This window comes from Aminobacter sp. J44, assembly GCF_007829415.1.
Taxonomy (GTDB): Bacteria; Pseudomonadota; Alphaproteobacteria; order Rhizobiales; family Rhizobiaceae; genus Aerobium.
This window is the reverse complement of record NZ_VLJG01000024.1, coordinates 1-49851: the sequence shown is the minus strand read 5'-3', so window position 1 is coordinate 49851 and position 49851 is coordinate 1. Positions and strand designations below refer to the sequence as shown.

Below are 49851 nucleotides of genomic sequence, written 5' to 3'. Positions count from 1 at the left end.
CGCGATCGTCGTCGCCGAGCCGGAGCCCATGGAATATGTCCGCATCTGCGACACCTACGGCACGGGCTTCTTCTACATCCCGGGCACCGAGACCTGCCTGAAGATCGGCGGCTACCTCCGTTACCAGATCAACTACCGTGACTCCGACGACTCCGTCTGGAAGCTCGCTCGCTTTGCTCCGTCGTTCGATGCTCGCACCAGCACCGAGTGGGGCACGCTCCGTTCGTATGCTGAAGTCGAGTTTGACTGGACCCTCAGCCCTGACGCATCGGATCCGGCCTACGGCACGGGCACCAACCTGCGTCACGCCTTCATCGACATCGGTGACCAGAACTTCCTGCGTATCGGTAAGGCCTGGAACCCGCTCCGTTCGTGGGTACCGACCGGCAACAACATCAACGACCAGCAGCTCTCCGCTGGTGTCTACAACCTCGGCCAGATCACCTATGCCTTCAACGCCACCAACGGCGCTGGCATTGGCGGCGGCATCGGCTTCAGCGGCTTCGTGTCGGTGATCGAGTCTGATGGCTGGGGCCCGCGTCCGTCGACCAACTTCGCCCGACTGGCTGTTGGCTATGACACCGACGAAGGTTCGTTCATGGTCCGTGGTGGCGTCGATGTCGCTCTCGGCAGCATCGCTAACGGCCGCGTCGCAGTCCAGTACGTGAACGACGAGCCGGGCTACTACCGCGCCGCTCTCGGCGGTTCGGAGTGGTCGGTCCTCGCCGCTGTTGACATCAAGGCTACCGATACCGTTGCTGTCAACCTCGTTGGCGCATGGTACGACGATGGCCCGAGCGGCCTCGTTCAGCGCGAGTGGGAAGCTTCGGTCGGCCTGAACTGGCAGCCGTTCGGCAACAACAGCCTGCAGATCCGTCCGGAAATCACCTACGTGAACAACCGCAACGTCGACGACAACTGGGGTGCAACCCTGCGCTTCCAGCGCAACTTCTAATCAGCTCTCTGAGTTGATCTGAGGGACCCGGCGGGCAACCGCCGGGTTTTCCTTTTTCTGGCCGCTAACACGCCGCCCTACGCCTCGACGCGCACAGCCGTACACGGACCTAACGGACTAATCTTCTTCGGGAAGAATTCGGGTTGGTGCCCCTGGCCGGGATCGAACCAGCACTCCTTGCGGAACTCGATTTTGAGTCGAGCGCGTCTACCAATTCCGCCACAGGGGCCCATAAGGGGATCCAGCACAGCCGGATGACGCGGACTATACGAGCCGCGGTGCTCGCGTCAATTGCAATTCAACCGCATCTCACGAAACCTTCACGCTTTTGGCAATAAAGCCGCCAGGCATTGCGGCGCGGGGCGCAGTATGGTGAAACATCGCCGCGCCGAGGAACCAGTGGTTGCACCCGAAAACGAGTCGCTACCGTTCCTCGGCACGCAAGAAGACGAACAGAACCGGCATCTGCAGCTGCCGGAGACTATCGAGGCGGGAATGTCGCTAGCATCTGCAACCGGCCGAACCCAGACAATCGGCGCCGCACTTTCAGCGGCCGGCATGGCGATCACCGTTGGCACAGCACTAGGCTTCCAGCACATCGGCGGCTTCATTCCCTGCAAGCTCTGCCTCGAGCAACGCCTCCCCTACTATGTCGGCGTGCCGGTCATGCTGCTCGCGCTGATCTCGTCCGTGCTGAAGCTGCCGCCGCTCGTCACGCGCGGCCTGTTGCTCGTCGGCGCGCTGCTGATGACCTGGGGCATCTGGCTCGGCGTCTATCATTCCGGCGTGGAATGGGGGTTCTGGCCCGGCCCCACCGACTGCGGCGCGGTCGCGCCGTCGTCTGGCGGAGGCAGCCTGCTCGATCAGCTCGATGCCGTGGTCCCGCCATCCTGCGATCAGGCGGCCGGGCGCTTCCTTGGCCTGTCCTTCGCAGGCTGGAACGTGGTGGCCAGCGTCATTCTTGCGGCGATTTCCTATTCCGCGGCTTTCAGGAAGGACTGAGCGGGCCTACGGCTCCAGTTCGACATCCCAATAGAGAAAGTCCATCCAGCTTTCGTGCAGATAGTTGGGTGGGAACAGCCTGCCGTTGTTGTGCAGGTCCTGCACCGTCGGCTGGTACGGAGGCTGCCGCGGCCACATCTGAGCCTGGGCCGGAAGCAGCCCGCCCTTCCTGAGGTTGCAGGCCGAGCAGGCGGCAACGATGTTGTCCCAGGTAGTGGCGCCGCCGCAACGGCGGGGAATGACGTGGTCGAAGGTCAGCTCGTGATGCGCGCCGCAATACTGGCACTGGAAGCGATCGCGCAAGAACACATTGAACCGCGTGAAGGCCGGGTATCGGGACGGCTTGACGTAGCTTTTCAGCGAGACGACGCTGGGCAGCTTCATCTCGAAGGACGGCGACGAGACCGAGTGTTCGTATTCGGCGACGATGTTGACGCGGTCGAGGAACACCGCCTTGATCGCGTCCTGCCAGGACCACAACGACAAGGGGTAGTAGCTTAGCGGACGGTAGTCCGCATTCAGCACCAGTGCCGGCAGGCTGTCTGGTGACACTGCGATCGTCACTAACGTTCCTCCTCGGGCTCGTATTTCGACGATGCAGATAATGTAATCCCGCTGTTGCACTATTGTGAAGCAAGAATCTCACAGTGAATGCTCGGGCATTACCTTGATTTTGCAGCCGCTTCTGCTGTCTCGACTACCGGCGCTGCATCGCGCCCCCGCCATTTGCGCCAGTGTGCCCAGAACAGGCGCGCCGCGACCGAACGCCAAGGCGACCATGATTCGGCCATCGCCGTTAGCTCCCTGATCGTCGGGCGGGCATCGAGCCCCAAAGCATCGGCCACCGCGCCCTGCAGCGCAACATCCCCTGCCGGGAACACGTCGGCATGACCGGCAGCAATCAGCAGGTACACATCAGCCGTCCACGGGCCGATGCCGCGGATGGCGGTGAGCCGCTCCCTGGCCTCTGCCGCGGAAAGATCGGTGAGGGTGTCGAGATCAAGTTCGCCCTCGACGATTGCGCGCGCCAGCGTCATCAGCGTTGCTTGCTTCGGCCGCGACATGCCCGCCTGGCGGAACGCCTCCTCGCCGCAGGCAAGCACGGTCGCAGCATCAAGCGGGTCGACCAGCCGCGTGAAGCGGGCAAGGATTGCGTCGGCGCTAGCGCGCGAGATCTGCTGCGCGGCGATGATCGACACCATCGCCGCAAATCCGCCCTCCGAGCGGCGCAGCGGGATTTCGCCCGCCTCCGTGATCACCGGCTCSAGCCTCGGGTCGAGCCGGGCAAGGGCCTGCAGCCCCTCGGCAATGTCGGCCTCGGTTTCGATCCTGCGCATGTCTTCTCACTCCCCGGGCTTGCGGGCAGCCCGTGGGAAACGTAGCAATCGTGCATTGGAAGCCACAACCCGTTTCACACCGGCCTCATGACACGTCCTGTCTTCCGCTTCGCGCCGAGCCCGAATGGCGAGCTCCACCTCGGCCATGCCTACTCGGCCCTGCTCAACGACCGGCTGGCGCGCGCGAGCAACGGCAGGCTGCTGCTGCGCATCGAGGACATCGACCTCACCCGCTGCACGCCGGAGTTCGAGGAAGGCATCTACCGCGACCTCAGCTGGCTCGGCATCCGCTGGGAGGAGCCGGTGCGCCGCCAGTCCGAACATTTCGAGGACTATACCCGTGCGCTGGAGACACTGGTCGATGCGGGGCTCGTCTACCCCTCCTTCATGAGCCGCGGTGAGGTACGCGCGATCATCTCGGAAGCGGAAGCCGAGGGAAAAACGTGGCCGCGCGATCCCGACGGCGTCCCATTGTTCCCTCTGGCCGAACGGAATCTGTCCGAGAAGGAGCGCCGCCGGCGCATCGCCGAGGGAGAAGCCTATGCCTGGCGCATCAATATGGAAGAGGCTGACCGGCATGTGGGCAGCGGGCTCACTTGGGAAGAACAGGGCGAAGGCCCGGACGGCGAAACCGGCACCATCCGCGCCAATCCTCAGGCCTGGGGTGACGTCGTCATTGCCCGCAAGGAGGTGCCGACCAGCTATCACCTGTCGGTAGTGATTGACGATGCGCTGCAAGGCATCACTCATGTCGTGCGGGGGCGCGACCTCTTCCATGCCACCGGGATGCAGCGGCTCCTCCAGGAACTGCTCGGCTTCAGCGCCCCTGTCTACCTCCACCACGACCTGGTGCTGGCAGACGACGGACGCAAGTTGTCGAAGAGCCGGCGCGACACCGGGCTCGCGGCACTCCGCGAGGCGGGCCTCACGCCGGAGGATATCAGGCGGATGGTCGGTCTGGATTGAGATTGCCCAGCCGTTTGACGAGGGCCTTGAGCAGCATCAGCGCCGTGAGGCAGAGGAACGCGCCGACAAGCCCGCAGGCGACCGCGAACTTCTTGTCCGTAAGGTTCCAGCCGAACCGGATCATCAGGAACATCGAGAAGAAGAAACCGGCGGTAATGACGACCGCGTTTCCGGTAGCACCAAAACCGTCTTCGCCAACGATTGCGTCGAGCCCCAGCGACACGATGAACGAGAGGATGCCGACCATCGATATCGCGAGCAAAAGGCTCATAGCATCGAGTTTCAAGAACATCACAAATCCTTTCCGTCAAACGGATCAGGAAGCCCCGCTGTGTCCCGCACATGAAGGCGTGAGCATGTGAGGTAATTATTACATTTCAATTGCTTTCGTTGCTGATATTGGATCAATAGCACACTTTCCTGCCTGGACATTCCCCGACATGAATCGCGCCGTTCGACTTATTCCGCCCCTGTTTGTGCTGCTATGGGCAACAGGTTTCATCGGCGCACGCTACGCAATGCCGTGGGCAGAACCACTGACGTTTCTTGCGGCACGGTTCGCGCTGGCGGCCGGCATTCTTTCCCTGCTGATTGTCGCATTCCGGGCAAAGTCGTTGACCGCAAAGCAGGCGATGCACGCGGCGTTTGCGGGGGCGCTGATCCACGGTGCCTATCTTGCCGGCGTGTTCTGGGCGATCCGCAACGGCATGCCGGCGGGCCTCTCCGCACTCATCATTGGCCTGCAGCCGCTGATCACGGCAGTGATGGCCGGCTGGACCCTCGGGGAAAAGGTAATGCCCCGCCACTGGGCAGGCCTTGCCGTCGGCTTCGTCGGCATCTTCATCGTGCTGGCGCCGAAATTTGGCGACGCAATGGGCGGCGTGACGCCGATCACCTTTGCCGCCTGTGTCGCTGCAGCCATTGCCATTAGCGCCGGCACGATTTGGCAGAAGAAGTTCGTCGGCAGCGCTGACCTCGTCACCGCGACGCTGTGGCAGTATGTCGGCGCAACCGCGCTGATGGCCGTTGGGTCCCTCGCCTTCGAAACCCGCACTTACACCCTCAACGGCGAGCTAATCTTTGCGATGGCCTGGCTGGTGCTGGTGCTGTCGATCGGCGCGATCTTCCTCCTGATGACGATGATCCGGCAGGGCGAGATGGCCAAGGTCGCTTCACTGTTCTACCTCGTCCCGGCTGTCACCGCCGTTATCGCCTGGGGGCTGTTTGGCGAGACGCTTTCGCCCGTTCAGCTCGTCGGCATGATCATCACGACCGTCGGCGTCGGCCTTGCGACGCGCGCCTAGAAGTCGGCCGGCCGCGTGACCTTGGCCCGCGCGTCGAGATAACGCCGGATCGCGGCGTTCAGCTCGCCGCCGAGAATGAAGATCGCCGAGACGATGTAGAGGAACACCAGCGCGACCATGATCGAGGCGAGGCCCGCATAGGTCGTCACATAGGACGAGAAGTAGCTGAGATAGGTGGCAAACACCGTCGAGCCGACAACCCAGGAAATCAGCGTGAACGCGAGCCCCGGCAGAATGTCGCGCAGGCTGCGCTGGCCAGCTGGCAGCCACAGATGCACTGCCACCAGCGCCAGCACGATGACGACCGAGGCGATGATGAAGCGCCAGATGGTGATGGTGCCAAGATAGGGCCGGATCCACGGCAGATGTCGCTGGGCGATATCCACCGCGATGGGCGCCACGACCAGCAGCGACGAGACGATCAGAAACCCGGCGGTGGCGATGATAACGAAGGCAAGGCTCTGCGCGCGCAGCCAGAAGATCGACCTTGTGTCGATCACTCGGTAGGCGCGGTTGAGCCCGACCCGCAGCGCCTCGATACCGTTCGAGGCGAAGAAGGCGGCGGCGATGATGCCGATCGTCAGCACGTCGCCGCGCGGCACCGTCAGCACGCTCGTCACTTCCCGCGCGATCGGCTCCGCGATCGTGTCCGGCCAGGTGTCGAAAACGAGGTGGACGGCTGTGTCGGAAAAGGCCTGCGCGCCCAGAAAGCTTGCCAGGGACGTCGCAAAAATCAGGAATGGAAACAGGGCCATGAGCGCCGACAGCGCCAGATGGCTCGCCAATGCCCATCCATCATCGTTGTTGAAGTGCCCGAGAGCGTCACCCAGGATCCGTTTCGTAACAGCAAGTGAGCGAAGCATCTGTCCGGCCGATTGTGTCGCTGGCGCGAATATGGGAAGGAAAGCCCTCAAAAGGCAAGCGTGGGGATGGGAACGCCCCTTGCCGGTAGCCAGTTCCCGGCCGCGCAGGAGGAATAAGGCCCGTGTCCACAGCTTTCAACATCATCGCCGTCATCTTCATGATCGCGGTCGTGTTCGTCCTGATCCGCGGTCTCATCAACATGATGCGCGGCGGGTCAGGCCGGACCTCGAACAAGCTGATGCAGGCGCGCATCGCTCTGCAGTTCTTCGCGCTCGTGTTCCTGCTGCTGACGATCTATTTCGCCCGCAATAGCTAAAAGGTTTCGCTCCATGGTCGTCCTGAACAAGATCTACACCCGCACCGGCGACGATGGCACGACTGCGCTTGGCTCGGGCGAGCGCCGGCCAAAATATGACCTGCGCATCGCCGCCTACGGCACGGTCGATGAGGCGAACGCGTGCATCGGCATGGCGCGCATCCACACGGCGCAGAGCCACCCGGAACTCGACGCCATGCTCGGGCGCATCCAGAACGACCTGTTCGACCTCGGTGCCGATCTTGCGACGCCCGACACCGGCGAAGACCTTGGCTACGAACCGCTGCGGATCATAGCCTCGCAGGTGGAACGCCTCGAGGCCGACATCGACGCCATCAACAAGCCTATCAAGCCGCTTCGCACCTTCGTCCTGCCCGGCGGCTCGCCGGCCGCGGCCGCGCTTCACCTTGCCCGCACCGTCGCCCGTCGCGCCGAACGGCTGATGGTCGAGCTTTCGCACAAGGAAGGCGAGAAAGTCAGCGCCGAGGCGATCAAGTATATGAACCGCGTCTCCGACTTCCTGTTCGTTGCCTCGCGCGCCGTAAATGACAATGGGGACAGCGACGTGCTATGGGTGCCCGGGAAGAACCGGTAGCCCGCTTACGCGTGCGGGAGGAGAGCGGAACGCATGTTCATACCCCTGCATGACGCCAACGAGTTCCGCTACATCAGGGTCCAGTACGTCACGATGGCGATCATCGCCGTCAACGTCATCGTCTACCTTCTGACCACGCTCGGTAGCGAGGATTTCGTCAACGCCGCGGTCTTCGGCTTTGGCTACATTCCGTCGACCATCTTCGACATCGCCGAGCGCCCACCGGAGATGGTGATCGTCCCCGACGACTGGACGTTCCTGACCTACTCCTTCCTGCACGGCGACATCTGGCATCTCGGCGGCAACATGCTGTTCCTCTGGGTCTTCGGCGACAATGTCGAGGACGCGCTCGGACACTTCCGCTACCTGATCTTTTACTTTGCCTGTGCTGCCGCGGGCGCACTGATGCACGGGCTGATCGCGCCGGATTCGGAGGCACCTCTGATCGGCGCTTCGGGCGCCATCGCCGGCATCGTCGCGGCCTACCTGATCCTGCATCCGCGGGTGAAGGTCTGGGTGCTGGCGCTCGGCCGTATCCCGCTCAGGCTTCCCGCCTGGATCCTGCTTGCTTTGTGGATCGCTTTCCAGTTCGCAATGATCTTCATCGGCGGAGACGAGAGCATTTCCTGGGCGGCGCATGTCGGCGGCATCATCGCGGGCGCCGTGCTGGTGCTGATCCTGCGCCGACGCCCGATCCCGATCGCCGACGAGATCATCGTCACGCCGCGCGCGGTCGAGGTCGAGCGTCCTGCCAGCCCCGAGGCAGAGGTCCGTTCACCCTGGGGGCGCCATTAGGTCACCCCCTTTCAAACGGTTTGATCCTACCGTTTGTATTGACGGCTGTAAGCCGGATGACTACAGCCCTACCCATGTCGTTTTCCGGCAAGCAAGCAGCTTCAGCGGCTGTTAGCCAGTCCCTGACGAGTTTCTCGGAGAGGTTTCTTACCCATGAAAGTACTAGTCCCAGTCAAGCGGGTCGTAGACTACAACGTTAAGATCCGTGTGAAGTCGGACGGCTCTGGCGTCGAGCTTGCCAACGTCAAGATGTCGATGAACCCGTTCGACGAAATCGCCGTCGAGGAAGCGATCCGCCTGAAGGAAGCCGGCAAGGTCGAGGAGATCGTCGTCGTGTCGATCGGCCCGGCTCAGGCTGCCGAGACGATCCGTACGGCGCTGGCGATGGGTGCCGACCGCGGCATCCTCGTCAAGGTCGACGATGTGGTCGAGCCGCTGGCGGTTGCCAAGATCCTCAAGGGCGTGGTCGAGGCCGAAGGCCCGCAGCTTGTCATCCTCGGCAAGCAGGCGATCGACGACGACGCCAACCAGACCGGCCAGATGCTGGCAGCACTCCTTGGCTGGGGCCAGGGCACGTTCGCCTCCAAGGTCGAGCTGGGCGACGGCTCTGCCAAGGTCACCCGCGAGGTCGACGGCGGCCTGCAGGTCGTCGACATCAAGCTGCCGGCGATCGTCACCACCGACCTTCGCCTCAACCAGCCGCGTTATGCCTCGCTGCCGAACATCATGAAGGCGAAGAAGAAGCCGCTCGACGAAAAGACTTCTGCCGACTTCGGTGTCGACGTCACCCCGCGCCTGAAAGTTCTGAAGACCGAGGAGCCGGGCGGCCGCAAGGCTGGCGTCAAGGTCAAGGACGTCGCCGAGCTCGTCGCTTCGCTCAAGTCCGCTGGCGTCATCTGATTTCGGGAAAGGGAGTTTTACCATGGCCATTCTTCTCGTTGCCGAACACGACAACGCCACCCTTTCCGACCAGACGGCGAAGGCGCTGACGGCTGCCTCGCAGATCGGTTCGGACGTTGACGTCCTCGTCGCCGGCAAGGGCGCACAGGCTGTCGCCGATGCCGCTGCCAAGCTCGCTGGCGTACGCAAGGTCCTGCTCGCCGATGCCGACGAGCTCGCCGAGCGTCTTGCCGAGCCGACCGCGGCACTCGTCGTCTCGCTTGCTGGCGGCTACGACGCGATCGTTGCGCCTGCCACCACTACCGGCAAGAACGTGCTGCCGCGCGTTGCCGCTCTGCTCGACGTCATGCAGATCTCGGAAATCGTCGAAGTCGTCTCGGCTGACACCTTCAAGCGTCCGATCTATGCCGGCAACGCCATCCAGACCGTGCAGTCGAGCGACGCCAAGAAGGTCATCACCGTTCGCACCGCGTCCTTCTCGGCCGCTGGCGAAGGTGGTTCGGCTGCGATCGAGACGGTTGCCGCTGCTGCAAACCCGGGCGTTTCGACCTTCGTCGAGAACAAGCTGTCGGAGAGCGATCGTCCGGAGCTGACCTCGGCCAAGATCATCATCTCGGGCGGCCGCGCGCTCGGCTCTGCCGAAAAGTTCCAGGAAGTGATCCTGCCGGTTGCCGACAAGCTCGGCGCTGCCGTTGGCGCATCGCGCGCTGCGGTCGACGCGGGCTATGCCCCGAACGACTGGCAGGTCGGCCAGACCGGCAAAGTCGTCGCGCCTGAGCTCTACATCGCCGTCGGCATTTCGGGTGCCATCCAGCACCTCGCCGGCATGAAGGACTCGAAGGTCATCGTCGCCATCAACAAGGACGAGGAAGCGCCGATCTTCCAGGTCGCAGACTACGGCCTCGTCGGTGACCTCTTCACCATCCTGCCGGAGCTTGAAAAGGCGCTCTGAGCGGACATGGTAGCCTTCGGCTACTCATGCTAATGAACTCAAGGGCGGGGTAGACATTTGTCGCCCCGCCCTTTTTCATCTGACACACATACGAGCCGGTGAACGGCGTACGACGGGATCATCACGATGACGGGCAAGATCGCAACGATTGGTATCATTGGCGCAGGCCAGATGGGTGGCGGCATTGCACATGTGTCGGCGGTCGCCGGCTACACTGTGAAGCTCTACGACATTTCGGCCGAGCGCATCGAAGCAGGCATTGCGACAATCAGCGGCAACATGGCTCGCCAGGTATCGTCCGGCAAGATGGAGGAGAGCGTCCGGCAGGGAGCGCTGGCGCGCATCATCGGCGCGCCGGAACTCAACGACCTCGCCGACTGTGACCTTGTCATCGAGGCTGCAACCGAGGACGAGACCATCAAGCGCAAGATCTTCGCGCAGCTCTGCCCGATCCTGAACCCGGAAGCGATCCTCGCGACCAACACCTCCTCGATCTCGATCACGCGCCTTGCCGCGCAGACCGATCGTCCGGAGCGCTTCATCGGCATCCACTTCATGAACCCGGTCCCGGTCATGAAGCTGGTCGAGGTCATCCGCGGCATCGCCACCGAGGAGAGCACCTTCGAGACCGCCAAGGAATACGTCACCCGCCTCGAAAAGACGATGACGGTGGCGGAGGACTTCCCGGCCTTCATCGTCAACCGCATCCTGCTGCCGATGATCAACGAGGCGATCTACACGCTTTATGAGGGCGTCGGCACCGTCGAGGCGATCGACACGGCGATGAAGCTTGGCGCGAACCACCCGATGGGCCCGCTGCAGCTCGCCGACTTCATCGGCCTCGATACCTGCCTGTCGATCATGCAGGTGCTCTATGAGGGGCTCGCAGACTCCAAGTATCGCCCCTGCCCGCTGCTGGTGAAATATGTCGAGGCCGGCTGGCTCGGCCGCAAGACCGGTCGCGGCTTCTACGACTACCGCGGCGAGCACCCGGTTCCGACGCGCTAAGCTGCGCCGTCAGCGCGGCGGGCGGTTCTGGTTCGCCTGCCGCAGGCGCGGSMTCGTCCGTGCCTCAAAGCCTTCCTCAAGCGTGGCGACACGCACTCGGTCGCGGCCCTGTTCCTTGGCGACGTAGAGTTCGTCGTCCGCCACAGCGAACAGTTCGGCATAGGTCGTCGCGCGAGAATGAACCGCGCAGCCGACACTCATCGTCAGCCGCAAGTTCTCCGCACCATGGTACGGCACGAATGTAGCCGCGGAGACGGCTGCACGCAGCCTTTCCGCAAGTTCGACCGCAAGAGGAACCGTGGCGTTCGGCAGGTAGACGCCAAACTCCTCGCCACCAATACGTCCGCAAATGTCCTCCGGCCGCACGACCGAGCGGATCGCAGTGGCAATCACCCTGAGCGCCTCGTCACCGCGTTCATGGCCGTAAGTATCGTTGATCGCCTTGAAGTAGTCCGCGTCCATGATCAGGAACGCGCCTTCCGCAGAGCCATGCAGCCACTTCTCAACGCGCGCCTGGAAGGTACGCCGGTTGAGGCAACCGGTCAGGCTATCGAGCGAAGCCAGATCGTTGAGCTTGTGATTGGCGATCGCGAGTTCACGCAGCTTCAGCGAGTGAAGGAAGAACAGCGGCGCGGCGATGATCAGCGGCAGGATGAAAGCGGTGATTATCACCCGCCGAAGATCCCCGGGCGGAAGATCCCGGAAGTTGAACCAGACGAACACCACGCAGATCGCGGCACAGATCAGTGGTCCCAGGGCCGTCCACATCAACACACGGCGCCAGGCTCTCGGTGACACGCCGTAAAACCGCGACAGCATTCTCGCCTCTCTTCCGGGAGGACACGGGTCCCCAAGAAGGACGGTCGCAATACATTCGTAAATATGCAGTTATTGAGGCACCTTCCCCAGCGGCAATCCCAAACGAAGCGGCTAGGCTACCGCGCCGCCCCGATCAGCCTCTTGGCATCCTCGCTCGCCCACTCGGCCGGGCCATTCATCGCGGCGAGCATGCAGCCGTCCTCATCGATCAGCAAAGTCACCGGCAGGCCCATAGCCAGGCCCTTGCGCTTGAGATCGTTGAAGAGGCCAAGGGTGGAGTCCCGGTAATAGCCGAGCGCGTAGACGCCGGTTTCTTCGAGGAAGGCCTTCGSYTTCTCGTCGCCGCCGGTGTCGACGTTGACTGCCACCACCTCGAACGTCTCGCCGCCGAGTTCCTGCTGCAGCTGGTTCAGCGCCGGCATTTCCTGGCGGCATGGCGCGCACCAGGTAGCCCAAAGGTTCATGAGCACCATCTTGCCGGAAAGGTCGGCAACGCTCATCGGCTTGCCTTCCGGAGAGTTGAACTTGAGGTCCTGCAACGGCCGCGGCGGCTTTGCGCCCATCATCGCGGCGACCTCGCCGCGCGCCGCGCCGTCGATCGCGTCAGCGCGTTCCTGCTTTGCCGCGCATGACTTTTCCTCGGCCGTCATTGATGTTTCATCGACCGCGACCTGCGCTGCGTTGTTGCCAGAACTGCCGCCCATCACGTATACGCCGAGGGCGCCTGCGATCATGCCGGCCACGACGGCGACTGCGATCAGGCGGCCCGTCGGCAAATGAAACTTTCCGTTTGCCATTCCATCAGTCCAGTCACTTTCCGGGGTCCGGGTTAGCACGATGAACGAGAACAAGACCAGCAACCAGATGTGGGGCGGACGTTTTGCCTCGGGACCGGCCGCGATCATGGAGGCGATCAACGCCTCGATCTCGTTCGACAAGAAGCTCTACGCCCAGGACATCCGCGGTTCCATTGCTCACTCCGAAATGCTGGCCGAAACCGGCATCATTTCGAAGGAAGATCAAGAAAAGATCGCTCACGGGCTGAACACGATTTTGTCGGAGATCGAGAGCGGCAAGTTCGAGTTCTCGACCCGGCTCGAGGACATTCACATGAACGTCGAGGCGCGGCTCGCCGAGCTGATCGGCCCGTCCGCCGGTCGCCTGCACACCGCCCGTTCGCGTAACGACCAGGTTGCCGTCGACTTCCGCCTCTGGGTCAAGGAAGAGCTGCAGCGCGTCGAGGGCGCGCTCGTCGCCCTGATCGGCGCGTTCCTCGACAAGGCAGAGACGCATGCCGCGACCGTCATGCCGGGCTTCACGCATCTGCAGACCGCGCAGCCGGTGACCTTCGGCCACCACTGCATGGCCTATGTCGAGATGTTCGCGCGTGATCTGTCGCGCGTCCGCGACGCCATCGAGCGCATGGACGAGTCGCCGCTCGGCGCCGCCGCACTCGCCGGCACCGGCTTCCCGATCGACCGCCACATGACAGCAAAGGCGCTCGGCTTCCGCGAGCCGACCCGGAACTCGATCGACAGCGTCTCCGACCGCGACTTCGCGCTTGAATTCCTGTCGCTGGCCTCGATCTGCGCCACCCACCTGTCGCGTCTGGCTGAAGAGATCGTCATCTGGTCGACGCCGCAGTTCGGCTTCATCCGCCTGTCGGACCAGTTCTCGACCGGCTCCTCGATCATGCCGCAGAAGAAGAACCCGGATGCGGCCGAGCTGGTGCGCGCCAAGACCGGCCGCATCAACGGCCACCTGATCGGCCTGCTGACGGTGATGAAGGGCCTGCCGCTCGCCTATTCCAAGGACATGCAGGAAGACAAGGAAGCCGTGTTCGACGCCGCCGAGACGCTCGACCTGATGATCGCCGCGATGACCGGCATGGTTACCGACATGACGGTCAATGAGGCCGCCATGAAGAAGGCGGCTGGCTCGGGCTACTCGACCGCGACCGACCTCGCCGACTGGCTGGTGCGCGAGGCCGGCCTGCCGTTCCGCGAGGCCCACCACGTGACCGGCCGAGCCGTGGCCCTTGCCGAGCAGAAGAAGCTCCCGCTCGAGAAGCTGTCGCTGGAGGACCTCAAGGCGATCGACGAGCGCATCACCGACGCTGTCTTCGGCGTGCTCTCGGTCAACGCTTCGGTCAAAAGCCGCGCTTCGTTTGGCGGCACGGCCCCGGCGCAGGTCCGTAAGCAGATCCGTTACTGGCGCACACGCCTGAAACGGGATGCAAGGCGCTGAAAACTTCGCTAGAAGGCTTCAGGACATAATCGGGACGGACGGGCTCATGCGCGCGGGACATCTGATCAGGACGACACTGGTGCTTGTTGCCGTGGCAACGGCAGTCACGGCCTGCGGCCGGCGCCCGAGCCAGCTTGAGACGCCCTACGAGGCATCCGAGCGCCTGCGCAAGGAAGCCGAGCAGAACAAGGAGCCGGTTCCCCCGGCTCGCCCGCGTCCGGAAACCGACAAGCCCTTCATTCTTGACCGCCTGATCTAGGACCCACTCCCGTGGACCATTTCAACTACCGCAACGGCGTGCTTCACGCCGAGGATGTGCCCGTGCCGGCGCTTGCTGAAGCTGTTGGCACGCCGTTCTACATCTACTCGACCGCCACCCTGACGCGTCACTACAACGTGTTCGCGCAGGCGTTTTCGGACCTCAACGCCCTCGTCTGCTACGCGATGAAGGCGAATTCGAACCAGGCAGTGATCCGCACGCTCGCCAAGCTCGGCGCCGGCGCGGACGTGGTCTCCGAAGGCGAGTTGCGGCGCGCGCTTGCCGCCGGCATCCCGGCCAGCAAGGTCGTCTTCTCGGGCGTCGGCAAGAAGGCGCGCGAGATGGACTTCGCGATCGCCGAAGGCATCCACTGCTTCAACGTCGAGTCACTGCCGGAGCTCGAGGCGCTGTCCGCACGCGCGGTTGCTGCCGGCCGCGAGGCGCGCGTGTCGCTGCGCATCAACCCGGACGTTGATGCCAGGACCCACGCCAAGATCTCGACCGGCAAGGCCGAGAACAAGTTCGGCATTTCCTGGAAGGACGCCCGCGCGGCCTATGCCAAGGCAGCGTCGCTGCCGGGCCTCAGGGTTGCCGGCATCGACATGCATATCGGCAGCCAGATCACCGACATGCAGCCGTTCGACGACGCCTTCGCGCTGCTGGCGGAGCTGACCCGCACGCTGCGCGAGGACGGCCACGACATCCGCCACGTGGATGCAGGCGGCGGCCTCGGCATCCCCTACCGCACAGACAATGCGCCGCCGCCGGTGCCGGACGACTATTCTAAGATCGTCAGCAAGCACCTCAAGCCGCTTGGCGTTGATGTCATTTTCGAGCCTGGCCGCATGATCGTCGGCAATGCCGGCATCCTCATCTCCGAGGTCATCTTCCTCAAGGAAGGCGAGGCCAAGAACTTCCTGATCGTCGATGCGGCGATGAACGACCTGATTCGCCCGACGCTCTACGAGGCCTTCCACGACATCGTCCCCGTCAGGGAAGCTCCTATGGACGCGCCGCGCCTGACCGTCGACGTCGTCGGCCCGGTCTGCGAGACCGGCGACTTCCTCGGTCAGGACCGCAACCTGCCGCGCCTTGCCCCCGGCGACCTGATCGCCGTGCGCACGGCAGGCGCCTATGGCGCCGTGCAGGCTTGCACCTACAATTCGCGGCTTCTGGTTCCCGAGGTTCTGGTCGACGGCGACCGCTACCACGTCGTGCGCCCGCGCCAGACCTACGAGGACCTGATCGGCCTCGATTCGGTGCCGGACTGGCTCTAGGCGAAGGCATCACGATTTCGCGCTCGCCTCGCCTTCGCCGCGTTTGCTGCTATTCTCGAAGGAAGGACGGCGCGAAGGCGCGCCTGAAGGGAGCGGATGGCCGGACGCGAAACCACCCATCGCACTGACCTGCTGCCGCGCAGGCTCGCCCGCACGCGCGGCGCCGTCTGGGCAGCGATGGTGGTAGAACGCGGCTGGCCGCTGGTCCTTCCCCTCCTCGTTACCGTCAGCCTTTACGTTAGCGTTTCGTGGTTCGGCGTCTTCCGCATCGTGCCCGACTGGGCGCGCCTTGGACTGCTTGGCCTCTTTGCGGTCGCTACGCTTGCGGCACTGTTTCCCCTCCGCTCCTTTCGAATGCCCTCGCCTGCGGAGATCGACCGGCGCATCGAGGCAGCCAACCGGCTGGAGCACGCGCCGGTCCTGACCCAGAGCGACACGCTCTCTCCAGCCTCGCAGGGGCCGTTTGCGCAGGCGCTGTGGCGCGAGCACCAGCGGCGCATGGCCGAGCGCCTCGACAACCTTGCCGGCGATCTGCCGCGCCCGCACGTGCCGGAGCGCGATCCTTGGGCGCTGCGGGCAATCGCCCCGCTCCTCCTCTTCATCGCCTTTGCCTTCTCCTCGGGCCCGCTCGGCGGCAATCTCACCGACGCCTTCCGCAGCCACGCCCTTGCCGAGCGGGTGCCGGTGCGCATCGATGCCTGGGTGACACCGCCCGCCTACACTGGCAAGCCGCCGCTGTTCCTCACCGCGCAGAAGGCGGGCGAGGATGCACCGGTTTTCCAGGTGCCGACGGGCAGCACCGTCGCCGTTCGGGTTGCGGGAGGCACGGGCGAGGAGACGTTGACCTGGCTCGACGCTCACACGGGCGCAGAGACGGCGGTGCCGCAGGAAGAGGCAACGGACCAGCCCGCACAAGAAGCGACTACTCCTGCATCCCGCACATCATCAAAGCAGTTTTCCGGCGTCCTCAGCGACGACGGCATGCTCACCCTCCGCTCAGGCGGCTCCGAGCTGGAGCGCTGGGCCTTCGCGATCATTCCCGACGCAGCACCCGTCATTCGCTTCGTCGACGAGCCGAAGCGCGCGCTCAATGGCGCGCTCGAACTTACCTACGAGATCGAGGACGATTACGGCCCCAAGGCCGCCCGCGCGGTCATCGAACTCGCGGAAGAGCAGGCGCCGGAAGCGATACCGCTTTACGAGGCTCCGGAGATGCCGCTGACGCTGCCGCGCCGCACGGGCGACGGCAAGTCCGCCCGCACCTCAAGGGACCTCAGCGAGCATCCCTGGGCCGGCACGACGGTAAACCTCACCCTCGAGGTCGAGGACGGCGCTGATCAGAAGTCGCGGAGCGAGACGAAGACGATTGTCCTGCCCGAGCGCCCGTTCGCCAATCCCTTGGCGAAAGCCCTGGTCGAACAGCGCCGCCTTCTGGCACTCGATGCCAACTCCAAGCCTTACGTGCTCGCGCTGATGGACGCGATAACGGTGCGGCCGGAGGACACGATCAAGAACCTCTCCCACTATCTCGGGATCATGACCGCCCGCTCGCGCCTGAAATACGCGGCGACCGAGGACGCCCTGCGCGACGTTGCCGACTATCTCTGGGAGATGGCTCTGGTGATCGAGGACGGCGCGCTGTCGGCGGCCGAGCGGCGGCTCAGGCAGGCGCAGGAAGCCCTCAAGCAGGCGCTGGAAAACGGCGCCAACGACGAGGAGCTGGAGCAGCTGATGGCGGAGCTGCGCGAGGCGATGCGCGAGTTCCTGCGCGAACTTGCCGAGCGTGCCGCGCGCGACCCGAACATGGCGATGCAGATGCCGGGCAACATGCAGGAAATGCGCCCCGGCGATCTCGAGCGCATGCTCGACCAGATCGAAAACCTTGCCCGCTCCGGCTCGCGCGACCAGGCGATGGACCTTTTGCAGCAGCTTCAGGACATGATGAACAACCTGCAGACCGCCCGTCCACAGCAGCAGCAGGGCGGCGAGCAGAGCGAAATGCAGCAGCAGATGAACAAGCTGGGCGACATCATGCGCCGCCAGCAGGAGACGATGAACGAGACCTTCCGCCTCGACCAGCAGCAGCAGGGCGAGCAGCAGATGACGCCCGAACAGTTCGAAGAGGCGATGCGCCAGCTTCAGCAGCAGCAGGGCCAGCTGCAGCAGGACCTGCAGGAGTTGCAGGAGGCGCTGAAGGGTTTTGGCCTAGAGCCCGGAGAGGGCTTTGGCGAGGCCGGCGAAGCAATGGGCCGCGCCGAGGGTGCGCTTGGCGAAGGCCAGGGAGAGGAAGCCGTCACCGAGCAGGGACAGGCTTTGGAAGCCCTGCGCCGCGGCGCACAGGACATGATGCAGCAGCTTCAGGCCATGGAGGGCGAAGGCCAGGATGGCCCGGGTCAGCAGGGGACGCGCCAGCAGAGCTCTGATCGCGACCCGCTGGGGCGTCCGCGCGCCACGACCGGACCGGATTTCGGCCGCTCGGTGCAGGTGCCGGACGAGATCGACGCCCAGCGCGCGCGGCAGATTCTTGAAGAGATCCGCCGCAGGCTGGGCAACGCGCTCAGCCCGGAGGTTGAGCGGAACTATCTGGAAAGACTGCTCGAGCTGCGCTGATCGGTCAGGCGCGAACCGGACGGATGATGTTCAGCAGCGCGCCGTAGGGCACCAGCATCACGATCGACTGTACGATCTTCACGCAGAAGTCACCGAAGGCGAGCGACATCCACAGCGGCACCTCGGTACCGAAGAAGAACGGTACGCGAAACCCGAGCGAGCCGTCTTCGAGGCCGAAGGCGGTATCGAGGACCGACCAGCTGTCAGCGAAAGCGACCGAGAAGAACAGCACCGTGTCGATGCACGAGCCGAGTAGCGCGCCCGAGAGCGGCGCAATCCACCAGCGGAGGCGGCGCAGGCGGTCGAACACCACGACGTCGAGCAGCTGCGCCATCAGGAAGGCGCTGCCGGAGGCGATCGCAATGCGTGGGGTGGCAAGGAAGATCGAGATCACCACCGCAATCGCAAAGCCGGTATAGACCACCAGCCGGGCGGAGCGCGGGCCAAATCGGCGATTGGTGAGGTCGTTGACCAGGAAGGCGAGCGGATAGGTAAACGCGCCCCAGGTCAGGATGTCCTGCAGGCCGAGATGCTCGAAAGGGAACTGGACGAGGAAGTTGGAGGCTGCAACGACAGCAACCATCGCGGCCACGAAGGGCCAGACCTTATCGGTAGAAGTCATTTTTTTATCCTGGGAGATGGAACCAGTCGGCGGGCACAAAGGCCCGCCGCAAAGGAAAATCAGTAGTCGCTAAGGACTGCTTACACAGCCTGCTCGGCGAGCTTCTTCGAGATCTGCTTCTTCAGCAGGCGAGCGCGCTGCGACAGATCGTTCGTGTCAGCCTTGAGCAGGAACGCGTCGAGACCACCGCGGTGCTCGACCGAACGCAGGGCGTTGGCCGAAATACGCAGACGGACGCTCTGGCCCAGAACCTCGGACTGCAGGGTGACGTCGCACAGGTTCGGCAGGAAGCGGCGACGGGTCTTGTTGTTGGCGTGGCTCACATTGTTGCCAGTCAGCACAGCCTTGCCGGTGAGTTCGCAAGCGCGGGACATGTTACTTACCTTCGTTTCGTTGCCGACCAACACCAACTGCCGTAGCGTCTACGCACGGCGCGCGGGCAATTACAGGCGGCCTCCTGGAAAAAGTCGCCGTTCCATAGTGGCAAATGGCGCTCGGGTCAAGCGCAAGCTGCCTCAGGCACGGCCGTGGCACTTCATACTATCGCCGGATTTCCCCAGCAAGCGTTTCTGATGAAGCCGCTTGTAAAAGTCCTGTCGCTGCTTCTTCTGCTTGCCGCTCCGGCGGCGGCGCCGGCGCAGTCGTTCCACGCCGACTACTCGATCACCCTGCTCGGCATGCCTGTGGGCAAGGCGACCTTTGTCTCAAACTTCTCCGACAAGGCGTTCAGGATCGACGGCCAGCTGTCGAGCGCGGGAATCGCGCGGCTGTTTGCCAGGACAACCGGAACGGCCCGCGTCGAGGGCACGATCCGCCGCGACGGCGTCGAGCCCAGGCATTTTTCGTCAGAGTACAAGTCCGGCAAGAAGCACAGCGTCACCGCCATCCGATACGCGAAAGGCAGGGTCGCGAGCTACGAGAACAGGCCGGAGCCGCGGAAAGGTCGGACCTGGGTCGAGGTTTCCAACGCGCATCTTGCCCGCGCGCTCGATCCTCTCTCGGCAACCCTGATCCGCACCAGCGATCCGGCCAAGGTTTGCAACCGCACCATCAGCTTCTTCGACGGCGAGCTACGCGGCGATCTTGCGCTCGGTGGGCCGAACTTGTCCGAGAACGGCACCGTCACCTGTGCCGCACGCTTCACCCCTGTCTCTGGCTATCGCCAGGGCCGCAAGCAGATCGAGTACATGCGCACGCAAGGGCGCATGAGCATCACCTTCGCACCGCTCGGTTCGACCGGCTTCTATGCCCCGATCGACGCAAGGGTCGGCACCCAGATCGGCACGCTGCGCATTACAGCCACCCGCGTCGCCGCCCGCTGATTCGCGCAATGCGCCGCTTGCCGTCCCCTGCGGCACCGGCTAACCCTTCCGCCACATCGAAGTGCAATGGAGGGGAACTTGGCACGCGCCACGCTTATCGGATTTTCCGCCGTCATCATGTGGGCGTTGCTGGCGCTTCTGACAGCGGCGTCCGGAAGCGTTCCCCCGTTCCAGCTCTCGGCAATCACCTTCGCGATCGGCACGGCGGTGGGACTGGTGATGCGCGCCATGACGCCTGCCGCGAAGCACGATCCGATCCCGCCAGTGGTCTGGGTGATCGGCATCGCCGGCCTCTTCGGCTACCACTATTTCTACTACACCGCGCTCCGCAACGCGCCGGCCGTGGAAGCGAGCCTCATCGCCTATCTCTGGCCGTTGCTGATCGTTGTCGGCTCCGCGCTGCTGCCTGGCGAGAAGCTGCGCTGGTTTCATGTCGCGGGGGCGGCACTGGGGCTTGCCGGCGCGTTCCTGATCGTCACGCGCGGCGGCACGCTCTCCTTCGACCCGCAATACTCGTTCGGCTATATGATGGCCGCCGTCTGCGCCGTCACATGGTCGAGCTACTCGCTCCTGTCGCGGCGCTTCCCCTCGGTGCCGACCAGCGTCGTCACCTGGTTCTGCGCCGCCACCGCCATTCTGTCCCTCATCTGCCATCTGTTGCTGGAGGAGACCGTCTGGCCGCAGGACACCGGCCAGTGGCTGGCCGTGGTCGGCCTTGGCCTGATGCCGGTGGGTGCGGCGTTCTACGCCTGGGACCACGGCGTTAAGCGCGGTAACATCCAGGTGCTGGGAGCGGCGAGCTATGCCGCCCCGCTCCTCTCGACGCTGGTGCTGATCGTGGCCGGCGCGGCTGAGCCAAGTTTCTACATTCTCGCCGCCTGCGTGCTGATCACAGCCGGAGCCGTACTAGCGGCCAAGACCATGCTGTTCGGCCGCAAGGAACCTGCAGAATGATGCCCTTCCCCGGCGGGATCGAATCGCTTGCAAACGGCACGCTGATCTTCTCGGCCGGGGCGTCGTTCTTCTACTTCCTCAAGCAGGCGCAGCCGCCTTCCTGGCGTCGCACGGTTGCCAAGGCGGGATCGATCGCGCTGCTTGCCCTGCTGGCGCTGCTCGAGAAGGGTCCGCTGCTGCTCTTCGTGGCGCTGGTCCTCAGCGCCGCCGGCGACGCGTTTCTCGCGCAGGAAGGGGAGAAGCCGTTCCTGCTCGGGCTCGCGAGTTTTCTCCTCGCCCACCTCGCCTATGTCGCGCTGTTCTGGCAGCTGGGATCTGACCTCCTGCTCATCGCGCAGGAGCCGTGGCGGCTGGGGGTGGTCGCGGTCGCCCTTGCTGCGGCTCTCTGGCTGCTGCGGCGCCTGCTGCTGGCGGTGGCGCCCCCGTTGCGCCTGCCTATCGCCGTCTACACCCCGGCGATCATGGCGATGCTGATCGCGGCGGCCACCGTACCGGCACCGCTGGTCATCGGCGGCGCCGTGCTGTTCGTCGCTTCCGACTTCATCCTTGCCGCGCAGAAGTTCCTGTTCGCGCCGGCCTCACAGCATCGCGAATGGGCGGGGCCGGCGGTCTGGATCCTCTACTATTTTGCGCAGCTGGCGATCACCCTCGCCGTCCTGCTCTGACCCGCGTCAGAAGTTGTCCTTGCGCTTGCGGATTTCCGCGAACACCTCGACGTCGCTCGCATTCTCCATGCCGAGGTTGCGGCGAATCGCCGGATCATGCGGGCGCAGGAACGGGTTGGTCGCCAGCTCCTCGCCGATCGTCGTCGGCAGCGTCGGACGCCCATCGGCGCGCAGCTCCTCGATTTTGCGAGCTCGTTCCTGCAGAGCGGCGTTGGCGGGGTCGATGGTGACCGCGAAGCGCGCGTTCGACAGCGTGTATTCGTGACCGCAATAGACGACGGTCTCCGCGGGCAGCTTTACGAGCTTCTGCAGCGAAGCGTGCATGGTCGCCGGCGTTCCCTCGAACAGGCGGCCGCAACCCAGCGCAAACAGCGTGTCGGCTGTGAACGCGACCTTCGCGTCCCTGAGCCAGTAGCAGACATGGCCGGCCGTATGACCCGGCGTCTCGATCGTTTCGATGGTCTGGCTGCCGAACTGGATCTTTGAGCCCTCCGCCACGGTCTCGTCGATGCCGGGGATCTTTGCCGCTTCGGCTGCTGGGCCATAAATCTTCAGACCGTAGCGCTGCTTGAGCGCAAGGTTGGCCTGGACGTGGTCGGAATGATGATGGGTGGTGAGCAGCAGGCTAGGCGTCCATCCGGTCCGCTCGATGGCCTCGATGATCGGCCGCTCCTCCGGAGCATCGATCAGCATGACGGTTCCGGTCTCGCGGTCGCGCACCAGCGCCCCGAAATTGTCCGACAGACACATGAACAGTTCGACATCGACAGCCATTTGCGCACTCCCTCATTCGCTGGGGGAATGTAGGGGCGTCGTCCTGCCTTGTCACGCGGCGACGTCGCCTTGCAGCGCCTCGCGACGCTCGCTACGGTTTGACCATGCTGTCCGACATCATCGAACTGCGATCGTTCTACAATTCGACGCTGGGCCACCTTGCCGAGCACTCGATCGCACGCGCCATCGAGCAGGTCTGGGCCAAGATGCCGAACGAGCGCCTAGTTGGCCTCGGCTACGCGCTGCCATGGCTCGACCGGTTGCGCGAAGGGACGGAGCGGGTGCTGGCCCTGATGCCGGCGAGCCAGGGCGCGGTGAACTGGCCGGCCAACGGCCCCTCGGCCACCGCGCTGGTGTTCGAGGAAGAGCTGCCGCTCTATGATTCGTCGATCGACCGTATTCTGATGGTCCATGCGCTGGAGCATGCGGAAAACCCGCGCGAAACGCTGATGGAGGCCTGGCGCGTGCTGGCGCCGGGCGGACGGCTCGTCATCGTCACGCCCAACCGCCGTGGCGTCTGGGCCCGCTTCGAGCACACGCCCTTCGGCACGGGCCGGCCCTTTTCCCGCGCCCAGCTAAACGCGCTCCTGCGCGAGGCCAACTTCACGCCGGGCCCATGGGCCGACGCGCTGCACTTCCCGCCCTCCAAGAAGCGCTGGATGATGCGCATGCACGGCATGTTCGAGGGGGCCGGCCGCCGGTTCTGGCCGATCTTCGCCGGCGTGCTGGTTGTCGAGGCGCAGAAGCGCGTCTATCAGGGCGTGCCGGTCTCGGCGCGCGCTTCGCGCCGCGTTTTCGTGCCGGTGCTCTCGCCGCAGGGCGCAACCGGCGCCGCGGCACGTCAGGCAGTTGGAAAAGGCGACGCATGACCGTCAGGCCAATCGTGAAGTACCCGGACGTGGCCCTGCGCACGCGGTGCGCTCCGGTAGAGACTTTCGATGAGGAACTGCGCCAGCTTGCCGACGATCTCCTCGACACGATGCGGGCTGCGCCCGGCGTCGGCATCACCGGTCCGCATATCGGCGTTCTGAAGCGCATCACGGTGATCGAGCTGTCGCCGGAGGATGGCGTGCGGGTCTATGTGAACCCGGTGATCGAGGAAGCATCCGAGACGCTGCAACGCCACACCGAAGGCAGCGTGTCGATGCCGGGCGTGACCGACGAGATCGAGCGGCCGGACCGGGTCAAGGTCCTCTACCAGACGCTTTCGGGCGAAGAAAAAACCGAAGAGGCGGCCGGCTTCCTTGCCACTTGCCTGCAGCACGAGATCGACCAGCTCGACGGCATCTTCTGGCTGCAGCGCCTGTCGCGAATAAGGCGCGAGCGCGCCGTTAAACGGTGGCAGAAGCTGCAGCGCGGCTAGGCGCCGACTTGCGGCACCGAACCGAAAACCGACCAGCCCAGTCGTTCCGAAAGCCGCTCCAGCGCGATGGTGCCGAGCAGCGAGTTGCCGTTGTCGTCCAGCCCCGGCGACCAGACGGCAATCGAGGCAACGTGAGGCACGACTGCAAGAATGCCACCGCCAACGCCGCTCTTTGCCGGCAGGCCGACGCGGTAGGCAAAGTCCCCCGCCCCGTCATACTGGCCGCAGGTCAGCATCAGGGCGTTGATACGGCGGACACGATGCGCTTCCTGCAACGAGATCTTCTTCTTGCGTCCGGAAGGGGACAGCATCAGGTAGCGCCCAGCCAGCGCCAGCTGCCGGCAGGTGAGCGCGATCGCGCACTGGCGCACATAGAGCTTCATCACGTCATCGACCTCGTGATGCAGGTTGTCGAACGACTTGGCGAGGTTGGCGAGCGCACGATTGGTGTAGCCACCCTTCGCCTCCTTGTCGAAGACGTCGGGATCGACGTCGAAATCGTTCGCCCCAATGTGATCGGCCAGGAACGCCGCAACATCCTCGTGCTGCGGCTTCTCGCGGTCGAGCAGCATGTCGGCAATGACGAGCGCTCCGGCGTTGATGAAGGGATTGCGTGGAATGCCCTTCTTGCGCTCGAGGTCGATGATCGAGTTGAACGGATCGCCCGATGGTTCGCGCCCGACGCGCTTCCAGACGTCGTCGCCATGCGCCTCGAGCGCCATCGTCAGCGCGAAGACTTTCGAGATGCTCTGTATGGGAAACGGGTGGCTGGCCTCGCCGCCCTCGATCACGTCGCCATCCGCTGTGACGACGCAGACGCCGAAGCGGTTCACCTCCAGCTCGCTCATCCCCTCGATGTGGTCGATGAGTTTGCCGAAGCTTTCGATGACTTCCATTTCCGCGACGACGGCATCGACCGCGGCGCGGACCTGATCGGGATCGACGTTCTTGTTACGGTTGGGCATGAGGCTCCTTCGGCTTCTGGCGGGCTGAGCCAAACGCCAGCCGGCCCAAGGGGTTCCTCATCTACCGGCCAAGCCCGTCCAAAGCCGTTTCAGACGGTCTCCTTGACCCGTCCCTTGCCGATCTCGGCGAGGTCGTACGTCGTCGTCTGATAGACCTGGTTGATCCAGTTGCCGAACAAAAGATGCGCGTGCGAGCGCCAGCGATTGAGCGGCGGGCGCGATGGGTCGTTGTTCGGGTAGTATTCGTGCGGGACCTCGATCGGCACGCCCAGCCCCACGTCGCGGTCGTACTCTTCCTTGAGGGAGGTCGAGTCGTACTCGATGTGGTTAAACATGTAGAGCCGGTTGCCCATCTCCTCAGCGACCATGCACGGGCCTGTCATGTCCGATTCCATCAGCAGCTGAAGATCTTCGTGCTGGCGGATGTCCTGCGAGCGCACCTCGGTCCAGCGCGAAACGGGAATGGCGAAATCATCGGAGAAGCCGGTGAGGTACGGCGAGCTGGGCGCGTTGTTCCGGTGGCGGAACACGCCGAACGCCTTCTTCGACAGCGGGTATTTCGGGATGCGGTGGAAGTGCCACGCTGCCGCCATCGCGCCCCAGCAGATGAAGAAGGACGAATGGACGTTGGTGGTCGTCCAGTCGAAGATCTGCTTCAGCTCATCCCAGTAATAGACTTCCTCGAACGGCAGCTTCTCGACCGGCGCGCCGGTGACGATGAAGCCGTCGAACTTGCGGTCTTTGACCTCTTCCCAGGTCTGGTAGAAGGCGATGAGGTGTTCTTCCGGGGTGTTTTTCGCGGCATGGCTGCCGATGCGCACCAGCGTCAGCTCGACCTGCAGCGGCGATGCGCCGATGAGTCGCGCGAACTGGGTCTCCGTGCGTATCTTGTTCGGCATCAGGTTCAGCAGGCCGATCTGCAGCGGACGGATGTCCTGCCGGAGCGCCGTGCGCTCGTCCATAACCTGCACGCCTTCTCTGACGAGGACGTCGCGGGCGGGTAGCTGGTCGGGGATCTTGATGGGCACGGCAACAACTCCAGAAACTGAAAAGACCGGCGGCGTATGCGCGACCGGTCCCAACGGAATTGCTGCGATCGGTCCTTTAGCAACTTATTTTACGTGGCTGCAAGCCGACCGGCCAAATCACCACGGAACGCGGCATATTTAGGATCGCTGAACCTTTGCGTCAACGCCAAAGACTTGGTAGAGGCAAGCACACCTTCCAACTGGATAGCAGCCATGACCACCGAGCTTCGCCCTGAACCACGCCCCGGCGTGATGGAGATCGACGCCTACGTGCCCGGCAAGAGCCACGCACCGGCGGGGGTCGCGAAGGTCTATAAGCTGTCGTCCAACGAAAATCCGTTCGGCCCCTCCCCCAAGGCCATCGCGGCCGCACAGGCGGTGACGGAGAAGCTTGCGCTTTATCCGGACGGTTCATCGCGGAAGCTGCGTGAGGCGATCGCGAAGACGCATGGCCTCAACGTCGCCAACGTCATGGCCTTCAACGGCTCCGACGAGGCACTGGCGCTGCTCACCCGCATCTATGTCGGCGAAGGCGACGAGGGCATCTACAGCCAGTACGGCTTCCTGGCCTATCCGATCTACATCCGCTCGGTCGGCGCAAAGCCCGTGATCGCGCCGGAGGTCAACGAGACGGCGAACGTCGACTCGATCCTCTCCTGCGTCACCGAGAAGACGCGCATCGTCTTCCTCGCCAATCCGAGCAACCCCACCGGCACCTACATGCCGTTCGACGAGGTGCGCCGCCTGCACGCCGGCCTGCCGAAGAACGTGCTGCTCGTGATCGACGCGGCCTATGCCGAGTTCGTGCGCCGCAATGATTACGAGGCAGGAGTAGAGCTGGTGGCGGCCAATGAAAATGTCGTGATGACCCGCACCTTCTCCAAGGTGCACGGGCTCGGCGGCGCGCGCATCGGCTGGTGCTATGCGCCGGCGCACATCATCGAGGCGCTGGAGCGCGTGCGCGATCCGTTCAACGTCAACGCCATGGCGATCGAAGCCGGCACGGCGGCGATCCTCGATCGCGAACACGTCGAGTTCTGCGTCACTCACAACGAGAAGTGGCTCAACTGGACGACGGAGGAGCTGACGAAGCTCGGCCTTCGCGTCACCCCCAGCGTTGCCAACTTCATTCTGATTCACTTTCTGGAAGACGGGAAGCACACCGCCGAGGCGGCGGAGGAGTATCTGGCGCGGCGCGGGTATATTCTCAGGCGCGTTGCGGCATACGGCCTTCCCAACGCGCTGCGTATGACGATAGGCACCGAAGAAGCCAATCGCGGCGTAGTCGCCGCACTCGCGGAATTCCTGAAAGACTGAAAAAATGACCGAAAAGATGTTTGAACGCATCGCCCTGATCGGCATTGGCCTGATCGGCTCCTCCATCGCGCGCGTCGTGCGCCGCGAGGGCCTCGCCGGCGAGATCGTCATCTCCACCCGCAGCGCTGAGACGCTAAAGCGCGCTGAGGAACTTGGCCTCGGCGACCGCTACGAGCAAAGTGCTGCCGAAGCCGTGAAGAACGCGGACCTCGTCATCGTCTCCGTTCCCGTCGGCGCATCAGGTGCCGTGGCCGAGCAGATCGCCGGCGCTCTCAAGCCCGGCGCTATCCTCACCGACGTCGGCTCGACAAAGGCCTCGGTGATCGCGCAGATGCAGCCCCACGTGCCTGAAGGCGTGCACTTCATCCCGGGCCACCCGATCGCTGGTACCGAGCATTCCGGTCCGGATGCCGGCTTTGCGGAGCTGTTCCGCAACCGCTGGTGCATCCTGACCCCGCTGCCGGAGACCGATCAGGCGGCGCTCGACAAGCTCTCAGCCTTCTGGACCGCCTGCGGCTCCAACATCGACGTCATGCCGCCGCAGCACCACGACATGGTGCTCGCAATCGTCTCTCACCTGCCGCACATCATTGCCTACAACATCGTCGGCACCGCGGACGACCTTGAGACGGTCACCAAGTCGGAAGTCATCAAGTACTCCGCGTCGGGTTTCCGTGACTTCACCCGCCTCGCGGCGTCGGACCCGACCATGTGGCGCGACGTGTGCCTGCACAACCGCGATGCGATCCTGGAAATGCTGGCGCGTTTTTCGGAAGACCTCGCCTCGCTGCAGCGAGCGATCCGCTGGGGCGATGGCGACAAGCTGTTCGACCTCTTCACCCGCACCCGCGCCATCCGCCGCTCGATCATCGAGGCTGGCCAGGACGTCAGCGCGCCAGACTTCGGCCGCATCGCGGCGGCAAAGCCCGCCTGACCAGTCAGAACAGCGGCGGGATCGCGCCGAGTGAGACGAAACCAATGCGGACCTTCCCGCGCGAGATCTTCAGCGGGAAGGTCGGCTCCTCGCCAAGCATCGCAATCGTGCCGACTGCGAGCTCAACCTGCTCGCGGTAGGCTGGCAGCAGGCTGACCAGCAGCTCGCCCAACGCGCGGGGATTGCGCACCTTCACCTGCAGTTCGGCGTCGATCAGCCCGTCGATGCCGACGGCGAAAGGTCCCGACACTTCCGCGCCGCTGCCCTTGTCATCGATGGAAACGGTGAGATTGCGGATGTTAACGCTGGATTCGCGTCCGCCCGACTGCCAGCGCTCAACGAAGAAATCTGCAAGGCCCGCCAGCGGCGGCAGCTTGTCGGTGCCGACGAAGTTCGGGTCGAAGCGCAGCTCGTTGAAGCGTACGGCAAGGTCGTAGCCCGCGTCGGCGTCCGGACGCGCATGGAATTCGGCATGGCCCGCGCGCCCGAGCAGCGGCGGCACGTCGCCCGGCTCATCCAGTCTCACCTCGACATTGCGGCCCTCGACCGAGACACGCTCGGGCAGCGGCGAAGCAATACGGACGCTGGCTCGCATCGACTCCCACTTGAGGTCGAGCGTCGGTATGCCCGGCGTCTCCAGCGTCGCCGGCCCGTCGAGTTCGCCGATCACGAGGTTCGGCTGATAAACCTGCGCCGCCGAGCGGAAAGCCCCCGCCTGGAAACGGATAGCGGCCTTGGGGTCCTCGAACATCACCGAGCGGCAGAACACGCCAAGCCGGAAGGGATAGCCACGAACCTCAAGGCTTTCGCAATTCGCACGCCGACCGCTGGCGTTGGCCCCGTCGACGGCCGTCTGGACGCGCTCGCCAACCTTTCCTGCGGCGTAGTACCATCCGCCGCTATAGAGCGCGATGGCCGCAACGATCCCGAGCAGGAGCCAAAAGAAGCGCCTGCTGTAGTTGACCGGTTTATCATTGCTTGACGCCATGGCGCGGCTCTCGTTAACCCTCGTCGGTCGGCACGCAGCCGAAAATTCGAATCTGGATTTGCGATATGGGCGATTTTTGGGTGTTTGGCTATGGCTCGCTGATGTGGCGGCCGGGCTTCGCCCATACAGAGACGCGCAAGGCGCGCCTTTGCGGCTACCGGCGGGCGCTGTGCATCTCCTCGCACATTCACCGCGGCACGGTCGAAAAGCCGGGGCTGGTGCTGGGCCTCGACCGCGGCGGTTCCTGCGTCGGCATGGCCTTCCGCGTGCCGGGCGAGCTTTCCGACGAGGTGATGGGGTACCTGCGAGAGCGCGAGCTCGTCACCAACGTCTATCTCGAAAAGCGCCTGCCCGTCCGCTTCGATGATGGCTCACGCGCGGAAGCGGTCGCATATGTCGTCGACCGGTCTCACATCCAGTACGCAGGCCATATCGACGTCGAGGAGGCCGCGCGCATCGTGTCGGGTTCCGTGGGTCTGTCGGGCCGCAACGAGGACTATGTGCTGAACACGGTCGACCATCTGCGCGCGCTCGGCATCCGCGACCGCTGGCTGGAAAGCGTGGCGCAGCGCCTTAACGCTTCCTGACCGGAAGCTCCACGCCGAGTTCCTTCAGGCGCCTGATCGCCGTCTCCGGCAGCGCCGGCGGGTTCTCCGACGTCGCCGCCTCGATCAGGAAGGCATCACAGCCTGCCTCGGTCTCGGCGATCAGCCGCTTCATGAAGGCATCCTTCTCCATGCCCGGCTCGATCGGCGGCAGGAACTTCGCCTTCAGCGCGCCTGGATAACGCAGGAACTTGCGGCGCGGCCAGTAGAGGCCCGCGACGTGAGCGACCGGCACCACCGGCACGTTCAGCGCCGCGTAGATCTCGGCAATGCCCCACTTGTAGGCGGGCTCGGCGCCCGGCGGGCGGCGGGTGCCTTCCGGGTAAATGATGAGCTGGCGCCCGTCATCCATCCGCTTCCTGGCCTCCACCAGCGCCTGCTTGAGCGCGTTTGAGCGGCTGCCGCGGTTGATCGGGATCATCTTCACCTTCTTCAGGTACCAACCGAAGAAGGGGATCCACATCAGCTCGCGCTTGAGGATGTAGACGGGGTCCGACAGGTACGGGAAGAACGCGATCGTGTCCCAGAACGACTGGTGCTTTGGCGCCAGGATGAACGGTCCGTCCGGCAGGTTCTCAAGCCCGGAAATCTCCGACTTCGTGCCAGCCAGCCACTCCTGCAGCCTGAGGCTGGTGCGCGACCAGAAGCGCGGCACCCACCACGCCTTCCGGCGCGGGGCAAGGAAGAAGAACGGGGTGAACACGATCATCTGGACGATGAGGTTCAGATAAAAGGCGGCATTGAACGCCAGCGACCGGATTACGAGCATGAAAACGTGCCTGCGGAGTGTCGTGCGCACGTTGGTTACACCAGTCGCGTCCAAAGGGAAACGTGCCGCCCGGCGAAAGACTGCCGTCAGCTGCCGCGTTGCGTCTGCGTGTGCTCGGGCTGCGCCCTGCCCGCGACCTGCCGGAGGTCCGGCACCACGCGCCGGAACAGCGCGGCGATGTACTTGGCGTATTCGGTGAACAGCACCCGAAGGGCGGCGCGGTTCGTGATCCACTCGCCGCCTTCGAGATGCGTGTTCACCACCGGATAGGGGAACAGCTCCGCCTCAGTCATGTAGCGCTTAAGCTCCAGCAGGCTACGCGGCATGTGGTAGTTGTTGGTGACGATGATCACCTTGTCCCAGTTATGGCTCTCGACCCACTTGGCGCTTTCCTCGGCATTGCCGATCGTGTCGAGCGCGGTGTGATCGAGGTCGACACAGCAGTTGAACAGCCGCGAATCGCCGCCGGTCGCGCGGCGGAGATCACTCAGCCGCGCCTTCGGGTGCACGCCGCTGATCAGCAGCCGCTTGCCCTTTCCAGCCTCGAGCAGATCGACCGCCGCCGTCAGGCGCTTCTCGCCGCCGGTGAGCACGATGATCGCATCGGCCGAAGGAAGGTCGGTCGGCGTCGTCAGACGTGCGATATGGGTGGCAAAGGCTGCGAAGCCGCCGAGGAAGGCGAGCGAGCCGCCGACGAGGAGCAGTGCCAGAGCCGCAAGGAACCTGCGCACCGGGCGGCGTGGCCTGACCCGGTCTGCGTGGGCGTCAGCCACGATCTCGGGCGACGCCTTCCTGTCGATTGGCCCCGTCATGTGTATATGGTTACCCGCCAATCGTGGCATTGAACAGGTCTTTGCGCGGACCTGTGATGGCGCAACAATGGTCTTTCATAGTCATGGGCGGCCTAGTCATGGGCGCTCGGGTCGATGTCGCCGAGATACGAGACCACGGTGATGTGCGAGGTGAGCGCAGTGAGCCCGCCGATCAGGATGACGACCAGCGCAACGCCAAGATAGCCGGCGCTGCCGATAGCGAAATTGCCGAACAGGGCCGTGGCCTGGTCTGCCTGAGGCGTCGCAAGGTTCCAGGACGACCACCACGAAAAGCCGATGAAGACGATGATGGCGGCAAGCCCGCCCGCAGCCGCGCCCTTCATGCCGGTCAGCAGGAAGTGGCGGCGGAACTCGCGGGCGATGAAGCCCGCCTCGGCGCCGACGAAATGCAGCACCTCGATGATGTGTCCGTTGCCGGCCATCGCGCCGCGCGTGGCGAAGACGATCGCCAGCACTGTCGCCGTCAGCATCAGCAGAAGCACCGAGAAGCCGATCGTCACAGTCGTGTTCGCCATCGCAATCAGGCGGTCGACCCAGGTGCGGTGGTCATCGAGCGTTGCCTGCGGCACCTCGGCCGTGACGGCCTGCCGCAGTGCCGGGAAGTCCGGCGGGTTGGCTGGGTCGATCGTAACGATGACGAGGCGCGGCACGGGCAGCTCGTCGATGTCGAAGCCGGTGCCGAGCCATGGCTCGAGCAGGCGGATCGTCGCCGCGCGGTCGACAATGGTTGCCTGCCGCACGCCGGGGAAACCGGCAGCGACCTGCTGTGCGGTGGCAAGTGCCGCCTCGATGTTGAGTCCATCGACCGGCTTGATCTGGATGGTCGCCTCGTGGGCGATCTGCGATTGCCACATCGCCGCCGTATCGCGCACCAGCGTCACGGCGCCGAGTGTCAGGCATGACAGGAAGGTCATGATCGCGATGACGAGGATCAGCGCATGCCCGGCGACGTTGCCGGGCGGCACGATAGGCGCCTGCTTGCGATAGGAGCGCGCCGCTCCGCGGCGTCTCGCCGGCGCGCCTGGCAGGGTGGCGGGATCAGTCATGGATCTCGAGCCTCCCGCCGTTGAGAACCATGCGGCGCGCGTCAACCTGCTCCATCAGCGCGACATCGTGGGTCGCGATGACGACGGCCGTGCCGAGGCGGTTGAGCTCGATGAAGAGGCGCAGCAGGCGGCGGGCGAGCGGCGGATCGACATTGCCGGTCGGTTCATCGGCGAGCAGGATCTCGGGCTGTTCAATCAGCGCGCGGGCGATAGCCGCACGCTGTTTCTCGCCGCCCGACAGCACCGGCGGCAGCACATGCATGCGCTCGCCAAGGCCCACCCACTTCAGCAGCTCGATCACGTCAGAGCGGTAGCTCGACTCCTCGCGCCCGCGCACGCGCAAGGGCAGCGAGACGTTCTCGTAAGTGGTCATGTGGTCGAGCAGGCGGAAGTCCTGGAAGACGATGCCGATGCGCCGGCGCAGCATCGGCAGCTCTTTGCGCGGGATGCGCGACAGGTCCCTGCCGAAGACGGTGATAAGTCCGCGAGTTGGCTTCAGAGACATGAACAGCAGGCGAAGCAGCGTCGTCTTGCCCGCACCGGACGGCCCGCTCAGAAACTGGAAGGAACGTTCGGGCAGATGGAAGGAAATGTCACGGAGTATTTCCGGACCCATTCCATATCTGAGGCCGACATTCTCGAAGCGGATCACCGGAAATCCTTGTTCATCAACGGTTTGGCCGGGGCGCCCCGCGAAGAGTGATGAGCCCCGAACTTCGTCCCCGCGTGGTTAATGCCCGGTTAACGTCTGCACTCAAAGGCAAAATTGCAGCGAAGCGTTAACCTATAGAGGCTACCCACAGAATGAACCGCAAGAGGACGGTCGGTCGCATGAGCAACGACAAACCACGCCCGGTTTCCGGCGAAATCATGACCGATGTCCGGACCCGCGCGGGCTTCGTCCGCGAAGCAGAAGACGTCATCGATGCCGACATCGAAGCGACCGTCACACCCACGCAGGAACACCTCGCGGTGGCACGGCGATCCGCCCCGAAAGGGCTTGATTTCCTCAGACCCGGCGCCTCGTCGAGGGCCGGCCGGAGAAGCGGCAGCGCCGTGTTCTGGACCATCGGTCTTGGCCTCGTCGCGCTGGCGTTCTGGACCTCGGGCGGTCATGCGCTGGTGCGCCAGCAGGTAGCAACGCTGAAGCCGGCGGCGCAGGCGGCAGGTCTGCGCATCGGCGACGTCACCAGCCGCGTCGAGCGGCATAAGGGACGCGATATACTGTTTGTGGCAGGACAGGCGGGTAACCACGGCTCAGCTGTCCAAACTTTGCCAAACTTGGAGATCGTGGTTAGATCGAACGACGGAGCCATGACAAGTTATTATTTGGGGACAAACGACGTGGCTCTCGCGCCCGGCGACCGCTATTCCTTTTCGAGCCGCGTGGTGGCGCCTAGAAACGGGGTAAGAACCGTCTCCGTAACTTTCCGGGAGTCCAAGCGCTGATGCCTATCGTACGCGGGAAGGAAATCGAGGTCCTTTACAGCGCCTCAACGATCGCAAGAAGGAACCTGGAGCTCGCCAAGGCGATTGGGGAGCGGGAGTATGAGGACCTCCTCGTCATCTCGATCCTGAAAGGCTCGTTCATTTTCGCGGGCGACCTGATCCGCGCGATGCACGATACGGGCCTTTCGCCGGAAGTCGAGTTCATCTTCATTTCCAGCTATGGCACCGGCACGACTTCGGGCGAGGTCCGCGTGCTGCGCGACATCGACAATGACGTGAAGGGCCGCGACATCCTGCTGGTCGACGACATCTTGGAGTCGGGCAAGACGCTGAAGTTCACCAAGGAACTGATGCTGTCTCGCGGTGCCAAGAGCGTGTCGATCGCAGTGCTGCTCGACAAGCGCGAAAAGCGCCAGACCGATCTCGACGCCGATTTCGTCGGCTTCGAGTGCCCGGACTACTTCGTCGTGGGCTACGGCATGGATGTCGCCCACGCGTTCCGTGAACTTCCGTTTGTAGGTATCGTCAAGGGAGACGCCTGAGTGGCCCGTATTCTGATTGTCGAAGACGACGATTCGGTCCGCACCTTCACCGCGCGCGCGATCGCGGCTGCCGGTCACGAGGTGGAAACGGCGGAAGACGGCGATCTGGGTCTGACCCAGATCCGCGAGGCTGCAGGCAGCTACGACCTCGTGCTGTCCGACATCCGCATGCCGGCCATGGACGGCATCGAGATGGCCAAGCGCGCCGCGGGCGAATTCCCGGGCCTGAAGATCCTGCTGATGACCGGCTATGCCGAGCAGCGCGAACGCGCCTCGGACCTAGAGGAGATCATCATCGACGTGGTGCCGAAGCCGTTCACGCTGATGGAAATCCGCTCCAAGGTGCAGATGGCACTGCAGTAAGGGATCAGGTAAGTAAGGGCTTGGTGGCTTAGGGGAAAATGTAGGCCCTACTGCCCTAGCCCCCTACTCACCTACTCACCTATTCCCCTAGCAGAAATTCCAGATACAGCGTTCGCTGCAGGAACGACTGGTTGTCGTCGGACATCACCGACACGACCAGCTTGCCGTCGTCGCGCCGCCAGATGTCCAGCGCTTCCATATTGTCGATGCGCGAGGACAGGTCCGCTTCCATCAGCACTTCCCCGTCCACTACCGCGCCGGGACGGATCGAGCCGCCCTCGATGCGGCGAAGACGCATGCCAACGCTGATCGGCCGCGTGAAGCGGCGTTCGAGCAGGATGAGATCGCCACCCGGCAGGAAGGCGCCATCGGTGACGTCAAAACTGTCGCTGCGCACGACCTTGAAGATGCCCTTGCTCGGACCTTCGAGCACCGCGGCGAAGATATTGCCCTCGCTGTCAATGCTGCGCTCGGCAATGACGACGCGCGCGCCCTTGAGGGGCGACGCATCGGGTGCCCGCACCACCGTCTCCATGCCGGCATTGTAGCGCAGCTCGCGGCGCGGGATGAGGAAGTCGAGGTCACGGACCGGCTTGCCAGCGCCTTGGGGGGCGACGGGGTACTCGGTCACCCTCGCCTCACGCTCGAACGAGACGGTCGCGACACCATCGTGACAATGCATGCCCTCGGCGTCGACATGCGGCTTGTCATCGATGATCTCGCCGGACGCATCGACCATCGGCTGCATGCGGAAGTTCGACACGCCGACCGGTACGTCGCCCTGGCGTTCGATGGTGCCGAAGAACCAGTAGCCGTGGTCGGCCACGCCGACGAAGTCGGACCCCGGCTTCATGAAGCGCATAGCGGAGAATTGGCCAAACTGCGAGGCACGTGCGCGCAGCTCGAAGCCACCAATGAATTCGAGCTTGCCGAAACGGTTGCTGCTGGCGCCGATCTGGAAGCTGGAGAACGGCACCGAGCGCGTCTCGATCGCGACCGGTGCTGCATCTTCTGCAATGGCTCCCGATGCGCCCAGCGCGCCAGCGAGAAGCCCTAGCGCAAGGACGAGAGCCTTCACGCCCGGCGGGCCATGCGGCGCACATCGCGCCGCGTTTCCTCGCCGAACAGCGAGGCAAGCTGTTCGGTCATCGCGCCGGCCAGTTCCTCCGCGTCGACGATGGTGACGGCGCGGCGGTAGTAGCGCGTGACGTCGTGGCCGATGCCGATGGCCAGGAGTTCGACCGGCGAACGCGTCTCAATCAGTTCGATGACACCGCGCAGGTGCTTCTCCAGGTAGTTGCCCGGATTGACCGACAGCGTCGAGTCATCGACCGGCGCACCGTCCGAGATCACCATCAGGATCTTGCGCTGCTCAGGGCGCGCGATCAGGCGGCTGTGCGCCCACAGCAGCGCCTCGCCGTCGATGTTTTCCTTCAGCAACCCCTCGCGCATCATCAGGCCGAGGTTGCGCCGCGCGCGGCGCCACGGCGCATCGGCCGACTTGTAGATGATGTGGCGCAGGTCGTTGAGGCGGCCGGGATTGGCCGGCTTGCCGTCCTTCAGCCACTTCTCGCGCGACTGTCCGCCCTTCCAGGCGCGGGTCGTGAAGCCGAGGATCTCGACGGAGACGCCGCAGCGTTCCAGCGTGCGGGCAAGAATGTCGGCGCAGGTCGCGGCAACGGTAATCGGACGGCCGCGCATCGAACCGGAATTGTCGAGCAGCAACGACACGACCGTGTCACGGAACTGCGTGTCGCGCTCCCACTTGAACGACAGCGGCTGCATCGGGTCGATCACGACGCGCATCAGGCGCGCCGTGTCGAGCACGCCCTCCTCGAGGTCGAATTCCCACGAGCGATTCTGCTGCGCCATCAAGCGGCGCTGCAGGCGGTTGGCCAGACGGCCGACCACGCCCTGAAGGTTCGCGAGCTGCTTGTCGAGGAACGCGCGCAGGCGGTCGAGCTCTTCCTCGTCGCAAAGTTCCTCGGCACCGACCGTCTCGTCAAACTGGGTCGTGTAGATCTTGTAGTCGATGTCCTTCGGCAGGTTGGCGAAGGGATTGTCCTGGCGCTTGTTCTCGCCCGGCGTCTCGGCATCGAGGTCCTGGTCGTCCGCAAGATCGTCGGCGCTGGCGTCGGAGGTCTCGGTCTCGCCGGTCTCCTGATCCTCGCTCGTCGTATCGCTTTCCTCGGACTGCGACTCCTCGGAGCCGGAATCGTCCTCGCCGCCTTCCTCCGAGTCTTCCTCGCCCTGCGGGGAGTCGTCGTCCTCGTTCTCGTCGTCGGCTTCCTCGTCCTCGCCAAGCTCCTCGGCCATCTCCATGGCAGCCAGCATTTCGCGGACGACACGGGCAAATGCCTGCTGGTCCTCGAGCTTGTCGACGAGGGTATCGAGATCGCCTCCGGCCTTGTCCTCGATCCACGGGCGCCACAGCTCCACGACCTGGCCGGCGCTCTCGGGTGCCGCACGGCCGGTCAGCCGCTCGCGCACGATCAGCGCAAGCGCATCCTCGAGCGGCGCCTCGGCCTGTTCGGTGATGGCGGCATAACTCGCCTTCGCGTAGCGATCCTCGAGCATCTGGGCGATGTTGTCGGACACACCCTTCATCGCGCGGCTGCCGATTGCCTCGACGCGAGCCTGCTCGACCGCGTCGAAGACCGAGCGCGCGAGCTTGCCCTCGGGGGCAAGCTTCATGTGGATTCGGGGGTCGTGGCGCGCACGCCGCAGCGCCATCGAGTCGCCAAGGCCGCGGGTCACCGCGACGTCGGTCGCGTTCGCCTTCTTCGGAAGGTCGGGTAGACGGGCGATGTTGCCGGCAAGAACAGGCTTGTCCTTGCTGAAGGAGACCTCCAGCGTGTTGTCGCCCGAGATCGCACGCATGGAGACGGACATCGCCCGCTTGAACGAGTCGATGTCGCCGCCCTTTGCGGAGCGGTTGCGCGTGTTATCTCCCGGACCTGCCATTCACATCGTTCCCATGCCGCGGTGGCGCCGATGCCCCACCGCCCCCAACGATTAAGCCAGCACCACGTTCGCAGCGCTCTCCGGCAATTCCTCGCCAAATGCGCGCTGGTAGAACTCGGCGACGGTCGCCCGCTCGAGCTCGTCGCACTTGTTGAGGAACGTCAGGCGAAACGCAAAGCCGACATCGCCGAAGATCTCGGCATTCTCGGCCCACATGATGACCGTGCGCGGGCTCATGACGGTCGACAGGTCACCGTTGATGAACGCGGAGCGTGTCATGTCGGCGACGCGGACCATCTTGTTGACGATATCGCGGCCCTTGTCGTCGCGGAAGTGCTTTGCCTTCGCGAGGATGATGTCGACTTCCTTGTCGTGCGGCAGGTAGTTCAGCGTCGTGACGATTGACCAGCGGTCCATCTGCGCCTGGTTGATCTGCTGGGTGCCGTGGTAGAGGCCGGTGGTGTCGCCAAGGCCGACGGTGTTCGCGGTCGCGAACAGGCGGAATGCCGGGTGCGGGCGAATCACGCGGCTCTGGTCGAGCAGCGTCAGGCGGCCCGAAGACTCGAGTACGCGCTGGATCACGAACATGACGTCCGGGCGGCCGGCGTCGTACTCGTCAAACACCAGCGCGACATTGTTCTGGTAGGCCCACGGCAGAATGCCATCCTTGAACTCGGTAACCTGCATGCCATCGCGGACGACGATGGCGTCCTTGCCAACGAGGTCGATACGCGAGACGTGGCTGTCGAGGTTGATGCGCACGCACGGCCAGTTGAGGCGCGCGGCGACCTGCTCGATGTGGGTCGACTTGCCGGTACCGTGGAAGCCCGACACCATCACGCGGCGGTTGTAGGCAAAGCCGGCCAGGATCGCGAGGGTCGTCTGGCGGTCGAACAGGTAGTCCGGATCGATGTCGGGGACGTGCTCGGTCGACGTCGAGTAGGCAGGTACGACCATGGAGGAGTCGAAACCGAACGTGTCTCTCACCGAGACGGTCGTGTCGGGCAGGTTGGCGATTTCACGTTCGGCCATAATGTTCAAGTCTCCACACGCGGAAGCTGGCACTCCGCCGGCAAATCCCAAAATATCCGGAGGCGTATCTAGCAGACGGAGGACCTAGCACAAACCCGCTTGTTTGAGCACGCGATATGCCTGCAGCACATCGCGTAACCGGTCTTCTGAGCCCCTGTCGCCACCATTTGCATCAGGGTGATGAAGTTTCACGAGCTCCTTATAGCGCGCCTTTATTTCCGCGCTAGTCGCCTTGGCGTCGAGGCCCAGTGTTTCCATCGCTTTGGCCTCAAGCGACTTCAGCTTGCGCTCGCGCGGCTGGTTGGCGGTGGCCTCGTCGTGGAACATGCCAAACGGGTCGCGCATGCGGTTGTAGTACCCTGCGGCACCCGAGCGCTTCTCCGAGAAGTTGGGCGAGAAGGCCGTCGCCGCATTCGCCCCCATCTTCCAGGTCGGGCGATGGCCAGTCAGCGCCTCCTTTTGGAAGCGAGCGATGTCGGAATCGGGCAGGCCGGAGAAGTAGTTGAAGTTCTTGTTGTACTCCCGGACGTGGTCGAAGCAGAACTTGAAGTACTCGCCCTCGCGCATCCGGCCGACCGGCGCGCGGTGCGTGCCCGGCTCGTTGCATCCGTCCCACTGGCAGACAGGCGCATTCGCCTTCGCCTCTGCCTGCCGGTCAGGGCGAATCCGAATCTTCTCGAAATATTTCGAATACGGTTTCATGCAGCTCAGATGAGAGGTGATACGGCGATTATGGGCCGTTCGCACCCTGATACAAGAATTGACATTTACGGGATCATCGCCCAACCGCCTGAATCGACCGCGACGGTCGCGCGTAAGCCACATATGGTGAAAGGAACCCGCCTTGTCCATCCAGTCGACGATAGAAGCCAAACTGAAGGAAAAATTTTCTCCGTCGCGCCTGGAGGTGCTCAACGAAAGCCATCTGCATGCGGGGCATCATCATGGTGACTCGGGTCATCACGCATCGTTTGACGGCACTGGAGAAACCCATTTCCGTGTCCGCATCGTGGCAGAGGCGTTCAATGGCCTGAACCGTATTGATCGTCATCGTGCGATCAATGCGCTGCTGGCGCCGGAACTTGCCGCCGGAGTTCACGCGCTGGCGATCGAAGCGGCTGCGCCCGGCGAACCGACTCGCTGGTAGGCGTCAGGACCCGGCAGTTTCTGCCGGCCGGATGCGAATTCGTGTAATGCGATTCTTTTCGCGCTTCATGACGATGAAGCGCTTGCCGTGGAAGGTGAAGGCCTGGCGCTCACGCGGGATCGTCTGCGTTTCGTGAATGACGAGCCCGGCGATCGTCGTCGCCTCCTCATCCGGCAGCTGCCAGTTGAGGGCGCGGTTGAGGTCGCGGATCGCCACCGAGCCTTCCACCACCACCGAGCCGTCCGCCTCCTGGCGCACGCCCTGGACCGATACGTCATGCTCGTCGGCGATGTCGCCGACAATCTCCTCGAGGATGTCCTCCAGCGTCACTAGCCCCTGCACCTCACCGTATTCGTCGACCACGATGGCGAAATGCACCTTGCGGCGGAGGAACGCGTTGAGCTGGTCCTGCAACGTAGTGGTATCCGGCACGAACCACGGCTTGCTGGCGATCTTCAGGATATCGATCCTGGAATAGTCGTTGCCGGCGTCGATCAGCGCGCGCAGCAGATCCTTGGAATGGACGACGCCGACGATGTTTTCCTTCGACCCGCGCCAGAGCGGCATGCGGGTGTGCGGGCTTTGCAGGAGTTCGCGCACCACGACTTCCGGCGGCGAGTCGACCTCTACCGAGCGCATGTCGGTGCGGTGGACCATCACGTCGCAGACTTCGAGTTCGGCGAGTTCGGCAAAGCGGCCGATCCGGTCGTCGCGGGCGGTCGCGCTGTCGTTCAGAGGTTCCACGTCCGCATGGCGCGCATCGTCACCGCCATGAGTGCCTGGCTTTGCCGTCGGGCGCACCTCATAGCCGAACAAAGCCAACAGCTGACGATGAAACACCACTGCCAGTACCAGCAGTGCCAGGGGTCCAAACGTCAACGCCGCTTCGAATGGCTTCATGCGCGTCCCGGCTGAAGAATGTTCTGAAGGAAAGCTAGCACTTCCGAGGGCGGCACGTCTCGCGCAACGAACGACTGGCCGATGCCGTTCGTGAGGATGAAGGTCAGCGCACCCCGCGACACCTTCTTGTCCTGCGCGATAAAGTCGAGCATGCGCTCGGCACCCGGCAGCTCGCCTGGGATCTCCAGCGGCGAGACCGGCAGGCCAACGGCGCGCAGATGCGCCTCGACACGATGGGCGTCGTCCATCGAGCAGAGGTTCAAGCGGCTCGAGAAGCGATGCGCGAGCGCCATGCCGATGGCGACGCCCTCGCCATGCACCAGTCGCGTGCCGTCATACTGTGTCGCCGCTTCCAGCGCGTGGCCGAAGGTGTGGCCGAGGTTGAGGAGCGCGCGGTCGCCCGTCTCGAACTCGTCACGCGCAACGACCTCCGCCTTGGCGCGGCAGGATTCCGCAATGGCATGGGTACGGGCTTCGCCCCCTGAGAAAACGTCACGCCAGTTGGCTTCGAGCCATGCAAAGAACTCCGGCCGGTCGATCAGGCCATACTTGGCAACCTCGGCATAGCCCGCGCGGAACTCGCGCTCCGGCAGCGTGTCGAGTACGCCCGTGTCGGCCAGCACCAGGACCGGCTGCTGGAATACGCCGACGAGGTTCTTGCCGCGCTGGGTATTGATGCCCGTCTTGCCGCCGACCGACGAGTCGACCTGCGCGAGCAGCGATGTCGGCATTTGGATGAATTTCATGCCCCGGCGAACGATGCCCGAGACGAAACCGGCGAGGTCCCCGACCACTCCGCCGCCCAGCGCAATGACGACATCGCCCCGCTCGAACTTTGCCGCCAGTACCTCGTCGACGACGCGTTCGAGCGTCGCAAAGTTCTTCGACTTCTCGCCCGGCGCTACCTTGATGATGGTCGCCGCGATGCCCGCCCCTTCAAGGCTCGCAGCCAGCGCAGTGCCATGCGCGGCGGCGACATTCTCGTCCGTGACGATGGCAGCGCGCGCCTTCGGCAGCCGTTCGCCAATCAGACGGCCAGCGTCAGCGATGAGGTTGGGGCCGATCAGGATGTCGTAGCTGCGCGAGCCAAGCTCGACCCGGACGGTGCGTTGCTGCAAGTTGGTCATGCCGGGTTCCCGTCTTCCTGAGAGGCCGCGTCAATGCGTTCAAGATGTGCGAGTAGCGCTTCCATCGCCTCGCCGGCGATAACCTCTCGGCGCGCATCACGCGTCTGCACGGTGATGTCCGCCAGCGCATAGACCGGGTAGCGGTCGTTCATCAGCTTCTGCATGACCCCGCGCGGATCCGGGTTCTTGAGCAGCGGACGGTTCTGGCGCTTCGAAACGCGCTCCATCAGCGTGTCGAGATCGGCCTTCAGCCAGATCGAGATGCCGCGCTGAGCGATGGCCTCGCGCGTCTGCGCGTTCATGTAGGCGCCGCCGCCGGTAGAGACGACTCGCGGCCCTTCCTGCAACAGCCGTTCGATAACCCGCTGTTCGAGCGCGCGGAATTCCGGCTCGCCGTATTTCTCGAAGAGCTCCGGCACCGTCATACAGGAAACGGTTTCAATCTCATGGTCGCTGTCGATGAACGGCAGGTCGAGGGCGGCGGCAACCTTGCGACCGATTGCGGTCTTGCCCGCGCCCATCAGGCCGACGAACACGATCACCCGCTGACCGAGGCGTTCGCGAATGGATGCTGCGATGTCCGGAAATGCGTGCTCTGTCATGCTCTCCGCCTTTCACGGCGGTAACGACATGAAAAGGTGCACCTCGTCAAGCACCGGCAGGACGATGTCCCGCGTGCTTGCAATGCCAACGCACCGGTCCCATAACGGGACAAACCTTCCGGACCCCGAGAATCGGACTGCTGATGCCCACCCTCTTCCGGTTTGTGACGACCCTCATCTTCCTCGCGGCGCTCATCTATGGCGCGATGTACGCGGTAGTTCTCTATGTCGAACCCAACAAGGGCGAGATGACGGTGCGGATTCCTGCGGAGAAACTGAATCAGGCTCGCTGAAGCAGCCGCAGGATCTTTTCGAAATAGGCGAGGAAGAAATGCCAGCGGCTCTTCGGAGCCGCACCGCGGGGCGATGCGGCCCGGTGATCGGCCATGGCCATGCGCGCAGCCTCATGAACCAGGTTCATCTGACTACTCATTGCTCCTCCTCAGAGTGACCTTCTGCGCCCTCGCAACGCCACGTCGCGAGATGAAGTTCCTCCGCAAAAAATTTTTGGCGAAGGCGGAACCGAAGATCAACACCTACGTTAAGTGGATGACGGTCCCGCTACGTGCAGCCCCTCTGAACGCCCCCCCAAATCGCACGTAGCGGGGCTGTCGAATTCAGAAAGTCAGACGTGCAGTGCCGGCCAACAGGTCGGCTTTTTCGTATTTGGCATCCGGGAGAGGTACAGGCCGGGAGGCCTCAGCTTTCGAAGTTTGCTGCCGGCACTACCAGGCGATAGTCGAGGCGCTTGTCGCCGACGCTGAGTTGAGCCTTGCCGTCAAGAGAGAGCGGCACAACGCGCTCCAGCGCAACGCTGCCAAAGCGGCGCTCCTCGCGCATCTCACGCGCATCGGTTTCCTCGCACCACTGCAGGATCAGCGATGGTGCGGCCTCCCCATTCGTCTTTTCGATCTGGCTGGTCAGGATGACCCGGCCATTCGGCTTCGAGAGTGCACCGTGGCTCAGCGAGTTCACGACCAGTTCGTGCAGGGCAAGACCGATATGCAACGCGGCGTTCGGGTTGAGATAAACGTCGTTGCCGTCGAACCGCACCTCATTCCCGGAATCGGTCAGGAAGCGATTGACTTGACCGTCGACCAGCTCGCTCAGCATGGCGCCACGCCAGTTGGACGAGGTGACAAGGTCCTGCGATGAAGCGAGCGACTGCAGCCTGCCGCGGAAGCGTTCGAGAAACGTTTCGATGCCGGACGAGTAGCGACCGGTCTGGGTGGCGATCGCCTGGATGATGGCTAGCAGGTTCTTGGAACGGTGGCTGACCTCGCGCAGGAGCGTGCGCAGCGTCTGCTCGCGATTCTTGCGCTCGGTGACCTCGACGATTGTGGTGACTATGCCCTGGATAACGCCGTCGTCGTCGTGGTCGGCATCGATCCACATATCGTACCAGCGCGCGCCCTCGGCGACGCTGTCGCGAAACTCCATAGTCTCCTGCACGCCGCTGGCGAGCACCGCGCGCTTCAGTTCAAGCGCGCGTTCGGAGGCGAGAGGCGGAAGAAATTCCCCGTCGGTGCGCCCGGCAACGTCGCCCTGGGCCCATCCTTCGGGAATGTTCTGGGCCCATCGGACCCTGAGGTCCGGAGTCTGATAGATGACGATGATACCTGTATTGCGCAGAGCGCGCAGCAGGCCGCGTCTTACATCCACTGTTGCACCCCGTTTAGCATCAACTGCATGTCGACATGCTCCCAATGGGTATTACGCGTTCAAAATGAACGAATAATCTCTCAAGTAGTTCCTTGACTGCAATATTCGACAGCAGCGGCGGAGCGCACTCTGAGGGGTATGCGCGCTCCGCCTCTCCGGCCGGGTTGGAGACCTACCCGCGCCGAAGCAGGTGCCTAACCCGCACGGCGCATGAGGCCTGCCACCAACGAGATCACCAGGAAGACCAGGAAGATGAAGAAGAGGATCTGGGCAATTCCGGCGGACGCCCCTGCAATTCCACCGAACCCAAGCGCACCGGCGATGATGGCCACGACGAGAAAAACGAGTGTCCAGTAGAGCATGACCTATCTCCTTGAAATTTGTAAATGAATAACGGCTCGTCGCCACTTTGGTTCCGCATGCTCTGCCCCATCGCAAACAGGCCGCACAAGGCGGCCTGAAGCGTCAGAATTTTGGCGGAACGATGTCAGGCGGCGGCTTTGGCCTGCCTGTCGAAGAAGAGCGCCTGGCTGATGAGCGCCTTCACCATATCGGGGTTGAACGGCTTCGTCACAAGGAAGGCCGGCTCTGGCCGTTCGCCGGTCAGCAGACGCTCCGGGAAGGCAGTGATGAAGATCACCGGAACCGGCGTGCCGGCGAGGATCTCGTTGACCGCGTCGATGCCGGAGGAACCGTCGGCCAGCTGGATATCAGCCAGCACCATCTTCGGCTGCTTGGACGCGAACATCGCCACAGCTTCCTTGTGGGTGCGGGCGGTACCGACCACACGGTGGCCAAGGCTCTGGACCATTTCCTCGATGTCCATAGCAATCAGCGGCTCGTCCTCGATGATGAGGATGTCGGTCGCAACCTGGCGCGAGATCTCCTCGCTTGCTTCGGCGAGAAGCTGCGAGAACTTCGCCTCATCCACATCCAGCACCTCCGCGGCCTCGGCCTCGGAGAAGCCTTCGACCGCAACGAGCAGGAAGGCCTGGCGCGGCAACGGTGCCAGAGCAGCAAGATTTGCAGACGCGCGGCTTTCCCAGCCGGGCTGCGCCTCCTCTGCCGGAACGCGCACGTTCACCGAGGTGAAGAGCCGGGTGAAAATCCGATAAAGCGCAATGCGATCGCTGGAAAGTTCAGGAAATACGCTTACGTCGGCAATGATGGCCTCAAGTGTTGCGGCAACAAGCGTGTCGCCACTTGACTGAGAGCCGGTCACAGCGCGCGAAAAACGCCTCAGATACGGTAGATGCGGCGCAATCCGTGCTGAAAGGCTCATAGAAATCGTCTCCCTCAATGACGCAAGATTAGCCCCGTTACGGGGCCTTGAGGCAAACAAACGCCAGCTGAAGAAAAAAGTTCCGCGCTTGTGGGAACGATTGTGCATATTCCGCGTTTCCTGAGCAACCCTGCCAAGGGTGGGCGTGAGCTATGGCATAGAGCGCTGTGAAGCGTGAAGGGAAATCAAGCTAGCGGGGGCGAAAAGAGCCAGCATGAAATCCAATACGATGGCGGCCGCGGGAGGCCGCAAACAACCGACAAACCAGGCCGACCCTCTCGGACCCAATTCCGAGATCGGCCGCAAGCTCAAGCAATATTATGACGACCTTGTCTCCGAGGAAGTTCCTGATCGGTTCGCAGATCTTCTGCGCCAACTAGATGAGCGGACTCAGCCCCAGCCGGCACGCGACGGAGAATAGTCATGACCCAGGCCGATACCGGGAGCGGATCGAGCTTCAAGAGCGAACTCTTGGGCGCAATTCCAAGTCTGCGCGCATTTGCGATGTCGCTTGCACAGAACGCCGACAAGGCGGACGATCTGGTGCAGGAGACACTCGTGAAGGCGTGGGACAAGCAGGCCTCGTTCCAGCCCGGCACGAACCTGAAGGCTTGGGTTTTCACTATTCTGCGCAACGAGTTCTACTCGCAGATGCGCAAACGAGGACGCGAGGTGCAGGACAGCGAGGGCATTATGACAGAGCGTCKCGCGGTCCACCCCAGCCAGCACGGCTCGATGGACCTCGACGATTTCCGCACCGCGCTTGAAACGCTCCCCGAGGATCAGCGCGAGGCGATCATCCTGATCGGTGCCTCCGGCTTTTCCTATGAAGAGGCGGCGTTGATCTGCGGTGTGGCCGTCGGCACGATCAAGAGCCGTGTCAGCCGCGCGCGCAGCCGCCTGCAGGAAATTTTGGGCGTCTCAGGCGAGGCTGACTATGGCCCCGATTCGATATCGGCCCAAGTCATGGGCTCGAGTGCAGCCTGATATCGCGACTGGAGGCGATTGCTGCTTCCAGCGCGCGGATAAGGTCGGGACCGGCGAAGGGTTTGCCCACCACTTCGACACCCGAAAACTCGCTGAACATTTGCGCATCGTCCGCATGGCCGGTGGCAAACACGAACGGCACGTTCTGCTCCCGCAACTCCTTCGCAAAGTCGAAGGTTGGCGTTCCGGACAGCATCACGTCGAGCACTGCCGCGTCGATCCTGACGTCGGCGAACGCCCTGAGATCATTGAAATTACGGACGATCGAGACGCTGGCCGCCCCCTGTTCCCGGCACAGATCCTCCACATCCATGGCAATCAGGAACTCGTCCTCTAGGACGAGAACATGAAGCCCGTTCAGCGGCATCGTGTTCAACTGAGCGCCTCCCTGTGCTGGGTTAAGCCTCCCTGTGCTGGGTTAAGTTGTGGCGCAGCAGGCAGCGCTTGTCGATCATTAAGAATAAATTCTCGGATGACGCAACGGAAGTTGAAGATCTCCCGGCAGAGGCACGACCTTCTTCTTTGCTTCATCTACCGACGGCGTTGAGCTAGCCTGTCGTTGGCGGGCGCCGGAACCCCGGCTTCACCCGTGCGTTGATCACCGTTTAGCAGTCAAGGAGTTTGCAATGGCAACAGGACCACGGGCGGCTGCCGGAGCCGGCGCCGAAAACACCACCACGTCAGTAGCCGACCTGGAAGCCGAAATTGCACGGCTTCGCGCAGACGTTGCGGCGCTGGCAGAGCAGCTCTCCCGAACCGGAGAACATACCTATTCGGCAGCGCGGCGGGTTGCGAGCGAAGGCGCAGAACAGTTGCGTGCGAAAGGCGAGGCGGCGATCGACGCGCTCAAGTCCAACGCCAGCGAAATCGAACAGCAGATCGCCGAGGCCGTGCGCGAGAAGCCGATCACTGCGCTCGCGATAGCGGCCGGCATTGGCTACCTCCTCGCGGTCCTGCGTCGCTAGGGCCGCCCCATGCTGACCACACTCATTACCGGCCTTGTCTCAGGCGAGGCAGCGGAGTCGCTTGGCCGCATGCGCAAGGCGCTGGTGATGTACATCATCGCCGGCGCTCTTTTGCTGTGCGGCGTCACCTTCCTGCTGCTCGCGGCCTTCATTGCCGCGGCGCGCAGATTCGGTGCCATTGAAGCGGCGCTTGGCTTCGGCGGCGCATTCGTACTGGTCGCGCTGCTGGTGTTGCTGATCCATCGTCTATCGGCAAAGTCGAAGGCAAAGAAAGCCGCCCAGCGGCGCCAGAGCGAGATGGCGGCAGTTGCGAGCGCAGCTGCGGTCGCTGCGCTTCCGACGCTGTTGTCGAGCAGCAAGGGCCGCTCGGCGGCGCTGTTGGCGCCTGCACTTGCGGCTCTCGGCTGGGCAATCTGGCGAGAGAACACCCGCAGCCGCCGGAAAATGAGCCGCGAGGGGCTGTGAGCCGGAACAAGCGTGAGAGCCGCGCATTCACTCCGGGAGACCACTAGTCACCCGGAGTTTTTTACATGGAAAGAAAAATTGAGCCGAACAAGGCCCGCCAGGGCCGCAGCGGCTGGCCGGTTCTGATGATCCTGATCTGCGCGCTGGTGCTCGTGGCGATCGGCTGGGTTGGCGTCGAACTTTTCGGCGAGGCGATCGAGCCTTCCAACACCGTCGGCGGCGATCCGAGCCAAGCCCCGGCTCCCGCAACGCCGACCAACTAACTGGCCGACAGCGCCTCGGAGGGCACCAGAACGTAGAGTGCCCCCGGCAATATCTTCAGGCGCGTCACGGTATCGATGGGGCAGATTTCTCCATCAATGGCACAGCCGTAGCGCTTGTGCGGGGAAAGCAGGCGCAGCACTACCTCATGCGCCTGCATCACCTCGATCGTATCGATGGCCTTCCAGCGCCCGAGCGCTACCTGGATCGCCATGCGAAAGATGTCGCCCGGCCGCCGCGCGCGGGTGACATAGACGCCGAGCACCCCGCCTGCCGGATCGTCGGCATAGGGCAGATGCCCCTCCCCGAACACATTGTTGCTAATACCGATTCCGGCCGTCTTTCGTCCGATCCCCACGCCATCGAGTTCGAGCTCGACGCGCAGCCGAGGCGGCCTGAACATCGCCTTCAGCCCGGCGCGTACCGACGCCCAGATTTTGCCGATCCGCGAATTGAAAACGTGCTGTTCGCGAATGCGGATGACCTTGGCATGCAGACCAATCGAGAACTGGTGGACGAAGATGCGATCGTTGGCGGTCGCAAGGTCAACCTTGCGAATGACGCCGGTTGCGAAGGCCGCCACTGCTAGATCGAGGTTTTGCGGAATGCCCAGGCTGCGAGCGAAAAGGTTCATGGTTCCCGCGGGCAGGATCGCCAGCGCCTTGTCGCTGCCCATCAGCTTTCCTGCGGCCGTCGACACCGAGCCATCCCCACCGCCCACCATGATGACGTCGCAGTTGCTGGCAAGCGCCTGGTCGAGGTGTTCCTCGAGATCCTTGCCCTCGATAATCGAAACATCAGCTTGGTGACCCGCTGACTGAAACGCTTCGCGCAGCTCGTCCTCGAACCGCACAAGATCAAGGGTCCGCAGCGCGCCGCCGTCCCTGTTGAGGATCACCTGAAAACGCATTCGCCAGCAACGTTGCCACGATCATTTCGTTCCTCCGCACGAATGGCGGGAACGATTGAAGTTGCGGCGGAACTTGATGGGCCGGTCAACGTTGTCGACCTGTGAAGGCCGCGCCCCGGGCCTCCCTCTGCGAAAGTTTGGCCGGGACGCGGTCGTGCAAAGGAACATGCACAAGGAGACTCTAACATGATCCGCAATCTCTTGGCGACTACCGCAATTGCCACCCTCGTCGCCACCTCCGGCGCATTCGCGCAGGCGACCACGACCACCGAACCGATGGCCCAAACCGAGCAGGCTGCTCCGAAGGTCAAGCATGCCGAAGGCTACCTCGCCAGCAACCTGATGGGTGAGACCGTCTACAACGGCACCGGCGACGACGCCGAGAAGATCGGCGAAGTCACCGATCTGGTCATCAAGCAGGACGGCCAGGTCGAAGCCCTGGTTGTGGGTGTTGGAGGCTTCCTTGGCATCGGCCAGAAGGACGTTGCCCTTGAGTTCGCTGTTGCCGAATGGGCGGAGCGTGACGGCGACGAATGGCTCGTGATCCCGACCAACAAGGAGGCGCTCGAGGCGCTGCCTGACTTCGACCGCTCTGCCTTTACGCCGCAGGATGCGACCGCTGAGGTTGGCAACACCACTCCGGCCACCGGCCAGGACATCGGCGTAGCAACAAACTCGTCGTCCGGCGCAGCAGCACCGGCGACCGACAGCACCGCAGCAGCCACCGCGGCTGACGGTGCGGCGGGCTCCTCCGACAACATGGCAGCCGCTCCGATGACCGACTCCGATAATGCCACCACCG

Annotated in this window: 62 protein-coding genes, 1 tRNA gene and 1 riboswitch; of the genes, 33 read left to right on the top strand and 30 right to left on the bottom strand. The window is 63.7% G+C overall.

What is annotated here, in order from left to right; genetic code table 11:
• Positions 1–955, top strand: a 955-nt coding sequence (locus L610_RS11355; protein WP_144705177.1) for a porin, incomplete at its 5' end; no start/stop codon positions are given.
• A 144-nt stretch (positions 956–1099) separates the two neighbouring features.
• On the opposite strand, the gene L610_RS11350 is transcribed toward L610_RS11355, so the two are convergent.
• A tRNA-Leu gene (locus L610_RS11350) sits at positions 1100–1184 on the bottom strand.
• A 266-nt stretch (positions 1185–1450) separates the two neighbouring features.
• Here L610_RS11350 and L610_RS11345 point away from each other — a divergent pair.
• Positions 1451–1957: a disulfide bond formation protein B gene (locus L610_RS11345; RefSeq protein WP_144705183.1), complete on the top strand. Its 507-nt coding sequence runs from the start codon at positions 1451–1453 to the stop codon at positions 1955–1957.
• 6 nt (positions 1958–1963) lie between these two features.
• Here the strand turns inward: L610_RS11345 and L610_RS11340 are convergent, their stop codons facing one another.
• Positions 1964–2521 (bottom strand): HNH endonuclease, encoded by a 558-nt coding sequence (locus tag L610_RS11340; protein ID WP_024848759.1) that lies wholly within the window; start codon positions 2519–2521, stop codon positions 1964–1966.
• 98 nt (positions 2522–2619) lie between these two features.
• Positions 2620–3294 (bottom strand): DNA-3-methyladenine glycosylase, encoded by a 675-nt coding sequence (locus L610_RS11335; RefSeq protein ID WP_144705175.1) that lies wholly within the window; start codon positions 3292–3294, stop codon positions 2620–2622.
• Between the two features lie 87 nt (positions 3295–3381).
• On the opposite strand from L610_RS11335, the gene gluQRS reads away from it, so the two are divergent.
• Positions 3382–4260 (top strand): tRNA glutamyl-Q(34) synthetase GluQRS, encoded by an 879-nt coding sequence (gene gluQRS / locus L610_RS11330; RefSeq protein ID WP_144705173.1) that lies wholly within the window; start codon positions 3382–3384, stop codon positions 4258–4260.
• Here the strand turns inward: gluQRS and L610_RS11325 are convergent.
• Entirely contained in the window at positions 4235–4546 is a 312-nt protein-coding gene (locus L610_RS11325; protein ID WP_144705171.1) for a hypothetical protein, read from the bottom strand. The genes gluQRS and L610_RS11325 overlap by 26 nt on opposite strands.
• Positions 4547–4700: 154 nt before the next feature.
• Between L610_RS11325 and L610_RS11320 the strand changes: the two genes are divergently transcribed.
• Positions 4701–5564, top strand: coding sequence for a DMT family transporter (locus L610_RS11320; RefSeq protein WP_144705169.1), 864 nt, complete (start codon positions 4701–4703; stop codon positions 5562–5564).
• Here L610_RS11320 and L610_RS11315 read toward each other — a convergent pair.
• Entirely contained in the window at positions 5561–6427 is an 867-nt protein-coding gene (locus L610_RS11315) for a YihY/virulence factor BrkB family protein (protein WP_034330347.1), read from the bottom strand. The two genes, L610_RS11320 and L610_RS11315, sit on opposite strands and share 4 nt — an antisense overlap.
• A 122-nt stretch (positions 6428–6549) precedes the next feature.
• Here L610_RS11315 and L610_RS11310 point away from each other — a divergent pair, with 122 nt between their 5' ends.
• From L610_RS11310 to L610_RS11285, 6 genes are all read left to right on the top strand, one after another.
• Entirely contained in the window at positions 6550–6744 is a 195-nt protein-coding gene (locus tag L610_RS11310) for a twin transmembrane helix small protein (RefSeq protein ID WP_024848763.1), read from the top strand.
• Between the two features lie 13 nt (positions 6745–6757).
• On the top strand, positions 6758–7339 hold the full coding sequence (locus L610_RS11305) for a cob(I)yrinic acid a,c-diamide adenosyltransferase (protein WP_024848764.1): 582 nt from the start codon (positions 6758–6760) through the stop codon (positions 7337–7339).
• 33 nt (positions 7340–7372) lie between these two features.
• Positions 7373–8134 carry a rhomboid family intramembrane serine protease gene (locus L610_RS11300; protein WP_024848765.1) on the top strand — a complete coding sequence of 254 codons (762 nt, stop codon included), beginning with the start codon at positions 7373–7375 and terminating at the stop codon, positions 8132–8134.
• A 153-nt stretch (positions 8135–8287) separates the two neighbouring features.
• Entirely contained in the window at positions 8288–9034 is a 747-nt protein-coding gene (locus tag L610_RS11295) for an electron transfer flavoprotein subunit beta/FixA family protein (protein ID WP_144705167.1), read from the top strand.
• Between the two features lie 22 nt (positions 9035–9056).
• Entirely contained in the window at positions 9057–9986 is a 930-nt protein-coding gene (locus L610_RS11290) for an electron transfer flavoprotein subunit alpha/FixB family protein (RefSeq protein ID WP_144705166.1), read from the top strand.
• A gap of 126 nt (positions 9987–10112) precedes the next feature.
• Positions 10113–10994, top strand: a complete 882-nt coding sequence (locus tag L610_RS11285; protein WP_144705163.1) for a 3-hydroxybutyryl-CoA dehydrogenase — start codon at positions 10113–10115, stop codon at positions 10992–10994.
• Between the two features lie 9 nt (positions 10995–11003).
• On the opposite strand, the gene L610_RS11280 is transcribed toward L610_RS11285, so the two are convergent.
• Positions 11004–11666, bottom strand: a complete 663-nt coding sequence (locus L610_RS11280) for a GGDEF domain-containing protein (RefSeq protein ID WP_186441430.1) — start codon at positions 11664–11666, stop codon at positions 11004–11006.
• Between the two features lie 263 nt (positions 11667–11929).
• Positions 11930–12610, bottom strand: coding sequence for a TlpA disulfide reductase family protein (locus L610_RS11275; RefSeq protein WP_144705159.1), 681 nt, complete (start codon positions 12608–12610; stop codon positions 11930–11932).
• A gap of 40 nt (positions 12611–12650) precedes the next feature.
• Here L610_RS11275 and argH point away from each other — a divergent pair, with 40 nt between their 5' ends.
• The 4 genes from argH to L610_RS11255 all read left to right on the top strand — a co-directional run bounded on the left by argH (position 12651) and on the right by L610_RS11255 (position 18206).
• Positions 12651–14060: an argininosuccinate lyase gene (gene argH / locus L610_RS11270; protein ID WP_144705157.1), complete on the top strand. Its 1410-nt coding sequence runs from the start codon at positions 12651–12653 to the stop codon at positions 14058–14060.
• 46 nt (positions 14061–14106) lie between these two features.
• Positions 14107–14319: a hypothetical protein gene (locus tag L610_RS11265; RefSeq protein ID WP_024848772.1), complete on the top strand. Its 213-nt coding sequence runs from the start codon at positions 14107–14109 to the stop codon at positions 14317–14319.
• An 11-nt stretch (positions 14320–14330) separates the two neighbouring features.
• Positions 14331–15596 carry a diaminopimelate decarboxylase gene (lysA, locus tag L610_RS11260; protein WP_144705155.1) on the top strand — a complete coding sequence of 422 codons (1266 nt, stop codon included), beginning with the start codon at positions 14331–14333 and terminating at the stop codon, positions 15594–15596.
• 96 nt (positions 15597–15692) lie between these two features.
• The gene (locus L610_RS11255) at positions 15693–18206 is read left to right on the top strand and encodes a TIGR02302 family protein (protein ID WP_144705153.1); all 2514 of its coding nucleotides are present in this window, start codon (positions 15693–15695) and stop codon (positions 18204–18206) included.
• A 4-nt stretch (positions 18207–18210) separates the two neighbouring features.
• Here the strand turns inward: L610_RS11255 and L610_RS11250 are convergent, their stop codons facing one another.
• Together L610_RS11250 and rpmB are read right to left on the bottom strand one after the other, a co-directional pair.
• On the bottom strand, positions 18211–18828 hold the full coding sequence (locus L610_RS11250; protein ID WP_144705150.1) for a queuosine precursor transporter: 618 nt from the start codon (positions 18826–18828) through the stop codon (positions 18211–18213).
• Between the two features lie 80 nt (positions 18829–18908).
• The gene (rpmB, locus tag L610_RS11245) at positions 18909–19202 is read right to left on the bottom strand and encodes a 50S ribosomal protein L28 (protein WP_024848776.1); all 294 of its coding nucleotides are present in this window, start codon (positions 19200–19202) and stop codon (positions 18909–18911) included.
• Between the two features lie 198 nt (positions 19203–19400).
• Between rpmB and L610_RS11240 the strand changes: the two genes are divergently transcribed.
• From L610_RS11240 to L610_RS11230, 3 genes are all read left to right on the top strand, one after another.
• Complete coding sequence (locus L610_RS11240) at positions 19401–20150, top strand: DUF3108 domain-containing protein (RefSeq protein WP_144705148.1); 750 nt, start codon at positions 19401–19403, stop codon at positions 20148–20150.
• Between the two features lie 78 nt (positions 20151–20228).
• Positions 20229–21104, top strand: a complete 876-nt coding sequence (locus L610_RS11235) for a DMT family transporter (protein WP_024848778.1) — start codon at positions 20229–20231, stop codon at positions 21102–21104.
• The gene (locus tag L610_RS11230) at positions 21101–21769 is read left to right on the top strand and encodes a lysoplasmalogenase (RefSeq protein WP_024848779.1); all 669 of its coding nucleotides are present in this window, start codon (positions 21101–21103) and stop codon (positions 21767–21769) included. The genes L610_RS11235 and L610_RS11230 overlap by 4 nt, the downstream gene beginning before the upstream one ends.
• Positions 21770–21775: 6 nt before the next feature.
• Here the strand turns inward: L610_RS11230 and gloB are convergent, their stop codons facing one another.
• Positions 21776–22543 (bottom strand): hydroxyacylglutathione hydrolase, encoded by a 768-nt coding sequence (gloB, locus tag L610_RS11225; RefSeq protein WP_144705146.1) that lies wholly within the window; start codon positions 22541–22543, stop codon positions 21776–21778.
• Positions 22544–22647: 104 nt separating this feature from the next.
• Between gloB and L610_RS11220 the strand changes: the two genes are divergently transcribed.
• Complete coding sequence (locus tag L610_RS11220) at positions 22648–23412, top strand: methyltransferase domain-containing protein (protein WP_144705144.1); 765 nt, start codon at positions 22648–22650, stop codon at positions 23410–23412.
• Positions 23409–23906 carry a peptide deformylase gene (locus L610_RS11215; RefSeq protein ID WP_144705142.1) on the top strand — a complete coding sequence of 166 codons (498 nt, stop codon included), beginning with the start codon at positions 23409–23411 and terminating at the stop codon, positions 23904–23906. The genes L610_RS11220 and L610_RS11215 overlap by 4 nt, the downstream gene beginning before the upstream one ends.
• Here L610_RS11215 and L610_RS11210 read toward each other — a convergent pair.
• Together L610_RS11210 and metA are read right to left on the bottom strand one after the other, a co-directional pair.
• On the bottom strand, positions 23903–24871 hold the full coding sequence (locus L610_RS11210; RefSeq protein ID WP_144705140.1) for a glutaminase: 969 nt from the start codon (positions 24869–24871) through the stop codon (positions 23903–23905). The genes L610_RS11215 and L610_RS11210 overlap by 4 nt on opposite strands.
• A gap of 89 nt (positions 24872–24960) precedes the next feature.
• Positions 24961–25899: a homoserine O-succinyltransferase gene (gene metA, locus L610_RS11205; protein WP_024848784.1), complete on the bottom strand. Its 939-nt coding sequence runs from the start codon at positions 25897–25899 to the stop codon at positions 24961–24963.
• A 56-nt stretch (positions 25900–25955) separates the two neighbouring features.
• A riboswitch (SAM riboswitch) is annotated at positions 25956–26033 on the bottom strand.
• Between the two features lie 79 nt (positions 26034–26112).
• Here metA and hisC point away from each other — a divergent pair.
• Together hisC and L610_RS11195 are read left to right on the top strand one after the other, a co-directional pair.
• A complete protein-coding gene (gene hisC, locus L610_RS11200; protein ID WP_144705138.1) occupies positions 26113–27216 on the top strand; it encodes a histidinol-phosphate transaminase in 1104 nt (367 codons plus the stop codon).
• A 4-nt stretch (positions 27217–27220) separates the two neighbouring features.
• Positions 27221–28150, top strand: coding sequence for a prephenate/arogenate dehydrogenase family protein (locus L610_RS11195; protein ID WP_024848786.1), 930 nt, complete (start codon positions 27221–27223; stop codon positions 28148–28150).
• A 4-nt stretch (positions 28151–28154) separates the two neighbouring features.
• Here the strand turns inward: L610_RS11195 and L610_RS11190 are convergent, their stop codons facing one another.
• The gene (locus L610_RS11190; RefSeq protein ID WP_024848787.1) at positions 28155–29138 is read right to left on the bottom strand and encodes a DUF2125 domain-containing protein; all 984 of its coding nucleotides are present in this window, start codon (positions 29136–29138) and stop codon (positions 28155–28157) included.
• Between the two features lie 65 nt (positions 29139–29203).
• Between L610_RS11190 and L610_RS11185 the strand changes: the two genes are divergently transcribed.
• On the top strand, positions 29204–29725 hold the full coding sequence (locus L610_RS11185; protein WP_024848788.1) for a gamma-glutamylcyclotransferase: 522 nt from the start codon (positions 29204–29206) through the stop codon (positions 29723–29725).
• Here L610_RS11185 and L610_RS11180 read toward each other — a convergent pair.
• The 4 genes from L610_RS11180 to ftsE form a co-directional block, all read right to left on the bottom strand.
• Positions 29712–30512, bottom strand: a complete 801-nt coding sequence (locus L610_RS11180) for a 1-acyl-sn-glycerol-3-phosphate acyltransferase (RefSeq protein WP_144705135.1) — start codon at positions 30510–30512, stop codon at positions 29712–29714. The two genes, L610_RS11185 and L610_RS11180, sit on opposite strands and share 14 nt — an antisense overlap.
• An 86-nt stretch (positions 30513–30598) precedes the next feature.
• Positions 30599–31324, bottom strand: a complete 726-nt coding sequence (locus L610_RS11175; RefSeq protein WP_144705133.1) for a YdcF family protein — start codon at positions 31322–31324, stop codon at positions 30599–30601.
• Between the two features lie 92 nt (positions 31325–31416).
• Positions 31417–32391 carry an ABC transporter permease gene (locus tag L610_RS11170; RefSeq protein WP_144705131.1) on the bottom strand — a complete coding sequence of 325 codons (975 nt, stop codon included), beginning with the start codon at positions 32389–32391 and terminating at the stop codon, positions 31417–31419.
• Complete coding sequence (ftsE, locus tag L610_RS11165; protein WP_024848792.1) at positions 32384–33043, bottom strand: cell division ATP-binding protein FtsE; 660 nt, start codon at positions 33041–33043, stop codon at positions 32384–32386. The genes L610_RS11170 and ftsE overlap by 8 nt, the downstream gene beginning before the upstream one ends.
• Before the next feature lie 179 nt (positions 33044–33222).
• Between ftsE and L610_RS11160 the strand changes: the two genes are divergently transcribed.
• The 3 genes from L610_RS11160 to L610_RS11150 are packed head-to-tail and all read left to right on the top strand — an operon-like array spanning position 33223 to position 34745.
• Positions 33223–33840 carry a hypothetical protein gene (locus tag L610_RS11160; protein WP_024848793.1) on the top strand — a complete coding sequence of 206 codons (618 nt, stop codon included), beginning with the start codon at positions 33223–33225 and terminating at the stop codon, positions 33838–33840.
• Complete coding sequence (hpt, locus tag L610_RS11155; RefSeq protein WP_024848794.1) at positions 33840–34382, top strand: hypoxanthine phosphoribosyltransferase; 543 nt, start codon at positions 33840–33842, stop codon at positions 34380–34382. The genes L610_RS11160 and hpt overlap by 1 nt, the downstream gene beginning before the upstream one ends.
• On the top strand, positions 34383–34745 hold the full coding sequence (locus tag L610_RS11150; RefSeq protein WP_144705129.1) for a response regulator: 363 nt from the start codon (positions 34383–34385) through the stop codon (positions 34743–34745). It begins immediately after the preceding gene.
• Between the two features lie 79 nt (positions 34746–34824).
• On the opposite strand, the gene L610_RS11145 is transcribed toward L610_RS11150, so the two are convergent.
• The 4 genes from L610_RS11145 to L610_RS11130 all read right to left on the bottom strand — a co-directional run bounded on the left by L610_RS11145 (position 34825) and on the right by L610_RS11130 (position 39443).
• On the bottom strand, positions 34825–35823 hold the full coding sequence (locus L610_RS11145; protein WP_246658989.1) for an esterase-like activity of phytase family protein: 999 nt from the start codon (positions 35821–35823) through the stop codon (positions 34825–34827).
• Entirely contained in the window at positions 35820–37709 is a 1890-nt protein-coding gene (gene cobT, locus L610_RS11140; protein WP_024848797.1) for a cobaltochelatase subunit CobT, read from the bottom strand. Before cobT ends, L610_RS11145 begins: the two co-directional genes overlap by 4 nt.
• Positions 37710–37760: 51 nt before the next feature.
• Positions 37761–38741 (bottom strand): cobaltochelatase subunit CobS, encoded by a 981-nt coding sequence (gene cobS / locus L610_RS11135; protein ID WP_144705127.1) that lies wholly within the window; start codon positions 38739–38741, stop codon positions 37761–37763.
• 84 nt (positions 38742–38825) lie between these two features.
• Positions 38826–39443, bottom strand: coding sequence for a J domain-containing protein (locus L610_RS11130; RefSeq protein WP_024848799.1), 618 nt, complete (start codon positions 39441–39443; stop codon positions 38826–38828).
• Between the two features lie 142 nt (positions 39444–39585).
• Between L610_RS11130 and L610_RS11125 the strand changes: the two genes are divergently transcribed.
• Positions 39586–39888 (top strand): BolA family transcriptional regulator, encoded by a 303-nt coding sequence (locus L610_RS11125; RefSeq protein ID WP_024848800.1) that lies wholly within the window; start codon positions 39586–39588, stop codon positions 39886–39888.
• A 3-nt stretch (positions 39889–39891) separates the two neighbouring features.
• Here the strand turns inward: L610_RS11125 and L610_RS11120 are convergent, their stop codons facing one another.
• The 3 genes from L610_RS11120 to L610_RS11110 are packed head-to-tail and all read right to left on the bottom strand — an operon-like array spanning position 39892 to position 42517.
• Positions 39892–40767 carry a transporter associated domain-containing protein gene (locus L610_RS11120; protein ID WP_246658988.1) on the bottom strand — a complete coding sequence of 292 codons (876 nt, stop codon included), beginning with the start codon at positions 40765–40767 and terminating at the stop codon, positions 39892–39894.
• 17 nt (positions 40768–40784) lie between these two features.
• Positions 40785–41915, bottom strand: a complete 1131-nt coding sequence (gene aroB, locus L610_RS11115; RefSeq protein ID WP_024848802.1) for a 3-dehydroquinate synthase — start codon at positions 41913–41915, stop codon at positions 40785–40787.
• Positions 41912–42517 carry a shikimate kinase gene (locus L610_RS11110; protein WP_024848803.1) on the bottom strand — a complete coding sequence of 202 codons (606 nt, stop codon included), beginning with the start codon at positions 42515–42517 and terminating at the stop codon, positions 41912–41914. The genes aroB and L610_RS11110 overlap by 4 nt, the downstream gene beginning before the upstream one ends.
• Before the next feature lie 143 nt (positions 42518–42660).
• Here L610_RS11110 and L610_RS11105 point away from each other — a divergent pair, with 143 nt between their 5' ends.
• Positions 42661–42810 (top strand): hypothetical protein, encoded by a 150-nt coding sequence (locus L610_RS11105; RefSeq protein ID WP_024848804.1) that lies wholly within the window; start codon positions 42661–42663, stop codon positions 42808–42810.
• On the opposite strand, the gene L610_RS20220 is transcribed toward L610_RS11105, so the two are convergent.
• The 4 genes from L610_RS20220 to L610_RS11090 form a co-directional block, all read right to left on the bottom strand.
• Positions 42798–42950 carry a hypothetical protein gene (locus L610_RS20220; protein ID WP_156941763.1) on the bottom strand — a complete coding sequence of 51 codons (153 nt, stop codon included), beginning with the start codon at positions 42948–42950 and terminating at the stop codon, positions 42798–42800. The genes L610_RS11105 and L610_RS20220 overlap by 13 nt on opposite strands.
• Positions 42951–43216: 266 nt before the next feature.
• Positions 43217–44179, bottom strand: a complete 963-nt coding sequence (locus tag L610_RS11100) for a sensor histidine kinase (protein WP_024848805.1) — start codon at positions 44177–44179, stop codon at positions 43217–43219.
• A 194-nt stretch (positions 44180–44373) separates the two neighbouring features.
• Positions 44374–44541 (bottom strand): DUF1328 domain-containing protein, encoded by a 168-nt coding sequence (locus L610_RS11095; protein WP_024848806.1) that lies wholly within the window; start codon positions 44539–44541, stop codon positions 44374–44376.
• 125 nt (positions 44542–44666) lie between these two features.
• A complete protein-coding gene (locus L610_RS11090; protein ID WP_024848807.1) occupies positions 44667–45461 on the bottom strand; it encodes a response regulator in 795 nt (264 codons plus the stop codon).
• Positions 45462–45675: 214 nt separating this feature from the next.
• Between L610_RS11090 and L610_RS11085 the strand changes: the two genes are divergently transcribed.
• Positions 45676–45882, top strand: a complete 207-nt coding sequence (locus L610_RS11085; protein ID WP_024848808.1) for a NepR family anti-sigma factor — start codon at positions 45676–45678, stop codon at positions 45880–45882.
• Between the two features lie 2 nt (positions 45883–45884).
• Entirely contained in the window at positions 45885–46448 is a 564-nt protein-coding gene (locus L610_RS11080) for a sigma-70 family RNA polymerase sigma factor (protein ID WP_144705123.1), read from the top strand.
• Here the strand turns inward: L610_RS11080 and L610_RS11075 are convergent.
• On the bottom strand, positions 46426–46815 hold the full coding sequence (locus L610_RS11075) for a response regulator (RefSeq protein WP_024848810.1): 390 nt from the start codon (positions 46813–46815) through the stop codon (positions 46426–46428). The two genes, L610_RS11080 and L610_RS11075, sit on opposite strands and share 23 nt — an antisense overlap.
• Positions 46816–47074: 259 nt before the next feature.
• Here L610_RS11075 and L610_RS11070 point away from each other — a divergent pair, with 259 nt between their 5' ends.
• The 3 genes from L610_RS11070 to L610_RS11060 all read left to right on the top strand — a co-directional run bounded on the left by L610_RS11070 (position 47075) and on the right by L610_RS11060 (position 48141).
• A complete protein-coding gene (locus L610_RS11070; protein ID WP_024848811.1) occupies positions 47075–47413 on the top strand; it encodes a YqjD family protein in 339 nt (112 codons plus the stop codon).
• Positions 47414–47422: 9 nt separating this feature from the next.
• A complete protein-coding gene (locus L610_RS11065) occupies positions 47423–47878 on the top strand; it encodes a hypothetical protein (protein WP_024848812.1) in 456 nt (151 codons plus the stop codon).
• 65 nt (positions 47879–47943) lie between these two features.
• Positions 47944–48141 (top strand): hypothetical protein, encoded by a 198-nt coding sequence (locus L610_RS11060; protein ID WP_024848813.1) that lies wholly within the window; start codon positions 47944–47946, stop codon positions 48139–48141.
• Here the strand turns inward: L610_RS11060 and L610_RS11055 are convergent.
• Positions 48138–49049: a diacylglycerol kinase family protein gene (locus L610_RS11055; RefSeq protein WP_144705121.1), complete on the bottom strand. Its 912-nt coding sequence runs from the start codon at positions 49047–49049 to the stop codon at positions 48138–48140. The genes L610_RS11060 and L610_RS11055 overlap by 4 nt on opposite strands.
• 186 nt (positions 49050–49235) lie before the next feature.
• Here L610_RS11055 and L610_RS11050 point away from each other — a divergent pair.
• On the top strand, positions 49236–49851 hold a 616-nt coding region (locus L610_RS11050), incomplete at its 3' end, for a PRC-barrel domain-containing protein (RefSeq protein WP_144705119.1).

Coding starts and splice junctions, on each gene's coding strand:
- L610_RS11210 (WP_144705140.1), bottom strand. CDS start 24,871: ATGCCCAACCGTAACAAGAACGTCGATCCCGATCAGGTCCGCGCCGCG.
- L610_RS11190 (WP_024848787.1), bottom strand. CDS start 29,138: ATGGCGTCAAGCAATGATAAACCGGTCAACTACAGCAGGCGCTTCTTT.
- L610_RS20220 (WP_156941763.1), bottom strand. CDS start 42,950: ATGAGTAGTCAGATGAACCTGGTTCATGAGGCTGCGCGCATGGCCATG.
- L610_RS11250 (WP_144705150.1), bottom strand. CDS start 18,828: ATGACTTCTACCGATAAGGTCTGGCCCTTCGTGGCCGCGATGGTTGCT.
- hisC (WP_144705138.1), top strand. CDS start 26,113: ATGACCACCGAGCTTCGCCCTGAACCACGCCCCGGCGTGATGGAGATC.
- L610_RS11160 (WP_024848793.1), top strand. CDS start 33,223: ATGAGCAACGACAAACCACGCCCGGTTTCCGGCGAAATCATGACCGAT.
- L610_RS11130 (WP_024848799.1), bottom strand. CDS start 39,443: ATGAAACCGTATTCGAAATATTTCGAGAAGATTCGGATTCGCCCTGAC.
- L610_RS11110 (WP_024848803.1), bottom strand. CDS start 42,517: ATGACAGAGCACGCATTTCCGGACATCGCAGCATCCATTCGCGAACGC.
- cobS (WP_144705127.1), bottom strand. CDS start 38,741: ATGGCCGAACGTGAAATCGCCAACCTGCCCGACACGACCGTCTCGGTG.
- L610_RS11060 (WP_024848813.1), top strand. CDS start 47,944: ATGGAAAGAAAAATTGAGCCGAACAAGGCCCGCCAGGGCCGCAGCGGC.
- L610_RS11090 (WP_024848807.1), bottom strand. CDS start 45,461: ATGAGCCTTTCAGCACGGATTGCGCCGCATCTACCGTATCTGAGGCGT.
- L610_RS11215 (WP_144705142.1), top strand. CDS start 23,409: ATGACCGTCAGGCCAATCGTGAAGTACCCGGACGTGGCCCTGCGCACG.
- L610_RS11240 (WP_144705148.1), top strand. CDS start 19,401: ATGAAGCCGCTTGTAAAAGTCCTGTCGCTGCTTCTTCTGCTTGCCGCT.
- L610_RS11170 (WP_144705131.1), bottom strand. CDS start 32,391: ATGACTGATCCCGCCACCCTGCCAGGCGCGCCGGCGAGACGCCGCGGA.
- cobT (WP_024848797.1), bottom strand. CDS start 37,709: ATGGCAGGTCCGGGAGATAACACGCGCAACCGCTCCGCAAAGGGCGGC.
- L610_RS11285 (WP_144705163.1), top strand. CDS start 10,113: ATGACGGGCAAGATCGCAACGATTGGTATCATTGGCGCAGGCCAGATG.
- L610_RS11220 (WP_144705144.1), top strand. CDS start 22,648: ATGCTGTCCGACATCATCGAACTGCGATCGTTCTACAATTCGACGCTG.
- L610_RS11180 (WP_144705135.1), bottom strand. CDS start 30,512: ATGCTCGTAATCCGGTCGCTGGCGTTCAATGCCGCCTTTTATCTGAAC.
- L610_RS11305 (WP_024848764.1), top strand. CDS start 6,758: ATGGTCGTCCTGAACAAGATCTACACCCGCACCGGCGACGATGGCACG.
- L610_RS11075 (WP_024848810.1), bottom strand. CDS start 46,815: ATGCCGCTGAACGGGCTTCATGTTCTCGTCCTAGAGGACGAGTTCCTG.
- gloB (WP_144705146.1), bottom strand. CDS start 22,543: ATGGCTGTCGATGTCGAACTGTTCATGTGTCTGTCGGACAATTTCGGG.
- argH (WP_144705157.1), top strand. CDS start 12,651: ATGAACGAGAACAAGACCAGCAACCAGATGTGGGGCGGACGTTTTGCC.
- L610_RS11070 (WP_024848811.1), top strand. CDS start 47,075: ATGGCAACAGGACCACGGGCGGCTGCCGGAGCCGGCGCCGAAAACACC.
- aroB (WP_024848802.1), bottom strand. CDS start 41,915: ATGACCAACTTGCAGCAACGCACCGTCCGGGTCGAGCTTGGCTCGCGC.
- L610_RS11105 (WP_024848804.1), top strand. CDS start 42,661: ATGCCCACCCTCTTCCGGTTTGTGACGACCCTCATCTTCCTCGCGGCG.
- L610_RS11300 (WP_024848765.1), top strand. CDS start 7,373: ATGTTCATACCCCTGCATGACGCCAACGAGTTCCGCTACATCAGGGTC.
- L610_RS11295 (WP_144705167.1), top strand. CDS start 8,288: ATGAAAGTACTAGTCCCAGTCAAGCGGGTCGTAGACTACAACGTTAAG.
- L610_RS11185 (WP_024848788.1), top strand. CDS start 29,204: ATGGGCGATTTTTGGGTGTTTGGCTATGGCTCGCTGATGTGGCGGCCG.
- L610_RS11065 (WP_024848812.1), top strand. CDS start 47,423: ATGCTGACCACACTCATTACCGGCCTTGTCTCAGGCGAGGCAGCGGAG.
- L610_RS11230 (WP_024848779.1), top strand. CDS start 21,101: ATGATGCCCTTCCCCGGCGGGATCGAATCGCTTGCAAACGGCACGCTG.
- L610_RS11345 (WP_144705183.1), top strand. CDS start 1,451: ATGTCGCTAGCATCTGCAACCGGCCGAACCCAGACAATCGGCGCCGCA.
- L610_RS11265 (WP_024848772.1), top strand. CDS start 14,107: ATGCGCGCGGGACATCTGATCAGGACGACACTGGTGCTTGTTGCCGTG.
- L610_RS11095 (WP_024848806.1), bottom strand. CDS start 44,541: ATGCTCTACTGGACACTCGTTTTTCTCGTCGTGGCCATCATCGCCGGT.
- L610_RS11320 (WP_144705169.1), top strand. CDS start 4,701: ATGAATCGCGCCGTTCGACTTATTCCGCCCCTGTTTGTGCTGCTATGG.
- rpmB (WP_024848776.1), bottom strand. CDS start 19,202: ATGTCCCGCGCTTGCGAACTCACCGGCAAGGCTGTGCTGACTGGCAAC.
- L610_RS11085 (WP_024848808.1), top strand. CDS start 45,676: ATGAAATCCAATACGATGGCGGCCGCGGGAGGCCGCAAACAACCGACA.
- L610_RS11195 (WP_024848786.1), top strand. CDS start 27,221: ATGACCGAAAAGATGTTTGAACGCATCGCCCTGATCGGCATTGGCCTG.
- L610_RS11255 (WP_144705153.1), top strand. CDS start 15,693: ATGGCCGGACGCGAAACCACCCATCGCACTGACCTGCTGCCGCGCAGG.
- L610_RS11175 (WP_144705133.1), bottom strand. CDS start 31,324: ATGACGGGGCCAATCGACAGGAAGGCGTCGCCCGAGATCGTGGCTGAC.
- hpt (WP_024848794.1), top strand. CDS start 33,840: ATGCCTATCGTACGCGGGAAGGAAATCGAGGTCCTTTACAGCGCCTCA.
- gluQRS (WP_144705173.1), top strand. CDS start 3,382: ATGACACGTCCTGTCTTCCGCTTCGCGCCGAGCCCGAATGGCGAGCTC.
- L610_RS11315 (WP_034330347.1), bottom strand. CDS start 6,427: ATGCTTCGCTCACTTGCTGTTACGAAACGGATCCTGGGTGACGCTCTC.
- L610_RS11055 (WP_144705121.1), bottom strand. CDS start 49,049: ATGCGTTTTCAGGTGATCCTCAACAGGGACGGCGGCGCGCTGCGGACC.
- L610_RS11290 (WP_144705166.1), top strand. CDS start 9,057: ATGGCCATTCTTCTCGTTGCCGAACACGACAACGCCACCCTTTCCGAC.